The sequence below is a fragment of the Paraburkholderia sp. CNPSo 3274 genome, from assembly GCF_024206475.1.
GTDB lineage: Bacteria > Pseudomonadota > Gammaproteobacteria > Burkholderiales > Burkholderiaceae > Paraburkholderia.
This window is the reverse complement of the sequence record NZ_JAMBPR010000010.1, coordinates 56,461-114,131: the sequence shown is the minus strand read 5'-3', so window position 1 is coordinate 114,131 and position 57,671 is coordinate 56,461. Positions and strand designations below refer to the sequence as shown.

The 57,671-nt window shown below is 62.6% G+C and carries 48 protein-coding genes and 1 pseudogene (1 of these 49 running past the window's edge); 24 read left to right on the top strand and 25 right to left on the bottom strand.

Annotated elements, in window-relative coordinates; all coding sequences use genetic code 11:
* The 6 genes from M3I54_RS09175 to M3I54_RS09150 all read right to left on the bottom strand — a co-directional run.
* Window positions 1–536 carry the start of an FUSC family protein gene (locus M3I54_RS09175; protein ID WP_254334963.1) on the bottom strand. Its footprint begins 637 nt before the window's first position, so only the first 536 of its 1,173 coding nucleotides appear in the window; it begins with the start codon at window positions 534–536; its stop codon lies beyond the left edge, outside the window.
* Window positions 537–990: 454 nt separating this feature from the next.
* Window positions 991–2,166 carry a porin gene (locus M3I54_RS09170; protein ID WP_254334962.1) on the bottom strand — a complete coding sequence of 392 codons (1,176 nt, stop codon included), beginning with the start codon at window positions 2,164–2,166 and terminating at the stop codon, window positions 991–993.
* Window positions 2,167–2,447: 281 nt separating this feature from the next.
* Window positions 2,448–4,058 carry an APC family permease gene (locus M3I54_RS09165; protein WP_254334961.1) on the bottom strand — a complete coding sequence of 537 codons (1,611 nt, stop codon included), beginning with the start codon at window positions 4,056–4,058 and terminating at the stop codon, window positions 2,448–2,450.
* Between the two features lie 196 nt (window positions 4,059–4,254).
* Window positions 4,255–4,944 (bottom strand): substrate binding domain-containing protein, encoded by a 690-nt coding sequence (locus tag M3I54_RS09160; protein ID WP_254334959.1) that lies wholly within the window; start codon window positions 4,942–4,944, stop codon window positions 4,255–4,257.
* On the bottom strand, window positions 4,929–5,189 hold the full coding sequence (locus tag M3I54_RS09155; protein WP_254334952.1) for a hypothetical protein: 261 nt from the start codon (window positions 5,187–5,189) through the stop codon (window positions 4,929–4,931). The genes M3I54_RS09160 and M3I54_RS09155 overlap by 16 nt, the downstream gene beginning before the upstream one ends.
* Window positions 5,177–6,601: a PLP-dependent aminotransferase family protein gene (locus M3I54_RS09150; RefSeq protein ID WP_254334950.1), complete on the bottom strand. Its 1,425-nt coding sequence runs from the start codon at window positions 6,599–6,601 to the stop codon at window positions 5,177–5,179. The genes M3I54_RS09155 and M3I54_RS09150 overlap by 13 nt, the downstream gene beginning before the upstream one ends.
* A 196-nt stretch (window positions 6,602–6,797) precedes the next feature.
* Here M3I54_RS09150 and M3I54_RS09145 point away from each other — a divergent pair, with 196 nt between their 5' ends.
* The 6 genes from M3I54_RS09145 to moaD are packed head-to-tail and all read left to right on the top strand — an operon-like array spanning window position 6,798 to window position 13,623.
* Window positions 6,798–9,188 carry an FdhF/YdeP family oxidoreductase gene (locus tag M3I54_RS09145; protein WP_254334948.1) on the top strand — a complete coding sequence of 797 codons (2,391 nt, stop codon included), beginning with the start codon at window positions 6,798–6,800 and terminating at the stop codon, window positions 9,186–9,188.
* A gap of 5 nt (window positions 9,189–9,193) precedes the next feature.
* On the top strand, window positions 9,194–10,588 hold the full coding sequence (locus tag M3I54_RS09140; protein ID WP_254334946.1) for a cytochrome ubiquinol oxidase subunit I: 1,395 nt from the start codon (window positions 9,194–9,196) through the stop codon (window positions 10,586–10,588).
* Window positions 10,589–10,632: 44 nt separating this feature from the next.
* On the top strand, window positions 10,633–11,619 hold the full coding sequence (gene cydB, locus M3I54_RS09135) for a cytochrome d ubiquinol oxidase subunit II (protein ID WP_254334944.1): 987 nt from the start codon (window positions 10,633–10,635) through the stop codon (window positions 11,617–11,619).
* A gap of 27 nt (window positions 11,620–11,646) precedes the next feature.
* The gene (gene moaA / locus M3I54_RS09130) at window positions 11,647–12,747 is read left to right on the top strand and encodes a GTP 3',8-cyclase MoaA (RefSeq protein ID WP_254334942.1); all 1,101 of its coding nucleotides are present in this window, start codon (window positions 11,647–11,649) and stop codon (window positions 12,745–12,747) included.
* A gap of 42 nt (window positions 12,748–12,789) precedes the next feature.
* Window positions 12,790–13,329, top strand: coding sequence for a molybdenum cofactor biosynthesis protein MoaE (locus M3I54_RS09125; RefSeq protein ID WP_254334940.1), 540 nt, complete (start codon window positions 12,790–12,792; stop codon window positions 13,327–13,329).
* A gap of 36 nt (window positions 13,330–13,365) precedes the next feature.
* The gene (gene moaD / locus M3I54_RS09120; RefSeq protein ID WP_254334938.1) at window positions 13,366–13,623 is read left to right on the top strand and encodes a molybdopterin converting factor subunit 1; all 258 of its coding nucleotides are present in this window, start codon (window positions 13,366–13,368) and stop codon (window positions 13,621–13,623) included.
* Between the two features lie 13 nt (window positions 13,624–13,636).
* On the opposite strand, the gene M3I54_RS09115 is transcribed toward moaD, so the two are convergent.
* The 3 genes from M3I54_RS09115 to M3I54_RS09105 form a co-directional block, all read right to left on the bottom strand.
* Complete coding sequence (locus M3I54_RS09115) at window positions 13,637–14,383, bottom strand: molybdenum ABC transporter permease (protein WP_254334935.1); 747 nt, start codon at window positions 14,381–14,383, stop codon at window positions 13,637–13,639.
* A gap of 53 nt (window positions 14,384–14,436) precedes the next feature.
* Window positions 14,437–15,321, bottom strand: coding sequence for an extracellular solute-binding protein (locus M3I54_RS09110; RefSeq protein ID WP_302058899.1), 885 nt, complete (start codon window positions 15,319–15,321; stop codon window positions 14,437–14,439).
* Between the two features lie 235 nt (window positions 15,322–15,556).
* Window positions 15,557–16,780, bottom strand: a complete 1,224-nt coding sequence (locus M3I54_RS09105) for a D-alanyl-D-alanine carboxypeptidase family protein (protein WP_254334931.1) — start codon at window positions 16,778–16,780, stop codon at window positions 15,557–15,559.
* 35 nt (window positions 16,781–16,815) lie between these two features.
* Between M3I54_RS09105 and M3I54_RS44800 the strand changes: the two genes are divergently transcribed.
* Window positions 16,816–17,343: a class I SAM-dependent methyltransferase gene (locus tag M3I54_RS44800; RefSeq protein ID WP_309249592.1), complete on the top strand. Its 528-nt coding sequence runs from the start codon at window positions 16,816–16,818 to the stop codon at window positions 17,341–17,343.
* A 102-nt stretch (window positions 17,344–17,445) separates the two neighbouring features.
* Here the strand turns inward: M3I54_RS44800 and M3I54_RS09095 are convergent, their stop codons facing one another.
* On the bottom strand, window positions 17,446–18,180 hold the full coding sequence (locus M3I54_RS09095) for a YoaK family protein (RefSeq protein WP_254334920.1): 735 nt from the start codon (window positions 18,178–18,180) through the stop codon (window positions 17,446–17,448).
* Window positions 18,181–18,906: 726 nt separating this feature from the next.
* On the opposite strand from M3I54_RS09095, the gene M3I54_RS09090 reads away from it, so the two are divergent.
* From M3I54_RS09090 to M3I54_RS09070, 5 genes are all read left to right on the top strand, one after another.
* Window positions 18,907–19,911 (top strand): FUSC family protein, encoded by a 1,005-nt coding sequence (locus M3I54_RS09090; protein ID WP_254317403.1) that lies wholly within the window; start codon window positions 18,907–18,909, stop codon window positions 19,909–19,911.
* Between the two features lie 397 nt (window positions 19,912–20,308).
* A complete protein-coding gene (locus M3I54_RS09085) occupies window positions 20,309–21,544 on the top strand; it encodes an MFS transporter (RefSeq protein ID WP_254334918.1) in 1,236 nt (411 codons plus the stop codon).
* 40 nt (window positions 21,545–21,584) lie between these two features.
* Window positions 21,585–22,532 carry a LysR family transcriptional regulator gene (locus M3I54_RS09080; protein WP_254334916.1) on the top strand — a complete coding sequence of 316 codons (948 nt, stop codon included), beginning with the start codon at window positions 21,585–21,587 and terminating at the stop codon, window positions 22,530–22,532.
* A gap of 89 nt (window positions 22,533–22,621) precedes the next feature.
* Window positions 22,622–24,151: an amidase gene (locus M3I54_RS09075; protein WP_254334914.1), complete on the top strand. Its 1,530-nt coding sequence runs from the start codon at window positions 22,622–22,624 to the stop codon at window positions 24,149–24,151.
* Between the two features lie 39 nt (window positions 24,152–24,190).
* Window positions 24,191–25,831: a carboxylesterase/lipase family protein gene (locus M3I54_RS09070; RefSeq protein ID WP_254334912.1), complete on the top strand. Its 1,641-nt coding sequence runs from the start codon at window positions 24,191–24,193 to the stop codon at window positions 25,829–25,831.
* 133 nt (window positions 25,832–25,964) lie between these two features.
* Here the strand turns inward: M3I54_RS09070 and M3I54_RS09065 are convergent, their stop codons facing one another.
* From M3I54_RS09065 to M3I54_RS09050, 4 genes are all read right to left on the bottom strand, one after another.
* Window positions 25,965–26,222 carry a hypothetical protein gene (locus M3I54_RS09065; RefSeq protein ID WP_254334909.1) on the bottom strand — a complete coding sequence of 86 codons (258 nt, stop codon included), beginning with the start codon at window positions 26,220–26,222 and terminating at the stop codon, window positions 25,965–25,967.
* 78 nt (window positions 26,223–26,300) lie between these two features.
* Window positions 26,301–27,818, bottom strand: coding sequence for an efflux transporter outer membrane subunit (locus M3I54_RS09060; protein WP_254334907.1), 1,518 nt, complete (start codon window positions 27,816–27,818; stop codon window positions 26,301–26,303).
* A complete protein-coding gene (locus tag M3I54_RS09055) occupies window positions 27,815–29,095 on the bottom strand; it encodes an efflux RND transporter periplasmic adaptor subunit (RefSeq protein WP_254334905.1) in 1,281 nt (426 codons plus the stop codon). The genes M3I54_RS09060 and M3I54_RS09055 overlap by 4 nt, the downstream gene beginning before the upstream one ends.
* Window positions 29,092–32,250: an efflux RND transporter permease subunit gene (locus M3I54_RS09050; protein ID WP_254334903.1), complete on the bottom strand. Its 3,159-nt coding sequence runs from the start codon at window positions 32,248–32,250 to the stop codon at window positions 29,092–29,094. The genes M3I54_RS09055 and M3I54_RS09050 overlap by 4 nt, the downstream gene beginning before the upstream one ends.
* Before the next feature lie 506 nt (window positions 32,251–32,756).
* Here M3I54_RS09050 and M3I54_RS09045 point away from each other — a divergent pair.
* From M3I54_RS09045 to fumC, 5 genes are all read left to right on the top strand, one after another.
* Entirely contained in the window at window positions 32,757–34,409 is a 1,653-nt protein-coding gene (locus tag M3I54_RS09045) for an NAD-dependent malic enzyme (RefSeq protein WP_254334901.1), read from the top strand.
* 73 nt (window positions 34,410–34,482) lie between these two features.
* Entirely contained in the window at window positions 34,483–35,808 is a 1,326-nt protein-coding gene (locus M3I54_RS09040; protein ID WP_254334898.1) for an NAD(P)/FAD-dependent oxidoreductase, read from the top strand.
* Window positions 35,809–35,880: 72 nt separating this feature from the next.
* Window positions 35,881–36,825, top strand: coding sequence for an AEC family transporter (locus tag M3I54_RS09035; protein ID WP_254334896.1), 945 nt, complete (start codon window positions 35,881–35,883; stop codon window positions 36,823–36,825).
* A gap of 52 nt (window positions 36,826–36,877) precedes the next feature.
* Complete coding sequence (locus M3I54_RS09030) at window positions 36,878–37,015, top strand: hypothetical protein (protein WP_254334894.1); 138 nt, start codon at window positions 36,878–36,880, stop codon at window positions 37,013–37,015.
* 270 nt (window positions 37,016–37,285) lie between these two features.
* A complete protein-coding gene (fumC, locus tag M3I54_RS09025; RefSeq protein WP_254334892.1) occupies window positions 37,286–38,791 on the top strand; it encodes a class II fumarate hydratase in 1,506 nt (501 codons plus the stop codon).
* Between the two features lie 587 nt (window positions 38,792–39,378).
* Here the strand turns inward: fumC and M3I54_RS09020 are convergent.
* Window positions 39,379–39,693 (bottom strand): DUF4148 domain-containing protein, encoded by a 315-nt coding sequence (locus tag M3I54_RS09020; protein WP_254334890.1) that lies wholly within the window; start codon window positions 39,691–39,693, stop codon window positions 39,379–39,381.
* A gap of 542 nt (window positions 39,694–40,235) precedes the next feature.
* Here M3I54_RS09020 and M3I54_RS09015 point away from each other — a divergent pair.
* Window positions 40,236–40,988, top strand: a complete 753-nt coding sequence (locus M3I54_RS09015) for a response regulator (protein WP_254317416.1) — start codon at window positions 40,236–40,238, stop codon at window positions 40,986–40,988.
* A gap of 171 nt (window positions 40,989–41,159) precedes the next feature.
* On the top strand, window positions 41,160–43,655 hold the full coding sequence (locus M3I54_RS09010) for a PAS domain S-box protein (RefSeq protein ID WP_254334888.1): 2,496 nt from the start codon (window positions 41,160–41,162) through the stop codon (window positions 43,653–43,655).
* Window positions 43,656–43,673: 18 nt separating this feature from the next.
* Here M3I54_RS09010 and M3I54_RS09005 read toward each other — a convergent pair whose 3' ends face one another.
* Window positions 43,674–44,033: a response regulator gene (locus M3I54_RS09005; protein WP_254335038.1), complete on the bottom strand. Its 360-nt coding sequence runs from the start codon at window positions 44,031–44,033 to the stop codon at window positions 43,674–43,676.
* 389 nt (window positions 44,034–44,422) lie between these two features.
* On the opposite strand from M3I54_RS09005, the gene M3I54_RS09000 reads away from it, so the two are divergent.
* From M3I54_RS09000 to M3I54_RS08985, 4 genes are all read left to right on the top strand, one after another.
* Entirely contained in the window at window positions 44,423–44,752 is a 330-nt protein-coding gene (locus M3I54_RS09000; protein ID WP_254317418.1) for a DUF4148 domain-containing protein, read from the top strand.
* 273 nt (window positions 44,753–45,025) lie between these two features.
* On the top strand, window positions 45,026–45,433 hold the full coding sequence (locus M3I54_RS08995) for a CidA/LrgA family protein (protein ID WP_254334886.1): 408 nt from the start codon (window positions 45,026–45,028) through the stop codon (window positions 45,431–45,433).
* Complete coding sequence (locus M3I54_RS08990; protein ID WP_254334884.1) at window positions 45,433–46,149, top strand: LrgB family protein; 717 nt, start codon at window positions 45,433–45,435, stop codon at window positions 46,147–46,149. The genes M3I54_RS08995 and M3I54_RS08990 overlap by 1 nt, the downstream gene beginning before the upstream one ends.
* A 251-nt stretch (window positions 46,150–46,400) precedes the next feature.
* Window positions 46,401–48,059, top strand: coding sequence for a penicillin-binding protein 2 (locus M3I54_RS08985; RefSeq protein ID WP_254334883.1), 1,659 nt, complete (start codon window positions 46,401–46,403; stop codon window positions 48,057–48,059).
* Between the two features lie 21 nt (window positions 48,060–48,080).
* Here M3I54_RS08985 and thiM read toward each other — a convergent pair whose 3' ends face one another.
* From thiM to M3I54_RS08950, 7 genes and pseudogenes are all read right to left on the bottom strand, one after another.
* Window positions 48,081–48,866, bottom strand: a complete 786-nt coding sequence (gene thiM / locus M3I54_RS08980; protein ID WP_254335037.1) for a hydroxyethylthiazole kinase — start codon at window positions 48,864–48,866, stop codon at window positions 48,081–48,083.
* Window positions 48,867–48,891: 25 nt separating this feature from the next.
* Window positions 48,892–49,053, bottom strand: a pseudogene (locus tag M3I54_RS08975) (rubredoxin); the annotation flags it as partial.
* 129 nt (window positions 49,054–49,182) lie between these two features.
* Complete coding sequence (locus tag M3I54_RS08970) at window positions 49,183–50,112, bottom strand: NAD(P)-dependent oxidoreductase (protein ID WP_254334881.1); 930 nt, start codon at window positions 50,110–50,112, stop codon at window positions 49,183–49,185.
* A 221-nt stretch (window positions 50,113–50,333) separates the two neighbouring features.
* A complete protein-coding gene (locus M3I54_RS08965) occupies window positions 50,334–51,677 on the bottom strand; it encodes a chloride channel protein (protein WP_254334880.1) in 1,344 nt (447 codons plus the stop codon).
* Between the two features lie 122 nt (window positions 51,678–51,799).
* Entirely contained in the window at window positions 51,800–52,747 is a 948-nt protein-coding gene (locus tag M3I54_RS08960; RefSeq protein WP_254334879.1) for a cupin domain-containing protein, read from the bottom strand.
* A gap of 495 nt (window positions 52,748–53,242) precedes the next feature.
* The gene (locus M3I54_RS08955; protein ID WP_254334878.1) at window positions 53,243–54,169 is read right to left on the bottom strand and encodes a LysR family transcriptional regulator; all 927 of its coding nucleotides are present in this window, start codon (window positions 54,167–54,169) and stop codon (window positions 53,243–53,245) included.
* A 204-nt stretch (window positions 54,170–54,373) separates the two neighbouring features.
* Window positions 54,374–54,640, bottom strand: a complete 267-nt coding sequence (locus M3I54_RS08950; protein ID WP_254317428.1) for a LysR family transcriptional regulator — start codon at window positions 54,638–54,640, stop codon at window positions 54,374–54,376.
* Window positions 54,641–55,135: 495 nt separating this feature from the next.
* On the opposite strand from M3I54_RS08950, the gene M3I54_RS08945 reads away from it, so the two are divergent.
* Window positions 55,136–56,674 (top strand): methyl-accepting chemotaxis protein, encoded by a 1,539-nt coding sequence (locus M3I54_RS08945; RefSeq protein WP_254334877.1) that lies wholly within the window; start codon window positions 55,136–55,138, stop codon window positions 56,672–56,674.
* Between the two features lie 82 nt (window positions 56,675–56,756).
* Here M3I54_RS08945 and M3I54_RS08940 read toward each other — a convergent pair whose 3' ends face one another.
* Together M3I54_RS08940 and M3I54_RS08935 are read right to left on the bottom strand one after the other, a co-directional pair.
* Window positions 56,757–57,053 carry a hypothetical protein gene (locus M3I54_RS08940; RefSeq protein WP_254334873.1) on the bottom strand — a complete coding sequence of 99 codons (297 nt, stop codon included), beginning with the start codon at window positions 57,051–57,053 and terminating at the stop codon, window positions 56,757–56,759.
* A 210-nt stretch (window positions 57,054–57,263) separates the two neighbouring features.
* On the bottom strand, window positions 57,264–57,503 hold the full coding sequence (locus tag M3I54_RS08935) for a hypothetical protein (RefSeq protein ID WP_254334872.1): 240 nt from the start codon (window positions 57,501–57,503) through the stop codon (window positions 57,264–57,266).
* Between the last annotated feature and the right edge of the window lie 168 nt (window positions 57,504–57,671).

Here is a 57,671-nt window from a genome sequence, read left to right as displayed (position 1 = left end):
GGCGCACCGCCCCGCGCCACCGGAATGACGACGCGCCCGACGAACGCGACGATGAAAGGAGCCATCGCCATGGCAGTCAGCATTGTCATCAGCCGCGTGTGTGAAGGATGCAGATACAGGCCGAGGTAGAACGACACGAGCGTGAGCATCGCTGCGCCCACCGCGCGAGCGCCGAGCGATTGGCACAATATGCCCAGAAACACGACGAGCAGCGCCCCGGCGTCACGCAGCGCGGGCTGCGAGGCGAGCGCGGCGGCACCGGCAAACGAGGCGCAGGTGCACAAATAGAGAACAAGTATCGAGGTGAGCCAGCTCGACCAGCGCGCTTCGCGCAGAAATAAAGGCGCAATCATCGCGAACAACGCGCCAGGTACGGCAAGCGTCGGCCTTTCGTGATGCTGTAGCGCCCAGGACACGCCCAAGGCCGCCGTCAGCAGAGAAGCGAGCGTCGACCGTGCGGCCCCGCGCAGGCGGGCGAATTCGGGATCCTCGACAAGTGCGCGTTGGAACGCGCGTGAGCAAGCGGCGGCGATCATGGTCGACGATATCCGTGCGTGTCGGCTCCGGGCTTGTGGCCGTGGCCGATGTCCGGGCCTAACAGCCCGGCGTTGGTGTGGACACCTGATGCGCACGCCGCCCAGGATCTCCGGTCTGGCGCGCGCCCGGTGAGGCGTACTCCCGGGCACACCCAGTCTGCGTCGAGGTACGATGCAAGGCGGGCGTTCCGGGTTTTCCCGGATGATAGCCGATCAAAATTACGCCAATGTCGCGATCGACAAGATCGTGCACCAGTCGTCGCATCGACGCTCTACGCGCGAGGCGTTCGGACGAGCAAACGCGTCGCGGCCTCCCCTACTTTGGAGACAACGACAGCCAAGCGCTTTCGCAGCCGAGCCCCTGTTTGCACCAGGAGCCCGATAGACATGGGCCGACGCGATTGCGCCGGCCCGAGCCCTCAGACACGCAGCGCGTCAGAGGGCATAAGACGCGTTAGAACATCTTGCGCAGACCGATTGCAAGGCCCAGCTGGTTCGTGCGGCCAATATTGTTGGTCGCATTGTTGTTGGCGTCTACACCGCCCGGATAGTCGGCAGAGAAGGCACCCGTGCCGCGTGCCCAGTCGGCAATCCCGTAAACTTCCGTGTGCTTCGAGAACGAGTACTCGCCAAGCACGGTCGCCGACTGGTTGATGCCTCGCCCGAGGCTGCCATCGAGCAGAAGCGCGTTGCGCGTCTGACCGTAGTAGTACGCAAAGGTAAACAGCAGCGGGGCGGTAGCTTGCCAGTTCGCACCCACATAGTACGTATCGTCTATACGGTTACGGCTGAAGCCGTGCAGTGTCGGCGCGCCCGCTTGTTGCATGTTGTAGTCGGTCAAGCCAGTCTGATCCTGCCCGTGCAACCAGCCAGCCAGCAGGCGGATATCCTGGTTGAGCTGATACGCGCCGCTGACGTGATAGAACGTGGTCTTGCCGCCATTGATTGCGCTACCGATATTGTTGCCGACCGACGAGCCTGTCGCGGACGTCGGGACGGAAACCTGGTGGAAGCCAACGTTGAGTTGGGCGGGACCGTACGCGTAGGTCAATTCCACGGCGTAGGTCGCGCCGAGACCGACCGAACCCGCCTGGTTGCCGAAGCCGTACAGCGCGTCGATCGACAGATTATCGAAGGTGCCCTTGTACTTGACCGAGTTGTTGACGGTCAGGTAATTCCCGATGCCGTTGTACATCCAGCTGTTTTGCCAGTAGTCACCCACGGTCAGCGGATCGAAGACGTCACCCAACGTATCGTAGGCGGGCGCATATTGCCTGCCGAAGGTCAGCGCGCCCCACTTGTTGCTTGACAGCCCCACGTAGGCCTGCCGGCTGAACAGCGTGTTGTTCTCGTGGAGCTGTCCATTGAATGCTTCGAACCCGTTTTCAAGCCGGAAGACAGCGGAAAGGCCGTCCCCCAGGTCTTCGGAGCCCTTCAAACCCCAGCGGCTGTGGGTTTCCGGGCCGGAGGTCATCGAGACCTGATCCTTGCCGCCAACACCGGCATTCGTCTGATACCGAATGGCGTTGTCGACCAGCCCGTACAACGTAACCGAACTCTGTGCGAACGCCGATGTTGCTGCAACAGCGAACAGTGCACCCACAGAACTGGAAATTGCGACCTTCTTCATTTCTACCCCAAGCGTGATTAATTCTTTACCACTCGATCAATTCTGTTCGAGCCAACGCAATAAAACCGTTGGCGCGATACTAGGTCGCCGCAATTTTGACGCATAGCGTTCGAGAGGCATTGTTGTGTGTTTGCCAGGCGCGATGCATACGCGATACGGCATGCAAGTCCCTGATTGATAGAGCTGTTTTTTGATTGCTACATTCTGGGAAAAGCTCTTTTCCGAATTTGCGACCAGTCCCGGCGATCGGGGAGGCGCTTTCAAACGCCCCCTCGCCGCACTTAACCAGACACGCGATCCGCAACCTTTGCGCGCGCACCGAGGCTGCTTTCGTGTTCACGCTCGTCGAGGTACTCGGTACGGTAGCCTGCGCGTACGCCCCAGTAGTAAAAGACCAGCGAGCAAACGATCACAGCGAGCATGTCCCAACCGTAGGGCAGTATGCCGAGGCCGCCGAAATCCTTGCTGCCGATCTCGGACAGAATCGCCATGACCGGCAGGTAGGCTATGAGCCACCACGCCGCCTTGAGGTCGCGGCCCCAGCCGTTAAAGCCCGACTTGGCCTGAAAATAGAAGTACACGGGTAGCGCCACGATCATCAGGAGAATGATCTCCCCGGTCAGCGGCCACTTCGCCCAATAGAGAACGAGCGATGCGCAGACGAACGCGAACGGCGCGATCACGTTCATGAACGGCAAGCGCAACGGACGAGCGAGATCGTGGGCTGCACGCCGCAGCGCCATCAGGCTGATCGGTCCGGTCAGAAAGGAGACGACAGTCGCGACCGAAATCACCGCGGACAGCGTTCCCCAGCCGCGGAAGAAGAACAGGAAAATAAACGACACCAACAGGTTGAACCACATGGCCTGACGCGGCACGCCGTAGAACGGGTGCACATTGCCGAACATCTTCGGCATGGTGTTGTTGCGCTCCATTGCGTAAATCATGCGTGCCGTCGTCGCCATGTAGGTCGTGCCAGTACCGCTCGGGCTGACGAACGCATCGACGTACAGCAGGACTGCCAACCAGTTCAGGTTCAGCGCGATCGCCAGTTCCGCGAAGGGGGACGCGAAGTTGAAGTGACTCCAGCCCTTCGCGACGTCGGCGGGATTGACGGCACCGATATAAGCGACTTGCAGCAACACATAAATGACCAGCGCAAGCAGGATCGAGCCGACCACGGCGAAAGGCACGCTTTTGGCCGGATTGCGCGCCTCACCCGCCAGGTTGATCGGGCTCTGGAAACCGTTGAAGCTGAATACGATGCCGCTCGTCGCGACCGCCGTGAACACCGCCGGCCAGCCAAATGGCGCGAAGCTGCCGGCGGCGCCGAAATTCTGCTTGTGGAAGCCCGTCAGCATCAAGCCGAGGATCGTGGCGCCCGGCACGAGGAACTTGAAGACCGTGATCGCTGAATTGGCGCGCGCGAACACCTTCACACCCCAATAGTTCAGCATGAAGTAGATGACGACGAGCAACGCCGAGAGAAAGACACCGGTCGGTGTCAACGATCCATCGACCAATAACCGGTGCGCCCAGTCATAGGGCCACGTGCTCATGTACTGGATCGACGCTTCGGCCTCGACCGGAATTACGGACACCATCGCAATCCAGTTGGCCCACGCACTAACGAAACCGACGAGCGCGCCGTGCGAATAGCGTGCGTACCGCACCGTGCCGCCTGACTCGGGAAACATTGCGCCAAGCTCGGCGTACGTCAACGCGATGGCGAGAATCACGACCGCACCGATGATCCACGCACAAATGGCCGCTGGCCCCGCGATTTTGGCTGCCTTCCATGCACCGAACAGCCAGCCCGACCCGATGATCGAGCCCAAACCAGTGAACATCAGCGCAACTGGCCCGATGTTCCGTCGAATAGAACTTTTCACTTCTTTTCCCAAGTTTACAGATTCCCAACAGGAGAATCCAGATAAAAGCGGTGAGGCTAAGCAGCCAAAAAAACGGCAATAACCCCACGTTCCGAATAAGTTCCTTTCGGGTCAGGCTGTATATCAGGGGAAAAGAAGTCGGGTTATGTCGCAGTCAGGTCACCGGCAACCTGATGCGATGTGCGAATCCACGTGGTCAGGCAACCGCACGCAACGCAACGGTCTTGTCGGGCGTCCGATATTGGCTCACCGTGAAATCGAAGAAGCTGCGGACCTTTCTCGACAGGTTGGTGCGCCCCGAGTCGAGCATCGAAATCTCGCGCGGGCCCCCATTTACATCGAACTGCTCGAGCACGCGTACAAGCGTGCCGTGCGCGAGATCATTGGCGACGAGCGGAGCGGGCAGCAGTGCGATGCCAATGTGATTCAGCGCGGCCACGCGCACCATCGAGCTGCTCGACACGCTAACGCCTCGCCCAGTGCACACGCGATAGACGCCGTTCGCGTCGGAGAACTCCCACGTGCGCGACGAGCCGTCGGACACGGCGAGCAGGCTATGCCCGCCAAGCGCCGAGGGATCGCGCGGCGCATCGTGCCGCGCGAGATACGCCGGCGACGCGACGACCACATCCTCAATGTTCGTCAGGCGCCGGCTCACCAGTGTGGCGCTGGCAAACCGCCGGCCGTCGGAAAAGCAGACGTCATAGCCCCCTTCGACCATGTCGATGTGCGTGTCGAACGTCATGACGTCGAAGTCGATGCGTGGGTGCAACGTGCGATAGGCGGCGAGCGGCTCCCCGAGGCCCGACACGGCGAACGTCATTGGCGCCGCGATCCGCAGCGTGCCGCTCGGGTCGCGCGTGGCCTGCATCAGGTTCGATTCCATTCATCGAGCTTGTCGATGATCTCGCGGCAGCCCTCCAGATAGTCCTTGCCGATTTCCGTCAGCGACAGGCTGCGAGTGGGGCGGTTCAACAGCCGTATGTTCAGATGCGCTTCCAGCATCGTTGCGGTCTTGCGGGTGCTGCGATGCCAGGCGTCGCGGCATTGCAAGGAACGGGTTGCGCGGCCATCGCGCAATCCGTTTCCCTCTCGCTCTACGCTCGCCGCAACCGCCTTCAACGCGCACATGCCGTCGCCAGCTTGCCAACGGTTATGACCGCCTGCTCGATTTCGCTCGACCACGGACTGCTGTAGTTCAGGCGGATGAAATTCCGATAGCTGTCCGAAATTGAAAACATATAGCCGGGACCGATCGTGATACGTTTTTCCAGCGCAAGCTGATAGAGTCTCATCGAATCGACTTTGGCAGGCAGCTCGACCCACAGCACATAGCCGCCTGCCGGGCTCGAAATGCGCGTGCCGGCCGGAAAAAACCGCATAACCATCGCTCTCATCAGGTTGGCCTGCTGCGCATATTGCTTGCGCACGCGCCGCAAATGATGCTCATAGCCGTCACGCTCGAGAAACTCCGCGATCGCCAGTTGCGGAATCACCGGCGTCGCCAACGTGTTGAGGAACTTCAGCTTTTCTACCTGATCGCGGTAGCGGCCAGGCAGCGCCCAGCCGATGCGGTACGCCGATGTGAGGCTTTTCGAAAACGAAGCGCAGTGCAGCACCATGCCCTTTTTGTCGTACGATTTAAGCGTGCGCGGATGCGATTCGCCGTAATAGAGCTCGTTATAGACGCCGTTTTCGATAAGCGGCACATCCGCACCCGACAGCAATTCCACTAGCGCGCGCTTGCGCTCGTCGGGCATCTTGAAGCCGAGCGGATTCTGGAAATTCGGCATTGCCATGCAGGCCGCGATCGGTTGTTCCCGGATGATTGCCGCGAGTTCGTCGATGTCGATGCCGTACTCCGGGTTCGTCGCGACCTCGATCGCCTTCATGCCGGCTCGCTCGATGGCGTGCAGCATGGCATAGAACGTCGGCGATTCGACCGCAACGACATCGCCCGGCTTCGCGACGGCCTGCAGGCACAGATTGATCGCCTCCGTTGCACCCACGGTCACGATGATTTCGTGCGGATCGACCGCCATGCCGTTCTCGAGGTAGCGCCGGGCGATCTGCCGCAAGAGTTCCGGGCTGCCCGGCGGCAAAGCGTTCGTTACGCCCCATAGCGCCTTGTTGCGACCTACGGCTGCCGCATAGCGATTGAGCTTGTCAAAAGGAAAGAGCTCGGGATCGGGATAAGGCGAGCCGAGCGGAATGGCGTCGTCGATGGCGATCGAGCGCAGCGTCGAAAGCACGAGCCGGCTCACGTCGACGGACGCCGACACGGCAATGGGCCGTGTCGGGCGCAACTCATCGGCGTGGCGATCGCCCTCGGCCACGCGCAGGCTCACGAAGTAGCCCGACTGTGGGCGGCTCTCCAGCAAGCCCCGGCTTTCCAGCAGCACGTACGCGCGAATCACCGTCGTAATACTGATGCGATGCTGCTGACTCGCTTGCCGCACCGATGGCACACGATCCCCCGGCCGATATACACCCTTGCGTATCAGATTTTCGATGTCGTCGGCGAGTTGCTCATAAAGATTCACTTCTTTACTCCTCGATCCGCGCGCGTGTTTCACTTGAAATGTTCCGGCGCGCGCGCAACTGTACTCTAGCAAGCCGGTGGAATCTGTGCGCCTCGATGCGGTGCTTCTGCTCTTAAGCTTGGGCCATCCAATCGCAGTGCGCGGCATTGGCCAGAAAACGCTGGGCGGCCTGCGCGAAGTCTACGGAACGAAAGTCATGGACCAGACAAAGCCAAAGGGCAAAATCGAGGCGTATCACCACCCCGCCGCCGGGTGGGGTGCGTTGAAGTACGTTGCCGTCAATCTGATCAAGGAGCGCGTTGCGGGCGGCAACTACCGCACCCTGTTCAAGCAGAACCAACCGGACGGTTTCGACTGCCCTGGCTGTGCGTGGCCCGACCGCCAGCACGCTTCGACCTTCGAATTCTGCGAGAACGGCGTGAAGGCCGTAGCCGCCGAAGCCACGACCAAACGCGTCACGCCGTCGTTCTTCGAAGAGCACACGGTCGAATCGTTGATGAAGCAGACCGACTACGAGCTCGAGCAGCACGGCAGGCTGACCGACCCGATGGTGTACGACGCCGTCACGGACCGCTACCGGCCCATCGCCTGGAACGACGCCTTCGCACTCGTCGCGAAGCATTTGAACCAGCTCGACTCGCCCGACGAAGCGGCGTTCTACACTTCGGGTCGTGCGAGCAACGAAGCCGCGTTCCTCTATCAGTTATTCGTGCGCATGTATGGCACCAATAACTTTCCCGACTGCTCGAACATGTGCCACGAGGCGACGAGCCGCGGTCTCCCTGCAACGGTTGGCATTGGCAAGGGCACGGTCACGCTCGACGACTTCGAACTGGCCGACACCATCATCATCTTCGGGCAGAACCCCGCAACGAACCACCCGCGCATGCTCGGCGAACTGCGAGAAGCATCGCGCCGCGGCGCCACCATCGTGTCGGTCAATCCCCTGCGGGAGCGCGGCCTTGAGCGCTTCACGAGCCCCCAGCATCCAGTCGAAATGCTGACGTTCAGCAGCACGAAGATTGCCTCGATGTTCATCCAGCCGAAGCTCGGCGGCGACTTCGCCTTGATCAAGGGCGTCGCCAAGCATCTCATCGAACTCGACGACAAAGCGATCGAGAACAGCGTGCAACGGTTGCTCGACCTCGACTTCATCAACCAGCACACCCTCGGCTTCGACGCCTTCGCCGACGACCTGCGCAACGAAAGCTGGCCGCTGCTCGAAGCGGAGTCCGGCGTCGCGCGCGAAGATATTGAGGGCCTAACGCGCACCTATGCGAACGGCGAGCGGGTGATTGCCACCTGGGGCATGGGCATCACGCAGCACAAGCATTCGGTGCAGACCGTGCATATGCTCTCCAACCTCCTCATGATGCGCGGAAACATCGGCCGCGAGGGGGCCGGTCTGTGTCCCGTGCGCGGCCATTCGAATGTGCAGGGCAACCGTACCGTCGGTATCGAGGAGAAGCCTGCGCAGGCATTCATCGACCGGCTCGGCGAGGTCTTCGACTTCGAACCGCCGCGCGAGCATGGCCTCGATGTCGTCGAGACGGTCGAGCACATGCTGGAAGGCAAAGTGAAAGTGTTCATAGGTCTCGGCGGCAACTTCGCCATGGCGACGCCGGACACCGCGCGCACTTTCGACGCGCTGCGCTCGTGCAAGCTCACCGTGCACGTCACGACGAAGCTCAACCGCAGCCATCTTGTCCACGGCACGGACGCACTGATCCTTCCGACGCTGGGCCGCACTGAAATCGACGTGCAAAACGGTATCGCCCAGGGCGTCACCGTCGAGGACTCGATGAGCATGGTGCATATTTCGTACGGCATGAACAAGCCGGCTTCGCCGAATCTGATGTCGGAGACGGCCATCGTCGCGAACATCGCGCACGCGACGCTCGGCGACCGCAAGGTTGACTGGCTCGCCTATGCCGGCGACTACGCGAAGATTCGTGACGCCATCGAGCAGGTTATCGACGGGTTCCACCAGTACAACGAGCGCATCCAGAAACCAGGCGGCTTCCATCTGCGCGTCGCCTCGCGCGAGCGCGACTGGAAGACCGCGAGCGGCAAGGCGAACTTCATCGTACACGCCGTGCAGCAGGACACGCCGATCGCCCGCGCAAAAGGGCTGCACGGCGAACGCCTGATGACGCTCATGACGACGCGCTCGCATGACCAGTACAACACCACCATCTATGCGCTCGACGACCGCTATCGAGGCGTGTTCGGCCAGCGCCGCGTCGTCTTCATCAACCCGGCCGACATCGCCATGCTCGGCATGCGCAACGGCGACTGGGTCGACATGACCACGGTCTGGGACGACGGCATCGAACGCCGCGCGAATTGCTTCCGGCTCGTCGAGTACGACATCCCGCGCGGCTGCATCGGCGCCTACTACCCCGAGACGAACCCGCTCGTACCGCTCGCGAGCGTGGGCGACATCTGCAACACGCCGACCTCGAAGTCGATTCCGGTGTTGCTGCACCGTTCGGCCGAACCGCCGGTCCTGCCAGCTTTTGATTCCTCTTGCCGGGCAGTGCCGCTCCCATTCGGGCCGCACAGCGGCTCTCAACTTCCCAAGTGATGACCATGTCTGTCGAAGCCCTTGATCTGGCGCGCGGCCAGTTTGCGATGACCGCGATCTTCCACATACTCTGGCCGATTCTCACGATCAGCCTGTCCGCTTTTCTGCTCGTTGTCGAGATACTCTGGGTCAAGACCAGCGATGTCGTCTGGTACCGCCACGCGCGGTTCTGGAGCAAGCTTTTGTTGCTCAATTTCGCCGTCGGCGTCGTGAGCGGGATCCCCATGGAGTTCCAGTTCGGCACCAACTGGGGGCCGTTTTCGGAATACACCGGTCAGTTCTTCGGGAACATTCTCGGCTTTGAAGGCGCGATGGCCTTCATGCTCGAAGCCGGATTCGTCGGCATCATGATGCTGGGATGGGAGCGTGTTCCCAAGGGCGTTCACCTGTTCGCCACGGCGATGGTCGCACTCGGCTCTTCGCTGTCCGCGTTCTGGATCATGGTCGCGAACTCCTGGCTGCAAACGCCGAGCGGCGTCGCCGAAGTCAACGGCAAGCTTGTCGTTACCGACTACGTGAAAGCGATCTTCAGCCCGGACATGCCGTGGGGCACCTCGCACATGTGGTTTGCCGCGCTCGAAACCGGCCTTGTGGTGGTGGCGGGCATCTCGGCGTACTACCTGCTCAAGCGCCGCGATCCGGCCTTCTTCGTGCGCTCCTTCAAGCTCGCGCTGCTGCTTCTCGCGTTCGTGGCTCCCGTGCAGATCTGGCTGGGCGACTCCAGCGGCGTGGATGTCTTTGCCACGCAACCGGCCAAGGGTGCAGCGATCGAAGGCCACTGGGAAACCAACGCACCGGGCACCGGTGCGAGCTGGTCGCTCCTCGCGTGGCCCGACGCCGCCCAGCAACGCAACGACTGGTCGCTCGAAGTGCCAGGCCTGCTAAGCCTCCTCGGCACGCACAGCCTGCACGGCCAGATCAAGGGCCTGAGGGACATTCCCGTGGCCGAGCAGCCGCCGATGATTCCTCTGCTCTACTACGGGTTCCGGGTCATGGCCGGTGTGGGTTTCCTGTTCATGGTGCTCGCCTTCTGGACGCTTTACGCGCTGCGCAAGTCACGTGGCCGCCTTGAGGCGCTGCTGGCGCAACGCAAGCTGCTGCTCGCGTGGGTATTGGCGATCCCGCTGCCGTACATTGCGGTCGAGTGCGGCTGGATCGTGCGCGAAGTGGGCCGCCAGCCGTGGCTCGTCTATGGCCTGTTGCGCACGAGCCAGTCCGCCTCCGCGATTCCGGCCGGCGCCATCTCGGGCAGCATGATCATGTTCGCTGCTTTCTACGTCATCCTCATCACGTCGTTCTTCGTCTTCGCTCGCCGCTGGCTGCGCCGCGGCCCCGACCTCGGCCTGATGCCGCCGGCCGAGCCTGCCCGCCAGAGCGCCGCGCACGCCGTCGACTACTGAGCGACGACGCATCCGCCGTTTCGCATTCATCACAGGAAGTCATCATGCCTCCCTCAACAACTCAAGACCTGCTAAGCCATGCGTGGTTCGGGCTCATCGGCCTGATGCTCGTGCTCTACGTCGTCACGGACGGCTTCGACCTCGGCGTGGGCGTGCTCACCCTACTGCGCCGCCGCGAAAGCGACCGCGACCTGATGATCCAGTCCATTGGCCATGTGTGGGACGCCAACGAGACCTGGCTTGTCGCGCTCGGCGGCGCGCTCTTCGGGGCGTTCCCCGATGCCTACGCGATGATTCTTTCGGACCTCTACGTTCCGGTGATGCTGCTGATCGCGAGCTTCATCATGCGCGGCGCGGCGATCGAGTTTCGTCATGCCGCACACTCCAGCAAGACCGTGTGGGACCGCGTGTTCGGCATCGGCAGCCTGCTCGCGGCGATATCGCAAGGCATCGTGCTCGGCAAGATACTGACCGGCTTCGTGCCCGGCGCCACGAACCTCGGCTTCGTGGCCGTCACGGCGATCGGCGTCGTGTCCGGCTATTGCCTGCTCGGCGCGACCTGGCTCGTAAAGAAGACGACGGGTGCAATCGAAATGTCGGCGCGCCGCTATGCCGTTGTCTCTGTGTTCACGACCGTGGCGGCCGCGCTGGTGGTGTCGTTCGCTACGTTGAAGCTAAGCCCGGTGGGCGTGACGCGCTGGCAGGAAACCGGCGTATTCCACCTGCTGATCGCGCTGGGCGTGCTGGCCGCACTCGCGTTTCTCTACGTGCTCTACTCGATTCACATGCGCGGAGAGCATGGCCCATTCGTTGGCGCCACGATCCTGTTCGTGGTCTCTTTCGCGGGCCTCGCGATCAGCCTGTTCCCCTACATCGTGCCCGGTCAGCTCACCGTCGCCGCTGCGGCATCGGACAGCACGACGCTCACCTTCATGCTATGTGGGATTGGCATCGTGTTCCCGATCATGGTCGGCTATAACCTGTACCAATACCATCTGTTCCGCGGGAAGGTCGTGCCGGTCAAGCACTAGTCATCTGCCCGCTACTGTGAAGAGATCATGAACGCCATCGCCGAGCCACTCATCGCCGCCGGACCGTCGTCGGACGGACTGCCCCGCATCGCTGCGCCGGCCTTCGACAGGCTCGGACGTCCCCTGCGAGATCTGCGCCTGTCCGTCATCGATCAATGCAATTTCCGTTGCACCTACTGCATGCCTCGTCACGTGTTCGGCGCGGACTACCCCTTTCTGCGGGCATCAGAGCGCCTTTCCTTCGATCAAATGGTCAAGCTCGCACGGGCATTCGCGTCTCTTGGCGTCGAGAAAATCCGCATCACCGGCGGCGAACCGTTGCTGCGGCGCGGACTCGAAGCGCTCATCGAGCGCCTCGCGCGCCTCACGGCAGCGAGCGGCAAGCCCATGGACATCGCAATGACGACAAACGGCTCGCTGCTCGCCAGCAGGGCACGCGCTCTGCGCGATGCGGGCCTCGGCCGCGTCACGGTCAGCCTCGATGCTGTCGATCAAGGGGTATTCCGGCGCATGAGCGACGTCGATCTGCCCGTGACGCGCATCCTCGACGGCATAGAGCAGGCGCAAGCCGTGGGCCTCGCTCCAGTCAAGGTGAACGCGGTGATCCAGCGGGACGTCAATGACAGCCAGATCCTTCCGCTCGTGCGTCTGTTCAGGAACACGGGTGTCGCTGTACGCTTCATCGAGTACATGGACGTAGGCGGTGCGTTCGACTGGTCTAACGCGACAGTGCTCACGGCGCGGGAGATACAAGCCATCGTGGAGTCCGAATTTCCTCTCGTGCCGCTCCCGGCCGAACGGGAAGGGGCGACCGCCGTCAAGTATCGGCATGCGAGCGGCAGCGGCGAAGTCGGATTCATCTCGAGCATCTCGGCGCCTTTTTGCGGCGCGTGCTCCCGTGCGCGCGTATCCGCCGACGGTCAACTCTACACCTGCCTCTTCGCCACGCAGGGAACGGACCTCAATCCCTGGCTCGGCGACGCCGTGCCCGTCGAGCAGTTGGCCGAATCGATTCGTGCAAGCTGGAACGCCCGTGATGACCGGTACTCGGAGCTGCGCTGGATGCCGCGCAAACCAGCCACCGGCAAGGTGTGGCCGACAGTGCGCATGTCGCTCATAGGCGGCTGAACGTTGCCGCGCGCTTCACGACCCGCTACATGAGGAAGGATCATGACGCCTGTCAGACCCTCGCAGGGCGCCCTGCCCGACATCCCGTCTCACTCCGAGGACACGCAGCCCCGCATCGGCATAGTAGCCGGCTTCGAAGTACGTATCCAGCATCAGCCGATCGATATTCAGGCGGAGATTGCACCGATCATGCGCAACCCGAACGTGGGGGCCGTGGTCAATTTCGTCGGGGTCGTCCGCAATAGCGGTGATTCCGACGACGTCGTCGCGCTCGAACTCGAGCAGTATCCCGGCATGACCGAGCACTCGCTATGGGGCATAGTCGAAGAAGCCAATGCACGATGGAAGGTCGATGCCATCAAGGTCGTCCACCGGGTCGGCCGCGTCGCCCTCGGCAATGCCGTCGTATGCGTGGTTGTCGCCGCGCCGCATCGCGCTTGCGCATTCGGAGCGTGCGAGTTCGTGATGGATTTTCTGAAAACGCACGCACCGCTGTGGAAAAAAGAAGTCAGCCGTGACGGGACATGCGAATGGGTAGAAGCCAGAACACATGACGAACAAGCCATGCTGCGCTGGGGCTGAGGCTCCCGCGCCGCCGGCGACAACCGGAACCCAATCATGAGACTCACCATCAAGTATTTTGCGAGCATCCGGGAACAGCTCGGCATGCAGCAGGAAGTCGTCGATGTCGACGCGCCGCAGCTCACGATCGACGCCCTGCGGGCGCGGCTGGCCTCGCGCAACGCCCAGATGGCCGCAGCCTTACCCGAAGGCCGCCGGGTACGTACAGCCGTCAACCACGAAATGGTCGCCGGCTCATTTGTCGTGCGCGAGGACAGCGAGATCGCATTTTTTCCACCGGTGACCGGCGGGTAAAGCAGCGCTCGATTCACCGCTGCTGCGTCGTCCTCACGCGCTGAAGAACACACGTCACGACAAAGGGAAACGGCAGCATCAGCAACAGCAATATCCACGTGAGGACGTATACGGCCTGGATTCCACTATCTTGCAGGTCAACGAACAGCTTGACTGGGATACCCTGCGGAAAGTATGAGAAAACCGCAACGATTCCAAATTCGCCGACGATACGAACCCATGCCAACAACACAGCGGTCACGATGGCCCGCGAGGAAAGTGGCAACGTCACGCTGAAGAACGTCGTCAAAGGCGGTGCGCCCAGATCGTACGCCGCTTCTTCGAATTCGGGCGCCACATTGTCGAAAGCCGTCCGTGCCGAAGTCACGTACCAGGCAAGGCCGCCATAGACCTGTGCAAGCACAAATGAACTGGCATTATTGTTCAGTGAGACACCAATCTCTGCGAAAAGCCGTCCGAGCGGTCCATAGGGACCATATGCTGAGACGAGCAGGATGCCCATCGCGAGCGATGGGACGAGCATCGAGTAGAAAACCAGAATGTCGACGTATCGCGTGAGCCGCGATTGGCTGCGTGCCAGCCAGATCGACAGTGGCGTACCGACGATCACGATCATGATGATCGCCCAGACGCTCAACCGGAGCGACACGCCAACCGCCCGCCAGTCGCCGTAAGCCGCGTGAAGATCGCTGAACTGCGTCTCGCCGAAGAGGCAGACCAGCGGGAGAGCCAGCAGCGCCAATGCGGGCGTCAGGCTCAACCATCCCGCGCGAGCCATCTTCGATCGAACAGGTTTCATTCCGCGATTGGGCCTTACTTGTTCAGGGCGCTGCCCTTTGGTGCGTCGTACCCTTTCTGATTGAAGATTGCTTGCCCCGCAGGACTCAGCATGAAGTCGATGAATGCTCGCGCGAGTTGGGGATGCGGCGCGTTGTTGAGCACGGCAGCGTAAAAGACCAGCGGTTGCGGGGAGAGTATGCGCGGAGCACCGGCCGTGCCGGCGAGCTTGAACGAAACCGTGTCGTACCACCGGCGGGCGTCAGCCGGATTGCTGAGGTTGATCTCGTCCGGAAGTGCAATGTAGGGGAGCTTCGCGGAAATCACCGCGCTCCGATAGCCGGAAGAGGCATCGACTTGCCCCGCCTCCAGCCTCGAGAGCAACCCGCCTTCCGCAAAGACTTGCTGCGGATTCTCCGTGGCGCCTAGAATTCTCCGGGCAAGACCAGGCTGTCCGTAGTACCTTTCCGCCAGTTCCACAGTGAAGATGATGTTCTGCCCTTGGGGATCGAACTGCGGATCCGTTCGACCAAAACGCAAACCCGGTGCCTGGAGCACATCCCACCACGGCGAGCCATGCCCCGCCGTCGCCGCTTCCATCTGCTTCGCAAACGGGCTTTTCGGATTGAAAGCGATCACCATGCCCGTGCTCGCGACGGGAAGCGCGCGATCGACCAGGTTCGCTGCCTCGAGGATCTCGATCGGACCTGGCGTGATCGAGACAAACACGTCGGCAACCAGCTTTCTCGACGCCAGCAAGCGAGCCATACCGTAAGCGCCTTCACCTTGGCCCTCGTAATCGACGCCGTTCTTTTTTGCGAAGGCCGGCCCGAGCGCTTCGTCCATCACCACGCCCATCGAGCCGGCATATGCCACACGTATCGCGTCATGCGCGCGTGCTACCGGCGCGGCCGCCAACATGGCCACGCATATAAGGCCAGAAATGCGCCATTTCACTCTATTTCTCCCGATATCGGCGCAAGCAGTCCGGCACGTACGCACCCCGCCGTCGTTGTGCATCAAGAGCGATCGCGGAAGGCCGCAATTGCCGAGCTTTCCGTTCGCGCCTGAAAAGCCGTCTTCAACTCGAAAGATTGCATGCAGACCGCCTCCCAGATTCTGTCCATAATGGCACTTGCGCATCAGCCGTCACCGCTTACGTCTTCGAACCGACCCGAAGCAGCACCGAATCCCAAAGCCGGCTTGTGAGTCCCGCCTGCGGCACGGCTTCGAGCGCGACCAACGGCGCCTGCGCAAGCACCTTGCCATCGTCGAGAAGCGCGACGCTGCCGACACGCTGTCCAGCAGCGAGCGGCGCGATCAAGGGCGCGCTCAGGGTGACCCGCGAAACGATTTTTCCGCCCGTGCCCATCGGCACCGTTGCTGCAAGATCACCTGAAACACCAACCCTTACGGACAGGCTCGTCCCCTCGTAGACGCGCGCCGTTTGTACGGCCTGCCCCGGCTGCCATGGCCGTACCTGCGTGAACGCGTGATAGGCGAAGTCGAGCAGTTTCATGCTGTCACGCACGCGGTCAGCCCCGCTGGGGTCTCCCATCACGACGGTAATCACGCGCCTCGTCGCACCGGCGGCGCCGGGCTCGGTGCGGTTCGCGCTCGCAATGAGGCAATAGCCAGCGGCTTGCGTGTGCCCAGTTTTGAGGCCGTCCACCGTCGGATCGAGCCACAGCAGACGATTGCGGTTAGGCTGCCGGATGTTGTCATAGGTGAACGTCTTGACCGAGAAAATCGGGTAGTACTCCGGAAATTCTGAAATCAGACGCGCCGCCAGCCGCGCGAGATCGTCGGCTGTCGAATAGTGGTCCGGTTCCGGCATGCCGTTGACGTCCGCGTAATGCGTGTGGGCCATGCCGATCCATTGTGCCTCTGCGTTCATCATCTCGACGAACTGTGCCTGGCTGCCGCCGACCAGTTCGGCGAGCGCAATGGCTGCGTCGTTACCCGATTGGACGATTAACCCATAGAGGAGGTCCTGCACGGTAACGGGCTTGTTCGGCGAAATGAACATGCGCGACTGATCGGAGCCCACTGCGCGAACCGCATCGCTGGCGAGCACCGTCTGATTCAAGGCAATCTTCTTCGACTGCAGCGCCCGAAATGTCAGGTAGGCAGTCATGAGCTTCGTGAGCGACGCGGGCTCCATTCGCGCATCGGCATTGGCCGAGGCAAGCACCTGGCCATCGCTCTCGTCCATGATGACCCACGAGCGCGCGAGCACGTTCGGCGGGGCGACCTGCGCGAACGAAGTGACGCTTGTGAGCGAGAGAACGACTGCGGGCAACGCGCGGCGCAACACGCGTGTTTGCAACGATAACCCGGTGAGGCGCGACAGCCGCGCATGGAGTGGGGACGGACGCATGATTTCGAATCGTGAATAGCAGTTGAATTGACGGAGTGCGGTTGGATGCTGGGTACAACGCGGAATATCGAAGTGCTGCGAGTCACGATCGGAATTCGGCGAGCTCTCGCCCGTGTGTGACAGATAGCCACAGCGTCAACGTCACTATAGATAGGTTGACGTCCGGCCAGAACGGCGCCAACGAAAAATCAGCTTTGCGCAAGGGGGATAGCGTCACTGGCGACCCGCCCCTACGCTGTGAACAAATCGCATCCTGCCCGCCTGAATTACCCACCAACCGGCGAGGTTTCGACGAAAGCCAAAACAACGAGGACCTCCATGAACCTGGCGACGAAGACCTCGCCACTGCGCAGTTGAAGAAGAACGACCACATCCTCGCTCAAGGAAGACCAGACGCTGCTCGACATCGGCTGCGGCTGGGCGCGCTCGTGCTGCGCGCGGCGCAGAAGTTCGGCGCGCGCTGCGTGGGCGTGACGCTCTCGCAGAACCAGTTCGATCTCGCCACCGCACGCGTGAAGGTCGCAGGCCTCGAAGACCGCATCGAGATCCGCCTGCAGGACTAGGTCCAGGCGCCCCGGTACGGTCACGGCGCGCTGACTGCCACTACGGCTCGATTTTCAAAAAATACGCCATGATCGACGCCTTGCCTGCTGTCGCAAGTCCGACTATCGCACTCGCGTATATTGGAACAGGCAAGGCACGCCGTAACCGAGCAATACCAAAGCTGCGAGGATGACTATCCGCTCCCCGATATACGGATAGATGACCGCCGCTGTCAGGGCGCCCAGGCAAAAAGCCCCCACCGTAGCAACGCGAAGGAGCAAGTCCTGGAGTTCGCGGCCCGCTTCGCACAATCTTCCGCGCTTGCATAACTGTGCGATGATCACGCCCACCCCCACGCCGATATCAGTCGACGTACCGGACACGTGCGTAGTGCGCAACCGTGCATGCGAAACGCGGGCGGCCATCGCATTTTGCAGCCCCATCAGGAAGCTCAGGCCATAAACCATGATGTCGGCCCGATGCGTGCTCGCGAGGTGGTCCGCGCCATCGAGCGCCACGAGCAATAACGCCTCAGCCACCAGGATGGCTATGCATGCGCGGGCACGGCGATGCGATCCGACCAGTTCGAGCATCAGTGCGGCGAAGGTCGCGCCGGCAACGAACAGCAGCACGATCATCAGGTAGCGCACTCCGTGCCCAGCATCACCGCCGCCGAATTGGTCGGCCAGCGACGTGACGTTGCCGGTCATATTGGCCGAAAAGACACCGGCGATCATGAAGCCCATGACGTTGAGCGCACCGGCCACACCGGCAAGCGCGCTTGCGAGGCCCACCTCCACGAATAGCGCGTGGCGAGTATGAGCGTCATTCGGCGTCGCAGTGAAGGGATTGTTCATGAAACGGCTTGTAAGAGCTTCAGCCAGGAATGCTATCGGAGTTGTTGCACGCTCTAGCGCAGCGGGGGTTGTACCGTGGGAAATCCGCCCCCTACGCTCACCATGTTGCAGCCATGTCGATCGCCAATAGAATACCCGGCGCGGTAAAGGAGAATTGCGCTATTCGTATAACGCTGTTAATCGATCGACCTGCTTTTCACTCATTGCATGCCACACGCGCGGAAATTCAGCAACGGGAACGAGGGACCGTTTCAGTTGCAACTTATCCAGCCGGAAACTGAAACCCTCGAGTAACCGCCGGCTGTTGAAATGCACCCGACTGCAGTCGAGACACGGAGAATCCGCGCCATGCCCACGCGCGGCGTGCATGGGCTGTTTGATCGTCGTTGCGGGACCGCCTTCGAATGGTCGGCACGTCCAATGCCGCCATCCCTTTCAGCCTCACCGCGGTATATGTCGAAGCCACCGGCAGGCATTTCGATCGAGGGCGGCGAGATGCAGACAAGCTCACAATTTGGGAGCGTGGGCACATGAAACAGCGCAAAACGCAACTTCACGATTGCGTTTCCAGCGTAAACCTCGACCGTCGTTTCGGCGCCCGTCGCGCTACCCGCGTCACGTGCTGGCACGCGGCAGGGCACCGAATCCGTTTGCAAGGTACCGTTGCAGCGACCGTATCAACGGACGCCTGGCGGCACTCCCATCGCTACAGAAATTCGTCGGGAAATGCTGAGTCGCTTGATTAACTGGAATATGTTGTTGCGCGCAGCCGCGTTGCTCGTGCCGATCTTTATCGTCGAGTGGGTGACGGGTGACACCAAATGGTTGAGCGTACCGGTCGTCACTGTGTCTGCGTTTGTGGCGGTAGAGCGCGGACGTCTGGCGCCGCTTGGTGCCGTGCTCTACGCGCTCGCGATTGGCGTGGCCTTCGTCGCCGTGACTGCCTCTTATGGCACACCCGCCGCGTATATCGGCGTCTCTGTGCTGCTTGCGGCCGCATGTGCGAGCTTGCTCGCCGGTGGCAGCGAGATGCGCTGGACCGGCTTTTTTGCGTTTATTCCCGTCATGTACTTCGGCTGCGAAACGGCACGCGGGGCGCATGGCCATGCGTATCTGAACGCCGGCATAGAGGCCATGCCCTACGCGCTGGCCGCAACGCTGCCCGTCATTGTCGCCTCGATCGTCAGCTACGCCACGCAGGGTGAACCACGCTCCGAGCGCGGCTGGCTGGCGCTAAGGCTGATCAGCGAGCCGCCTTCACCGGGGCTGCGTGAGGCGATCGTTGCCGGGGTGCTCGCGGTGGGATTGGCATCGGCCCTGGCGGCATTGCATCCGATGCCCTATCAGGAGTGGTTCGTCTGGTCAGCCTTCAGCGTTGTGACAGGTGATTGGAAATCGGCACGCTTAAAGTGGCGTGACCGCCTGGCGGGCACCATTGTCGGTGTGCCGGCGGGCGTGCTGGTGGCGATGCTTTTGCCGCATAGCCACGCGCTCGCCAATGCGGTCGAGATCGCGATCGCGCTGGAGCTCGTTGCTTTCCACCGCTACGTGGTGGCGTTCGGTGTGCGGTGTGCGATGCATGGGGCCGCGATCGTCATTTCGGGCCACACCTGGCTCTGCGCGGACGCACGCCTCATCGATGTGGCGCTCGGCAGCACCATCGGAATTCTGTTCGTACTCGCCGCGCATGAGGGAGCGCGTTCCCTGCGGCGCAACAATATTGCGGTGTGACGGCACAATTCAGCCCCCTCGTTCATCACGGCCTTGTCTTGTGCTTCGTCGTGGTCGCGATCTGCGTCACCGCAAGATTCTTTGCGATTTTGGCAGTGCACGCGCCGCCCAAAGTCAGACCGAAATCGGGTACTCCCAAAGCCCCTCCTTCATGTACGTCCAGCCCGAGATGGTGCGCCTTCGTTGGATATTAGACAGCACGAATGCACGCGAGGACCATCTGTCGATCCCGCTTCTCCGATGAGCTTTCGCGAACGGAGGCATCTGAATATGTCACTTGTCGGCGTATTTGCGGCTACTTAGGATCAATCCGACTAGCCGCGGCGGGGAGGGCTCGGCGCGGCCGACGCGGGCCCGGTTCTTTCTCCGGCTTTTTCTCTATCGGCAGATGCTCACCATGATCGACCCCAATAAAAGCAGGCGCGCCAGCCTCGCGGTATTTGCGCTGCTCTATCTCGGCTACGGCATCTCTTACATCGACCGTTCGGCGATCGCGTTGTCGCTCGTCGCCATCGGCAACGAACTCCACCTCGGTGCGGCCGCGCTCGGCTTCGTCATGAGCACGTTCTACATCAGCTACGCCGCCATGCAGATTCCCGGCGGATGGATCGCCGACCGCTGGGGCAGCAAAAAGGTCATCGTCGTATCGGTCGCGTTCTGGTCGCTGTTCACGTTGATGACGGGTCTTGCGTGGTCACTCGCCTCGCTGATCGCGATCCGCTTCATATTCGGTCTCGGCGAAGGCGGTTTTCCCGGCGCAGCGGTCAAGGGCGTCACCGAATCGTGCGCGCGCGAGGATCGCCCGAAGATGTCCGCGCTCCTGATGTCGTCGAACTATGTCGGCAGCTTCATCGCGCCGCTCGCCATCGCGCCTCTCATCTTGTGTCTCGGCTGGCGTCATGCGTTTTTTGTCGCAGGCGGCGTCGGTCTCGTGTTTGCGCTCTTCTATCTGTTCGCGGTGAAGGACACACCTCAGAAGCGCGATTCGGCTGGCCGTTCCACAACCATCGACGGCGCGGCGACGCTCGCTCTCCTTAAAATGCCGCTCATGTGGAAGATTCTGCTCACATGGTTTGGCATGGGCATCGTCAACAAAGGACTCGATGCGTGGATGCCCGCGTATCTCCTGACCGAACGTCATCTCGATCTAAAAGCGGTCAGCATGCTCACGCCGCTGCCGTTCGTCGCTGCGAGCGTATCGACGGCTCTCGGCGGCTGGATTCTCACGCGCTGGTTCGACGGCCGGGAGAAGTGGCTGATGGCCGCGTGCTGCGCGCTTTCCGGCGTGTTCCTCTACGAGATGTACACGGCCCAAACGGTGACGGGCGTGATCGCATATCAATCGATCGTCTACTTCTTCAAGTCGTTCGTATTCGCCGGCGTGTTTGCGCTGCCGACCAAATTTCTGCCGCAAAGGCTCATTGGCACGGGCGCGGGCATGGTCAACTTCGGTGGACAGGTCGCGGGATTCGTCGCGCCGGCGGCCATCGGCCTGCTCGTCTCGTCGACAGGCAACTACAACGCCGTGTTCGGCTTCCTGATCGTGGCGACAGCGCTCGCGTCCATCACCAGTCTGTCGATCCGCCTGTCGCCCGAAGCCGAGGCAGACCTCGGCGCCGCCGAAGAGGCCTGATCGCTTCGCCAGGCATGCAGGCGCTATGATGGAGCATTCCGTGTCTTTCCATCCATCCCTCATGAGCGCCCGCATTCTTCAGGAAGCCGCCGTCCGCTATTTCCTCGAAGTGGTCAACACCGGTTCCATCGTTGATGCCGCCCGTCGGCTGAACGTCGTGCCGTCCGCCGTGAGCCGGCAGATCACGCGGCTAGAAGGCGAACTCGGCACGCCGCTTTTTATGCGGCAATCGCGTGGCATGGTGCCGAGCAAGGCGGGCGAAATACTCGCCACATACGCGCGCCGCTCGCAGCTCGACGCTGAACAGATTTCGCTGGAAATCGATGCGCTTCGCGGCGCAGCAGAACGCACGATCCGCATCGCCTGCACGGAAGGTTTCGCGGGCGCCTTCCTGCCGCGCGCGATGGCGGATTTCCGTCGCACTGTCGCGCCGGCATCTTTCGAAGTCGTCGTCGATACAGCCGCCGGCGTCACACAGCGCGTGCGCGAGGCGCAAGCCGATATCGGCCTCACGTTCAGCTTCGGACCTGAGAAGGACATTCACATCGCGTTTTCGGCGCCTTCGCCCGTATTCGCAATCGTCGCGTCATCTCATCCGCTCGCGCAGTGTTCGCAGGTGTCGTTTCGCGAATTGCTGGCGTACCCTCTCGCTTTGCCGGGCGTTCATTCGACCCTGCACAAGCTGATCGACATCTATTGCAGCCGCGAAGGCGTTGCGTGCAAGAGCGTGCTCAGCAGCGCGACGTTGGAAACGCTCATCGGCTTTACACTTGTAAGCGACGCCGTGACATTCAGCGGCGAGCTCTTCGTGCGCCCGCGTCTCGCGTCCGGAGAGCTTGTTGCATTGCCCGTTCTGGAACTCGCAACGAGCGAACGCGCCATCGAAATACAAACACTTGCGCGGCGCGCGTTGCCGCCGCTCCTGCAATCGTTCATCGAGCGTCTGAGCGATGAACTGTCGCGCCCCCCTCGCGTTGATCAAAAGTGAAATCACCTTTCGATAAACGTCGCTGGTAGCCGTTTTTCTTGTCGTCTACATTGAGCGCATTCTTGCACTACCGCTCAAAGGACTGCCCGATGGACGACCGTTTCGAACTCACCCGCCATAGTGCCGTCGCGCTCCGTGCGCTGTTGCAGGCACGCGAAATCTCCGCCGTCGAATTACTCGAGGCCTGCATCGCGCGAATCGATGCACTCAATCCGTTTGTCAACGCCATCACGGCGACCAGCTTTGAACGCGCGCGCATCGAAGCCCGCGCGGCCGACGCCGCGCTCGCACGCGACGGCGCCGTAGGTCCCCTGCACGGCTTGCCCATCGGCATCAAGGATCTCGAAGAGACCGAAGGCATTCTGACCACGTATGGCTCGCCGCTCTATCGCGCAAACGTGCCCGCGCACGACAACACGCTGGTGCGCCGCCTGCGCGCAGCGGGTGCGATCGTCGTCGGCAAGACCAACGTGCCGGAAATGGGCGCGGGTGCGAACAGCTTCAATCCCGTGTGGGGTGCGACGGGCAACCCGTTCGATCCGCGCCTGAATGCGGGCGGCTCGTCGGGTGGCTCGGCCGCCGCTCTCGCGCTCGATATGGTGCCGCTTGCCAGCGGTTCCGACACAGGCGGCTCGCTGCGCATTCCAGCGGCGAAGTGCGGCGTGGTCGGACTGCGCACCTCGCCGGGACTCGTGCCGAGCGATCGCAAGCCGCTCGGCTGGACGCCGATTGCCGTGGTTGGGCCGATGGGGCGCAACGTCGAAGACACATGGCTGCAACTCGCGGCGACGGTCGGCCAGTCGGGCAGCGACCCTCTCGGCTACTCCTTCGCCATGAATCCGACGATGGACGACCGTGCGCCCACGGACTTGTCGAAGCTACGCGTCGGTTACACAGAGGATTTCGGCGTCTGCGAAGTGGATGACGATATCCGCGCCGTATTCCGCCGCAAAATCGACTTTCTGCGCAACGAAGTGGCCGTTTGCGAGCCGATCGAAGTGGACTTCGGTGACGCACATCGCTGCTTCGACGTACTGCGCGCGGAAGCCTTTGTCGCGGGCCTGCAAAAGGCCTATGAGACCGATCCCGGCTCGCTCGGGCCAAATCCGCGCGCGAACTATGAGATGGGCATTGGCCTGGGTCTCGCGGATTGCGTGCGCGCGCATGGCGACCAGACGGGCTTGTTCCGACGCTTCCAGACGCTGTTCGACCGCTACGACGTGATTCTCTCTCCAACGACGCCTGTCTCGCCGTTTCCGTGGGCGCAGCCATATCTGAAGTCGGTGAACGGCGTCGCGCTGGAGAACTACTATCGCTGGCTGTCACTCACATATGTCGTGACGCTCGCGACCAATCCGGCGTTGTCGCTGCCGTGCGGCGTCGATCATCGCGGCATGCCGTTCGGACTTCAGATGATCGGCGCGTTCCGTGGTGATCTCGCACTGCTCGATGTGGCGCGCGCGTTCGAAACGCTCTTCGCGTCGTCCGACGAAACGCGCCGCCCCATTCCCGATGCCACGAAGCTGCTGGCAGCGAAGGTGGACCTGAAGTCCATCGTCACGCATCCGCCGGTGCTTGATGCCGTGTCGTCTTCCAACGCTTTGCATTCCGCCGTCTGACTTTCACCTTTTGCCATTGGTGAATGTCAACAGACTTAAATGATGGAGAAGAAAAAAATGATCGGACGAAGAGCCTTCTTGGCCGGCGCTTTCGGCGTGGCGGTAACGCAACCGATTGCGAGCGCTTTCGCCCAGATAAATGGAAAACTGCCCACGAACATCGTGTCAGTGGATGCCCCTGATGGGGCGGTGCGGGGCGTGGCCTATCCGAATTACAGCGTCTTCAAGGGGATTCCGTTCGCCCAGCCTCCGGTGGGTGCACTTCGGTTTCGCCAGGCGGTGCCTATGCCGCGAAGTTCAGGGGTTCGGTCAGCCTCCAGTTTTGGGCCCGCTCCTATGCAGGAGAGGCGATCGCTCCCCGGAACAAGCCTGCCCATGCTTGGCGATGCGAAATGCAGCGAAGACTGTCTTTATCTCAACGTATGGGCACCGCGAGAAGCTGGGCCGCACCCTGTTTTCGTTTGGATTTACGGGGGTGGGAACACCTTTGGCGCAACGAGCCAAGCCATCTACGACGGCAGTGCTTTCGCAAGAGATGGTGTTGTTTGCGTGACGATCGGGTATCGCATTGGCGCTTTTGGTTTTCTGGAGCTCGGCGAGATTCTTGGAAGTGAATACCAGGGCAGCGGAAACAACCCTCTTCACGACCAGATTCTTGGCTTGCAGTGGGTTCGGAACAATATCGCCGCCTTTGGTGGCGACCCTGACCGAGTGACCGTTGCGGGTGAATCGGCCGGAGCAAAAAATGTCTCTGCTCTTCTGAGCATTCCGGCGGCTCGCGGACTATTCCAATCGGCGATCGTGCAGAGCGGTGGCGGTCATACCGTCCACAATCTGGATGAGGCTCACGGTGTCGCGGATCTGTTCATGCGCGAGTTTGCGAAAGTGGGCTTCAGGCGTGAAGATCTGTTGCGCGTCGGGTCCGACGACTTGCTTAAAGTTCAAACCGCCACGGTGGCCGCCTATCCGCGCGCCTTTGCGTTCCGCTCTGTGGTCGACGGCAAGACTATGCTGCAAAGACCGATTGACTCCGTGGCGGCAGGTTTTGCGAAAGATGTCCGTTTGCTGATAGGCAGCAATCGCGACGAGAGCGTTCTGTTTTTCCCGCAGGACCTGGTAGAAAGTCATAACAGCGACCCCAAGGCAGATCGACCGATCAGTTCCAGGGAACTCGCCAATATCAGGCTGAATTCCCTGTCCCTAATTGCCGACAAATATGTTCATGCATTTCCGGCACTCTCTCCATTTGAACGTCGTGTCCGCATCGTTACAGCCGAAGAATACTGGATTCCGACAGTACGTCTTACCGAAGCGCATGCCGCTTCAGGAGGGGAGACCTATGCCTTCCGGTTCGAGAGGCCGATCGCCGAAGGCCGTTATGCGGGACTTGTTCCGCATACCAGTGAGTTGCCGCTGGTCTGGGACAACTTTCAGGATCCGGCTTTCCGAGATTTGTTTTACAGGGGAGCGTCGGCGCCTGAGGCCTTCGCCAAACAGGTTCATTCGGCGTGGGTTTCGTTCATAAAAGGTTCCTCTCCCGCGGCCGAGGGGCTGCCAACCTGGCAACGCTACGAAACGACGGGCTCAGAGTCGCGGAGTACGATGCTCCTGAAGGATCAGCCGGCGATGGTTTCCGATCCTTCGGCAAGTGAGCGGCAAATTTGGAACGGCGTCATGTGAGCCGGTGCGCTTTGAGTTCGAACGCGACCTGCACGCGGCTACGCTTGTATCAACCCGGAGAAGAAGCCATGTCAGCAGACAAGCCAGGGCCCGGGTCTCGCGGATTGCGTGCGCGTATGGCGAACAGGCGCGTTTATTTCGCCGCTTCCAGATCCCGATAGCGCTTGCTATCCGTTGCAGACCGTCGCGCTTCATTGGCGAGGTCCAGCAGCGTCGCACCGTAATCGAGGAAGGCCCAGCCAATGGCGTGCAAACGAAGCCGCGGCCTTTCTCGTATGAAGAGATCGATACCCAACTCGTCTTCAGGCTGTTTTATGCGGGCGGCCAGATTGAAGGCATCCTGTGCAATCGTTGCGCGGCTGCCTGGATGCTGCCATTCTGCACGGATCATTGTGTGATTTCCGGTACTGGGCCGCGCATCCCGGCCGCTTTCCGGCCGTTGCCGCTGTGTCGCGTCAAGCCTGAGCCACTACTGTCCGGGCATCGACGCGGGTGCGTGCGATGAGTGCAGCGCGAGCGGCGAAAACGGGACGGTCTCCTGCGGCGTCGGCAGCGCCGCCGCCGTCCAGCCGCCCCCCAACGCGCCGACCAGGTCGACAGCCGCCTGCAGCCGCCTTGCATGCACCTTCGCCGCCGACAACTCCGCGTTGAGCGCCGCGACCTGCGCCACGGTCACGTTCAGATAGTTGTCGAGGCCGCTCGTGTATAGCTCCATCGCGATCGTCTGGACCTTCACCGCCGCGGTGACCGCGTCGCGTTGTTGTCCGTACTCCGTCGCGAGCTTGTCGGTGAGTGCAAGCTCATCCTCGACCTGCCGGAATGCATCCAGCACGGTCGCACGATAGTTGTCGGCGGCCTGGTGCACGGTGGACCAGCTTTGCTGAAGCTCTGCCCGGCGCAGGCCGCCCTCGAACAGCGGCAACATCGCCGAAGCGCCTACCGACCACAGACTTTCCGGCAGCGCCGCGAGTGCAAGCCCGTTGTCCTCGAAGCCGAAGCTGGCGGCCAGATCGATATTGGGGTAGAACGCGGCACGCGCCACGCCCACCGCTGCATTGGCGGCAGCCATCCTGCGCTCCGCCGCCGCGATGTCCGGGCGCCGCTGCAGCAGTGCAGAGGGCACGCCAACCGGAACGACCGGCATGCTCAGATGCGCAAGCCCCCCGGGCGCCAAGGTGAACGTCGACGGATTGACGCCCGCCAGCACCGCGATCGCATGCTCGAGCACGGCGCGCTGCGCCTCGATCTCCGTATCGGCTGCCTGCGCGGCGGCCAGCTGGTTGCGCGCCCGCTCAACGTCGAGGCCCGGACTGATCTGCCGGTTGTAGCGCAGCGAAGTGAGCTTGAGGGCCTCGTTGTACGACCGGACTGTGTTCGTATAGATCACGTGCTGCTCGTCCAGACCTCGCAGCTTCACGTAGTCGTCCGCCAGTTCCATTTCGAGGCTAAGCCGCGCCGAGGCGACCATGGCCGCGGCAGCCTGGGCGTTGGCCTTCGCATAGTTCGTCCGGTTACGGATCTCGCCCCACAGGTCAGGCTCCCAGGTCGCGGCCGCGCCATATCCCAGTGAAGACTCTTCGAGCGGCGATCCGGAACTGGCACTGTGAAAGAGTGCGTGCTTCGACAAGCCGTTGTCCGTCGCGAACGCCTGCGCGCTCAACTGGGGGAACAGTTGCGAACGGGCCTCGGCCACGACGTCGCGCGCCTGCGTATACGTTTCCTGCTCGGCGCGCAGTGTCGGATTCGAAGCATCCAGCTCGCGTTCCAGGGTGTCGAGTTGCGGGTCCTTGAAAACTTCCCACCAGGGGCCGCGCGAGAGCTGATCGCCGGGCCGCGCGAGCACGAACGGTCCGGTCCCCTGGTAGCTGTCGGGCAGCACCGTTTTGGGCGGCTTGTAGGTCGGCGCGAGACTGCATGCGGCGAGGGGCGCGAGGAGCGCCAGAAGTACGCCAGCCCGGCGCAGTGCGATCTTGATTGGAGATTTCATTTTGGATTATTCCCCGCATTGTCGGCATGCGCTTGCACTGGCGCCTGCGGTTGCCCCTGGGGGGTTCCAGCCGCATTGCCCGGCCCGATGCCCGGCACGCCGCTCACGATGCGCACCTGCTGACCTTCGAGTATCCCGGCGGACGGACTGACGATCACGCGATCGTCGGGCTTGAGGCCCGACACGACCTGCACGTCCTGACCGAGGTTGAGTCCGAGCTTCACGTTCTGGAGATGGACCCTGTCGTGCGAATCGACGAGCGCGACCTGCATGCCCTGATCGCGGAACAGCAACGCCTGCTCAGGAATGACGAGGACGTTCTTGTCCGAGGGAACCTCGAAGTGCACCGTTGCATAGGTGCCGGGCCACAGCAGATGCTCGGGATTCTGTGCGACCAGTTCGGCCACCACGGTTCTCGTCTGTGGATCGAATGCGTTGGCTGTGGTCACGAGCTGTGCATCGAATACGCGCCCCGGATACTGCGGCACCGTAAACGTGGCGTGGAGCCCCGCGTTCAGCATCGCTGCATAATCCTGTGGTACCGAAACAAAGATGCGCATGGCGTGCACGTCGGCCACCGAATACAGTTCGGCCGCCGCGCCGTGCGAACTGACATCGCCCCCCGCGGGACTCACGTAGTTGCCGATGTCGGTATTGCGCGCGGTCACGACGCCGTCGAAGGGCGCTACGATGCGCTCGAACTTCGTCAGCGCGAGGTCGCGCTGTACCTCGTCCTGGGCAGCTTGTACCTGCGCCTTCTTCGCGGCGGCATCGGCCACCTTGATGTCGACATCCTCCTGCGACACGGCTTCGGTACCGGAAAGCGCCTTCCAGCGCGTGGCGGTGACGTCGGCGAGCACGCTGTTCGTCTTCGCGACCGCCAGCTTCGCGAGCGCGGCCTGGTATTGCGCATCGACGGTCGGCGCATCGATCGCGGCGAGCAACGTGCCGGCCTTCACGAACGCCCCGTAATCCACGTACCACTTATGCACATAGCCCGATACCTGCGCATAGATCGGCGCCGTGTACCACGCCTTGACGTTGCCCGGCAGCGTGACCAAACGCGTCGCCGGCCCCGCGGCTGGGGAGGTCACCTGAACGGGGGCAATGGCGTCCTGGTCAGCGACGTTCTGCAGATCTGCCACGTTGTCGTGGCGTTCGACAATCCCGTGGATCACCAGCCCTCCCAGTATCAAGGCGGCGACCGCCGCGATCAGCTTGGGTCGGGTACGGCTCGGAGCCTGGGCCTCCAGCTCTACCTCGCGATGTACGTTCATTGATGAGACTCCGTGGCTTTCTTGTCGTTGCGATGCATGATGGCAAAGACGCAGGGAACAAATAGCAAAGTGGCAAACGTGGCGACCAGCAAGCCGCCGATCACGGCCCTGCCGAGCGGGGCGTTCTGCGAATTGCTGAAGGACATAGGCAGCATGCCGATGATCATCGCGAGCGCCGTCATGATGACCGGACGGATCCGTGCGTAGCCCGCTTCGATCGCGGCCGCGACGGCGTTGCCGTGCGCAGCCAGACGCTCGCGGGCGAACGAGACGACGAGGATCGAGTTGGCGGTAGCGGTGCCCATGCACATAATGGCGCCGGTGAGCGCCGGAACCGAAAGGTGCGTGTGCGTGAGGAACAGACTCCATACGATGCCGGCGAGCGCGCCCGGGAGCGCCGTAATGATGATGAACGGGTCGAGCCACGACTGGAAATTAACGACAATCACCAGGTAGACCAGCAGCACCGATACCACAAGCCCGCCAATCAGCTCGATGTAGGCGCTCATCATGGTCGTTGCCTGTCCACGCACGTGGACGCTTGCGCCATGCGGCAGTTGAGGCGCCATCTCGTGAATGGCCTGCTGAACGTCGTCGTACACGGCGCCCAGATCGCGTCGCTGATTGCTGACGTAGATATCCACCACCGGGAGAATGTTGTAGTGCGACACCAGCAGCGGCGTGCCCGTCTGTGTGATGCGCCCAAGCGCGCCCAGCAGTTCCATGCGTTTGCCGCTCGGTGCGCCAGTCCCCTCGTCGATCGGAATCGTCTCGAGGTCGTTCATCGAGGTGAGCTGGTCCTGAGGCGTCTGCATGTTGACGAGGTGCGAAACGCCGCTCGTCGTGTCCAGCCAATAGGTCGGCGCGGTCTGGCCGCTGCCCGAGAGCGTCGCGAGCGCATTGTTCGCAACATCGGACTCCGAAAGGCTCATGCCCGAGGCAAAAGAGCGGTCAGCGGCGACGAGCAGAGTCGGTTCGTTGAATGCCTGCTGGATGCGCACGTCCGCGGTCCCCGGAACCTTCCTGAGGCGCGCCGCGAGTTGTTGTGCAAACGCCATATTGGCCGCTTGCCCCCGGCCCGAGATCTGCACGTCGATGGGCGCGGGCAGTCCAAAGTTGAGGATCTTCGCCGTGATGTCCCCGGGCAAGAACGAGAACTCGGTGCTCGGGAACAGCTTCGGCAGTTCGCGGCGCAGCTTGAAGCGGTAATCGTCGACGGGCGACGCATCGTTCTTCAGACCAATTTCAATGTCGCAGTCCTGCGGCCCGATGGTGCCGTCCGCGCTGTAGGCTTCGTTGATACCGCTCGCCGGCAGGCCGCAATTATCGACCAGGTTCGTCACCTGGCCCGGCAGGATCTGACGGATCGCCTGGTTCACGAGCACTGCGTTACGGCTTGCGTCTTCCAGACGCGTGCCGATCGGCGCGCGCATGTGCATCGCGATCTCGCCGGATTTGATGCCGGGAAAGAAGTCACGCCCGAGGAAGGCGATCAGGCTCATCGAGGCGACGGTACACGCGACGAATACCAGCACGAAACGGCGCCGATGGTGCACGGCGCTCGTGAGGACCACCCGGTACCGCTCGCGGAACCTCGTGAAACGACGCTCGAAGCCCCGCTGGAACCGCTTGAAGAACCCGGGATTGCCCTGGTCGCCGCCGTGACCGTGTACCTGGCCGCGAAGCAGCCACGCAGCCATGGTGGGCACGAGCGTACGCGAGAGGATGAACGAAGCGATCATTGCGTAGATGATGGCTTCCGCAAGCGGACGGAAGAGGTAGCCTGAGATGCCGCCGAGCTGGAACATCGGCAGCCAGACAATGCAGATGCAAAGTGTGGCCACCAGTGTGGGCACCACGATCTGGTTCGCCGCCGCGATGATGCCAGGTTCGAGTTCCGCACCGGACTCGAGGTGCGAGTCGATGTTCTCGATCATGACGGTGGCATCGTCGACGAGAATACCCACCGCGAGCGCCAGACCGCCTAGTGTCATCACGTTGATGGTCTGCCCGGTCAGGTGCAGCATGATCACGGAGCAGAGGATCGCCAGCGGAATGGAGGTCGCCACGATGATCGTGGAGCGCCAGCTGCCGAGAAATAGCAGCACCGTCATGCCCGTAAGGACGGCGGCCGTCAACATTTCCTGCACGACCTCACGAATCGAGTCGCTCACGAAGCCCGATGCGTCGTTCAGCGGCGTGATCTTCACGCCGGGCGGCAGCGTCCGCTCGATGGCGGGCAGCGCCTTCTTGACGCCGGCCACCACCGCTAGCGTCGAAGCATTGCCGCTCTTCAGGATTTCGATGAGCACCGACTGCTTGCCCTTGACGAGCACGGCGTTCATCTGCGGCGAGGGACCGCGGTGGACATAGGCGACATCATGCAGGTAGACCGTGGCGCCATTGACGGTCTTGATGGGCAGGTTGTTGAACGCCGATACCGCAACCGGCGTGGAGTTGGTCTCCACCATGAAATCGAGCGCGCCGATCTTCTGGTCACCCGCCGGCAGCACGACGTTCTCGTGGCTCAGCGCCGCGGCTACGTCCGCGGCGGAAAGGCCATGCGCGAGCAGCTCCGCCTGATTGAGATCGACCTCCACGTACAGCGGCGCACCGCCATACGGGCTCGGGATCGACGTGCCGGGCACCGACACCAGCGCGGGCCGGATCAGGTTCGATGCCATGTCGTAGACCTGGGCGGCAGTCATGTTCGACGCCGACACCTGCAGATCGAGCACCGGCACGGATGAGGCACTGTACGACAGGACCTGCGGCGGCGTAATGCCCGCGGGCATCTGCTTGAGCACGGTTTGTGAGATCGAGGCCACCTGCGCCTGCGCCGCGTCGATGTCGGTGCCGGGCTGGAAGAAGATCTTCACGACGGCGCGCCCATAGAGCGACTGGCTCTCAATGTGTTCGATATTGTCGACTGTGGCGGTCAGCGCGCGTTCGTAGTAGTACGCCACGCGCCCGGACATGTCTTGCGGCATCAGCCCGGTATAGGTCCACACGACCGCGACAACGGGAATGCGGATGGCAGGAAAGATATCTGTGGGTGTCTTGCTGATTGCCGATAGCCCCCCGAGGATGATGAGTATGCTCATCACCACGAAGGTCAATGGACGGCGCAGCGCAACGAGGACAATGGCGTTCATGAATGGGTGTCCGCAACGTCTGGTTCAGTCAGTTCGAATGTCGAGTGCGATACGGCGAGGCGTTGACCGGTGCCGCCGCTGTCAATCCCGCTGAGAAAATGCAATGAAATTTCACGAGCATTGGGCCTTCCTTGGCGATGGGTGAACGTGGAGTATTTTGTCCGACGGTTAGCAAACCATTTCAACGCGGCGCGTGAGCGGTTACAGTCGTAACGATCGCGAAGAGGTTTCCCCGTTTTTGTCACCGGATCAACCCGGGCACGAGTCTTCCAGCGTATTTCGCATTCCTTTGTAAATTAAAATTCATTTGCCAACCGGTGTTTCTTTATCTATGACTTCACGCAGATTTCATTTGTAAATCGGGAGATATGGACAACCTGCCTCAGGGGAACAAGAATGAGTCCCGAAAGCAGGCAACCACCAACCGGACATTGCCTGGGGCGTAACAACCGCGCGCTTACGGGCGGCTGCCGCCGATGTCATGTGAAAAAACTGTGGAGCATGTTATGAGCACGAGTAACACACGGACCGCACGTCAAATCCTTCGAGATCCCCGCAGCAACCGGGGCACGTCCTTTAGCGAAGAGGAGCGCCGCCGCTTTGGGCTCGAGGGGCTGCTGCCCCCCGCGGTGCTGCCGCTGGACCGGCAAGTCGCGCGAGTCAAGGCCGAAGTCGCAGCACTGGACAACGACCTTCAGAAGTACCTCTTGCTGTCCGATCTGCAGGCCCGCAACGAAACGTTGTTCTATGCGACGGTCATGTCCGATCCCGCCCAGTTCATGCCGATCGTCTACACCCCGACCGTGGGCGAGGCGTGTCAGAAGTTCGACCATATCTTCCGTGCGACGCGAGGCGTGTACCTCCCCATCACGGCACGCGGCCGTGTCGACGAACTGCTCGCCAACTGGCCGGTCGAAGACGTTCGCTTCATCGTAGTGACGGATGGCGAGCGCATTCTGGGACTGGGCGACCTGGGCGTCGGCGGCATGGGCATTCCGATCGGAAAGCTCGCGCTCTATACCGCCTGCGCGGGTGTCCCACCGGAAGTCTGCCTGCCGGTCATGATCGACGTCGGGACGAACAACCAGGCCCTGCTGGACGACCCGCTGTATCTCGGCCTGCGCCGTGAGCGCGTACGCGGCGAAGAATACGACACCTTCCTGGCGGAATTCGTCGAGGCGGTCCAGACCCGCTTTCCGAAGTGCTGCATTCAGTGGGAAGATTTTGCGAACTTCAACGCGGTCTCGCTGCTCGCACGTTACCGGGACCGCATCTGCACATACAACGACGACATTCAAGGCACAGCCGCGATCGCCCTCGCCGGCATCTATGGTGGCCTGCGCATCACCGGTCAGAAACTCTCGGAACAGCGCTTCCTCTTCCTCGGCGCAGGCGCCGCGGCAACCGGCATCGCGGGGCTGATCACGCAGGCCATGATGCAGGAGGGGCTGTCGCGCGAAGAAGCGCTGCAACGCACCGCGCTGTTCGATGCGAACGGCCTGCTGGTGAGTTCGCGCGACGATCTGGCCGACTTCCAGCGCCCCTTCGCGCTCGACCACTCACCGGTCGACCGCTTCGTCGACGCGATCCGGGCATTGCGCCCGACAGGCATCATCGGCGTGAGCACCGTGCCGCACCTGTTCGACAAGGACGTGATCGAAGCCATGAGCGCGCTCAACGAGCGGCCCATCATCTTCCCCTACTCGAACCCGACCTCGCGTTCCGAATGCACGGCCGAGGAGGCTTATCGCTGGTCCGATGGCCGTGCGATTTTCGCGAGCGGCAGTCCGTTCGCGCCCGTGACGTTCAACGGCCGCACCTTCGTCCCGGGGCAAGGCAACAATGTGTATATCTTCCCCGCACTGGGCATGGCGATCTACGCGACCGAGGCCACCCGCGTGACCGATGAAATGTTCATCGTTGCCGCGCAGGCAGTAGCGGAACAGGTATCCGCCTCCGACCTGGAGAAGGGATTGATCTATCCGCCGCAGCAATCGATTCTCGAAGCTTCGCTGCATGTCGCCACCCGCGTGGCGAACTTCATCCATGACCATGGCTTTGCCCGTGCGCCGCGCCCCGCCGACATGGCCGCTCACATTCGCGCATGCGCATATCGTGCGGATTATCGGAGCATCGCGGACTTCAGCGCCGCCGCATGACCGCGTCTCGAACTGCGCCGCCCGGCGCAGTTCGGCGCACCGAAATCGAACCCACGGAAAGGCAGGTGCCTGAATGCATCGAATCGTAATCGTAGGCGGCGGGGCCGGAGGCCTCGAGCTGGCGACCCGTCTGAGCAACCGCTTCGGCCTGCGCAAGCGTCAAGGCGAGCGCAATGTTTGCGTCACGCTGGTCGACCGCCACCCCGCCCATGTCTGGAAGCCCCTGCTGCACAAGGTGGCAGCGGGCAGCATGAGCCCGGCCTCCCACGAGCTTTCCTATGCCGCCCAGGCTCGCTGGCACGGATTCGATTTCCATCAGGGCGAACTGGTCGGGCTCTCGCGTTCGTCAAAGCAGGTGATGCTCGGCGCCGTGCATGACGATCAGGGTGTCGAGTTGTTGCCGCAGCGCGCACTCGACTACGACACGCTGGTCGTCGCGATCGGCAGCACGACTCAGTACTTCGGTGTGGAGGGCGCGGCCAGTCATGCGATCGCGCTCGACTCGGTCGCCCAGGCCGAGCGCTTTCGCAGGCGCTTCATCGAAGCGTGCAGGCGGGCCGGCGGGGCGCGCGGCAGTGAGAACGGCGCCCTCGCGCCGCGCATGCAGGTGGTCATCGTCGGGGCTGGGGCAACGGGTGTCGAACTGTCGGCGGAGCTGCGCGACGCCGCCTGCGAATTGTCGCAATATGGACTTCACGATCTCGACCCGACGCACGATGTTGGAATCGTCGTCATAGAGGCGGGGCCGCGCATCCTGCCAGCGCTTCCCGAGCGCGTGGCACGCGCAACGGTTGAACGTCTCGGCCAGCTGGGCGTGACGTTGATGGTGGGAGAGTCCGTCGCGCAGGTGCTCCCCGGCTGCGTGCTCACGCGCAGCGGCCAGCGGATACGCGCGGACTTGACGGTCTGGTCCGCCGGCGTGACGGCGCCGCCGGTGCTTTCCCTTCTCGACGGGTTGAACGTCAATCGGCGCGGCCAACTGGTCGTGCGCGACACGCTCCAGTCCGAAACCGACGACGACGTCTTTGCGCTCGGCGACTGCGCAGCCTGCGAATGGCCGGGAAAAAGCGGCGGCGTGCCGCCGCGCGCGCAGGCGGCGCATCAGCAGGCCGCTTTTATGGTCGAAGCGCTCACATGCCGGGTCGAGGGCAAGACGCTGCCACAGTTCAAGTATCGCGACTTTGGGTCTCTGGTTTCGCTTAGCCGGTTCGGCGCGGTCGGAAACCTCGTGGCGGGCAGCGGTGAGGGCATGTATGTCGCCGGCTGGGTTGCGCGCGGTTTGTACGCGTCGCTCGAGCGTATGCACGTCGCGGCGTTGTACGGCATCCGGCGCATGGCGATCGACACCTTGGCGAACCGGCTGCGCCGGTCGACGAGCCCTCGCATCAAGTTGCATTGAAGCGACGACGCGGCGCCCGGCACGCGGTGCGGCCCCAGTCTCAGCCGAAAGTGAACGTAAAGGTAACCTCAAGTGGCTTCTGCAGCGCATATCCTTTTGCCCATCTTCGCCCTGATCGCGGCGGGCTTCGTCGCCCGCCGGTTGGGTTGGTTCGGCCCGGCGGCGGCGTCGGAGCTCAACCGGTTCGTCGTTCATCTGGCGTTTCCCGCGTTGCTGTTCTCCGCCATGGCTCGCACGTCATGGCGCGATCTCGACCAGCCCGCACTGGCCACGACATTTGCCCTGTCATGCGCCGCGGTGTTTGCCGCCGTGCTCGTGTGGCGCTTGATCTCGGGCCGCCGCCTGGCCGATGCCAGCATCGACGCCATCGCTGCGTCCTATCCAAACGCAGGCTTTATAGGCTTCCCGCTGTGCCTGCTTGCGTTCGGGCCCGCGAGCCTCACCGCGGCCACCATCGTCAATATCCTGGTCGCCACGGTCCTCTTCGGCGTCACGTGCGTGCTGATGGAGTTCGGCCTGCAAGAGGAGGCAAGCCGCCTCAAGATGGTACTCAAGGTGTTCAAAGGGCTTGCGCGCAACCCGATGATCGTGGCGCCGCTTGCGGGAGCCATGGTTTCCGGACTGAAGCTGAAAGTCCCTGGCGCGGCCGGCTCGTTCCTGAGCCTGCTTGGCGGCGCCGCAACCCCGGCCGCGCTCGTGGGGCTCGGTATGTTCCTTGCCGAAAAGCGCAGTCCGGCGCGCGGCACGGCGCGCGATAGCGTGCTGCTGATGCTCGCGAAGCTGCTGATGCAGCCACTGGTCGCCTGGTGGTTCGCGTTTCGCGTTTTTGCGCTGCCTGCCTCGCTGGGCCAGATCGTCGTGATGCTGGCCGCACTGCCGACCGGCACCGGGCCTTACATGCTGGCCGAACACTACAAGCGCGATGCATCGCTGACCTCGCGCATCATTCTGCTCTCCACCGCGGTTTCCCTGGTCTCGCTTTCGGTTTTGATGACCTACCTTCATGCCGCACATTGACAGCGAGTTCGCACGCCGAAGGCAAAGCTCGATTCACTGGATTGCATTTGAAATGGGTGACGGACAGCGTTGGACTCCGCTCGCCAATTGCGCGAACCCGCGTTACATCAAGACCGAACGCGGCGCGGGCTACGTCTTTATTGCGCAGGTGGACAAGCTGGCCGCCCTGGTCGAGTGGGAAAAGCGCTGACCGGCAGCTTGCTCGCCGCATCGCCTGAGTTTCACATGCAATACCGGTTCGCAGGATGGGTTTCAGTCGCAATTGATTAGCCGAAAGCTGAAACCGTCGAATAATCGCCGGTTGTTGAAATATCCCCATCGGACGCGGTCCGACGCAACGAATCCGCCACAGGCGCGCAGGCTGCGTGCATGGGCCGAAGGATCGCCGTTGCGGCACTGCCTTCGAATTGTCGGCTTTCCCAGCCGGACATCCTTTCAACGACCAGGCCAAATTACGAACATGAACCGAAGAGAAATGATGCAGTCGACGCTGCTCGCCTCGCTCGCCCTGACGAGCGGTGCCGCACTTGCCCAGCGCTCCGGCGAAAGCGCCGCCGGGTCGGCCAACGCCTTCCGGCAGGAAACGGACAGCATGGGTGTCGTCAACGTTCCGGAGGACAAGCTTTGGGGCGCGCAGACGCAACGCTCCCTGGAGCACTTCAGCATCGGCGGGGATCTGATGCCGCGCGAAATGATCGCGACGTACGCACTCGTCAAGAAGGCGGCCGCCAACGTGAATTTCGCGCAAGGGCGCCTCGGCGCCGAGCAGCACGACCTGATTGTCAAGGTATGCGACGAGATCCTCGCCGGCCAGCACCAGGACATGTTTCCGCTGCACGTGTGGATGACCGGCAGCGGCACCCAGTTCAACATGAACGTCAACGAGGTGATCTCGAACCGCTGCTGCCAGATCGCGGGCACGCCGCTCGGCAGCAAGACGCCTGTGCATCCTAATGACCATGTGAACATGTCGCAGTCGTCCAACGACTCGTTCCCCACCGCCATGTACATGGCAGCCGCGATCAACGTCAAGCAGCGCCTGACGCCGGCCGTGGCTAACCTGCGCGATTCCATCGGCGCGAAGGCGAAGGACTGGATGGACATCGTCAAGATCGGCCGCACCCACATGCAGGACGCAACGCCCATCACGCTTGGTCAGGAGTGGTCCGGCTACGAGGGCATGCTGACCGACAACCTCGAACGGCTCGAGGATGCGCTCAAGGGCGTCTACCGCCTTGCCCTCGGAGGGACGGCGGTGGGCACCGGCCTGAACGCAACGCCGCAGTTCGCGGCCGCGGTTGCCGCGGAAATCGCGCGTCTCACGAACCTGCCGTTCGTGACCGCCCCCAACAAGTTCACCGTGCAGGGCGCCCACGATGCGCTCGTTCACCTCTCGGGTACGATGCGCACGCTGGCCGTGTCGCTCTACAAGATCGCCAACGACATCCGGCTGATGTCGTGCGGCCCCCGTGCCGGCTTCGCAGAACTGATCATTCCGGAAAACGAGCCGGGCTCATCGATCATGCCCGGCAAGGTCAATCCCACGCAGGCGGAAGCGCTCGCCATGGTGGCCGCGCATGTCATGGGCAGCGATGTTTCCGCAGGAATCGGCGGCGCAAGCGGCTACCTGGAAATGAACGTGTACAAGCCGCTCATCATTTTCGACATCACGCACTCGATCACGATCATGACGGACTCGTGCACGAACTTCCGCAAGTTCCTCGTGGAAGGCACAAAGCCGAACCTGAAGAAGATCAAGGAGTACGTGGACCGCTCCCTGATGCTCGTCACCGCCCTCTCGCCGGTCATTGGTTACGACAAGGCTTCGAAGATCGCGCATTACGCCTATGACAACGACCTCACGCTCAAGGAAGCGGCGCTCAGGCTCGGCTACGTCCAGGAAGCCGAGTTCGATCGGATCGTGGACCCGCGCAAGATGGTCCAACCATACGTTGCCCACAGCTAATCACCTGGACACACGCCCTTCCCTGCTCACGCGTTTCCGGCTCTCTCTCCGTTTGAACGTCATGTCCGTATTGTTTCAGCCGAAGAATACTGGATTCCGACAGTACGTCTTGCTGAGCCGCATGCCGATTGAGGAGGGGAGACCTATGCTTTCCGATTCGAGAGGCCGATCGCCGAAGTTCGTTATGCGGGACTCAACGAATCGCTACATGAGTCCCCGATCCGATCCTGAAGCAAACGCTCTCTATGGAACGGTGGGCTCACGTATGAGCGCAGCCTCGGGGCAGCGCTGGGGTTGCCGGGTAGTGACTCGGCACAGGCCCGCTTAACGGTCGCCGTACCGCGTGCGATAGCTGCCCGTACCCGTCCGGCGTCGGAAAAAGCGCCCGGACCGCGAAGGCCCGGGCGAAGCCATCGGAGGGGGCCAATGGCGGAGGTATTCGAATTGAAGCTGGCCCACTGCCGGACATTGCCGCGCTAGCGAGCCAGTTCTTTAAACAAGAACGCGCTGGGGTGGGTGCGCGCTCAGCCTGCCATGCTCAGGTCAGATACTTTTGACATCCTGCCCGTGCGTCCGGGATCAATGCATCAATGATGGCTGTACGTCGAGTTGAAGTCGGCCTTCGACACTGCGGGGCGTCCTGCGTCAGACGAACCACTCACAGCACCACCGTAACCGCCGTTTGCGGCGATTTGCTGCTCAGCAACCTTGGCTTCGGCTGCTTGAATTTGCACGGGATACGTCGTGTTGTCACCGTCGCCGACGTGATAGCCAGCCTTCTCGAGCTGGACCAGCTCCGCGCGTACCTGCGCCCGGGTGATGGGCTGGTTCGATTGAGCGAATACAGCGACCGGAGCAACGAGGGCAGCGGCAACGACAACAGCTTGAATAAGGGACTTCATGTTACTTACCTCCAGACTTTGTTCAGTTCTGCTACGAACAGCCCTGTTCGTAAATCAGTGACTACAGTCTAATTAAGTAGCTGCCTAAGATTAAGGCGCATCTCCGAAGGGGACCTTTCCGGAAGGAGAGGAAAGCCCTGGTACGGTTTTGGCTGATCCGAACGTTATTGGGCGATGAAGCTCTCAAGAGTTAGCGCCCCCACCAAACCCCGGGGCGGTTCACGGCCCCGATCGCCGGTCCCCCGAGGCCATCATCAAGTGCTGCTTAAGGTGCGTTGCAGCGTCGACTCAGAATGACATCCGTAATAGGTGACGGATGCATTTGGGCACCGCTCGCCGATTGCGCGATCCACGCAATGCCGATAACGTTGGCGGCGGTGTTGATGCTGATTCCACACAGCCGTTAAAATCCGCGTACGGTCAAATCAGCAGGCTGACCTTTTCCTTACGCAACGTTGTCTGAACGATCGGCAACGCGAACCGGCAACCGCCGATCGCATGGGCTAACCCGCCAGGCATTCACTGTCTCGAGCTTTTCAGTCATGGTCGACGTCACCTTGCCTCACATCCTCATCGTCGATGACGATCCCGCCATTCGCGACGTCACGACCGAATACCTCGGACAGAACGACTTCCGCGTCTCCGCCGCGGCGAACGGGACGGAAATGGCGGTCACCCTCAGGAACGGTGCTGTCGATCTGATCATTCTGGATTTGCGCATGCCGGGCGAAGACGGTATGAAAATCGCCAGCCGCATTCGTGAACAATCAACGCTCCCCATTTTGATTCTTTCGGGCCGAAAGGAAGAGGCAGACCGTGTGATGGCGCTGGAGCTGGGTGCGGACGACTACATGACCAAGCCGTTCAGTTGCCGCGAACTGTTGGCGCGTGTTCGCGCCCTTCTGCGCCGATCGAAGACCGCCCAGGTTGCCACCGGGCGGCAGGCCAATGCGCGAGGCTACCGTTTCGCCGGTTGGGAACTGAACATCAACACACGACGCCTGCTCTCCCCAGCCGGCGAACCGGTGGGCTTGACCAACGGCGAGTTTTCGCTGCTCGCCGCGTTTCTCGCTTCGCCCGGCATGGTCCTGACGCGAGATCAACTGCTCGAATCGAGCCGGCTTTACGACGAGGTCTACGACCGCGCAATCGATGTGCAAATTCTGCGGCTGCGCCGAAAAATCGAGGAAGACCCGTCGAACCCGCGTTACATCAAGACCGAACGCGGCGCGGGCTACGTCTTTACCGCGCAGGTGGACAAGCTGCCCGCTCAGGTCGAGTGGGAAAAACGCTGACCCGCAGCTTTTTCGCCGCATCGCCTGAGTTTCACATGCAATACCGGTTCGCAGGAATGTTTCCGCCGGAATACACTTCGGCGGACACTGCCCCCTCTATGTCGGATGATTCGCAGCAATATGAGGTGGCCGCGTTTGTCTGACCGTTTCTAACTGAACACCAAAGCCTCGATGAGCACCGAAAGAATCAGGCGCCGGTTTGCGTGGCCGCACCGGTACAGGCTATTGGCGGCGGGCGGATGCCTGATCGTGGTCCTTTTGTGGATCGGCGCCGTCACGGAAAGCCTTCGATCGCGCCAACTGGTGCTCCAGTCCAACGACAGGGAACTGTCCAGCCTCGCAAGCGCACTGGCGGAGCAAACCGCCCGCTCCTTGCAGGGCGTCGAATTCATTCTTCGGCGCACCTCCGGCTGGGCGCTCGACGCAAAGATCGCACAGGACTCCCAGGAGGCGGCGAACCGCTTTCTTCGCGAGGAAATGGCCGGCGTACCCCAAGTCAGGCAACTCGACATCGTCGATGCCACTGGCCGGCGGATAGCAACGACCCTCCCCGGCAGCCCCGCCGCCAACGTTTCACAGCGGGCTTACTTCAGGGCCGTGCAGCGCGCATCGGGCAACGCGCTGGTGGTGAGCGAGCCGCTCGTCAGCATGGTCGACGGTCGGCCCACGTTTGCGATGGCCAGCCGTCTGGAGGACGAACATGGCCGGTTCGCGGGCGCCGTGGTCGCGCTGATCGAAAACGGCTACTTTCGCGACTTTTACAGGCGGGTCGATTCGGACGAAGGCACCGGCATCACGCTACTGCGCGAGGACGGCGCACCGGTCGTGTCGTCCGAAAGCAGGAAGGAAGCAGGCGGGCCCGGGCGGCCAGTACTCTCCGCCCGCAAGCAGGTGCCCGGATTCCAGCTGACGATCGACGTCACCCGAGACGAGGCACTGGTGCTTCAGACATGGCGCGTATCCACGATCTACGATTTCATGGCCACCGGTGCGTTGTCGCTCCTCGTGGTGGCACTCGGCATCGCGCTCATGAGGCGGCTGCAGCAACTCGGACGCTTCACGCGCCGGCTCCAGTCGAGCCAGCAACGCTGGAGGGCCGTGTTCGACAACGCACCGGCGGGAATCATGCTGTTGCGGCGTCGCGGGCGATACCTCGCCACCAACCCCGCTTTTCAACGCATGGTCGGCTACTCTTCGGCGGAACTCAAGAACCTGTCGGCGACCGACATCACGCACCCCGAGGATGTCGAGCTTACCCGGCAACATTTCGAACGGCTGCTGCAAGGCGGCTTGCAGAGCGTTCGCTTCGAAAAGCGCTACCAGCACCGCGACGGATACACCGTCTGGGCCGACGTGCGCCTCGCGCTGGTGACTGTGTCGGAGGAGGCGTCAAGCAAGGATCCGGCACGCCAGGAAGATGTCATCGTGGCGACCGTGGAGGACGTCACCCAGCGCCGCGAAGACGAACAGGCGCGCCGTCTGCTCGAAAGCCAGCTGAGGCAGTCGCAGAAGCTGGAGGCGTTGGGCACGTTCGCCGGCGGCATTGCCCATGACTTCAACAACATCCTCGGCGCGATCGTCGGCTATGGCGAACTCGCGCTCCAGGCACTCGCGGACGAGACACCGCAGCAGCGCTATGTCGCGCAGGTTCTCAAATCGGCGGACCGCGCACGCTCGCTGGTCGAGCGCATTCTCACCTTCAGCCGCAGCGGACTGACGACCCGGCAGCCCGTACACGTTCAGCCCGTCGTCCATGACTCGATCGAAGCGATGAAGGTGCGCCTTCCTGCCGGCATCCGGCTGGAAGTCGAACTGAACGCACCAGAGGCCCGCATCGAAGGCGATCCGGCGCATATCGACCAGTTGGTGATGAACCTTTGCGCGAATGCAGTCCACGCGATGCCGGCCGGCGGAACGCTCAGGGTAGTCCTGGACACGCTGGATGTGGGCGCCGCGCGCTCGCTTTCGCACGTTGCCGTGGAAGCGGGGCATTTCGTGCGGCTTGCCGTATCCGATAGCGGCGTTGGCATGGCGCCCGATCTCCTCGAACGCATCTTCAACCCCTTCTTCACGACGCGCAAGGCAGGCGAGGGAACGGGGCTGGGACTCGCGCTCGTGGACGGAATCGTTCGCGAATACGGCGGAGGAATCGACGTAACGACGACGGTTGGCGCAGGAAGCCGATTCGAGCTTCTGCTACCGACAACCGATTCGCTCGCCAGTCAACCGCGTGAGGACGACAAGGGCTGCCCTTACGGTGAAGGGCAGGCAATCCTGCTCGTCGACGATGAGGAAGCGCTCGTGAGGATCGGCGAAGAGCGCCTCGCGGAACTGGGCTATGAACCGGCAGGCTTCGTCTCCAGCAACGCGGCGTGGCAGGCTTTCCGGGCCGACCCTCAACGCTTCGACGCGGTCGTTACGGACCAGACCATGCCCGGGACGACCGGCGTCGAACTCGCGCGGATGATACGCTCGCTTCGCGCAGACATACCCATCATCCTTGTCAGCGGATTCAGCAGCCCCGCGCTCGAAGCGCAGGCGCGCGAGGCAGGCGTCAACGTGCAATTGCGCAAGCCGTTGCCCAGGGCGGAGCTGGCGCGCACGCTGAAGCACCTGCTGCCCGACCTGCCGCCCCCCACCCCACCGGAGGTGTCCACGGCGCGCTGAACGCCGCGCGGCGGCCGCTCAGCGCGATTCGCGCGCCCCTGCGGTCAACGCCGCAGCGGCTTGCAGCAAGACTTCGCGCTTGAACGGCTTGGCCAGCGCCTGCTCCACGCCCAACCGGCGGGCAAGCATCGACGTGGCGTGAACCTGTGTCGGAAAATAGCCAGAGATCGCGATTACGGGCACCGAAGGAAAGCAACGCCGAACGCAAGCGATTCGCTTCGCATCCATCGCCTTTGGCTGATTGATATCGACCACCGCAAGATCGACCGGACCCGAACGAAAGTCGGGCAGGCCGGCGCTTGTCGCCTCCACGACGTCGTAGCCCGCGTCTCGCAACGTAAGCGAGAGCAGCGCCCGCATCGACACGTCGTCCTCCATCACCAGGACCCTCTTTCGATCTTCCACAATCGATCCCTTACTGTTGTCACACATTGGCAGTGCGGATTCCCATCACCCACATGTCATCTCAACAGATGCCTGTTTCGGGGATCTTTCGTCCGACTGCCCCCTGGTTTCAAATGCAACAGGCGTGAGATCCGCTACGACTCAGGATCGCTCGCGGCGCAGGGCGATATTCGAACGGTTTCCTTATTAACCGGAAGCCGGGCCCATGGAGCATCCGGGTCCATAGCGCGGATCCGCAATTCCATTCCTTGTCAAAAAGATTCCTTTGCGGCATGGGGGTTAAACATCCAGAGCGATCTCCCTACACTCGGGCTGTCGAATCTGGACATCAATCGCCAGCCACATTTACGGAGTCAATCGTTGTGAAATCGCTTACCCGCGCCATGGCGCTCGCCACGCTCATCTTCCCGATCGTTTCATTCGCGCAATCGAACGGCCCAATCACCCGCGCGCAAGTGCGCGCTGAACTCGTGCAACTCGAGAGCACCGGATGGCGCCCTGGCGCAGGCTCGGATCCGCACTACCCGGACGACATTCAGGCTGCCGAAGCAAAGGTCGCAAAAATGAACAGTGCGGCAAGCGGATACGGTGGAAGCGCCAGCGGGACGTCGAGCGCCGGGCAGGCGCAAACAGGGCAAATGCACGATGTCGAAGTGTCGTCGTACTCTCCCCCGATCTACCTACACCATTGAGCCCTGCGTGGCAGGCCCCGGTAGCGCGGAGAAGGTCCCGCCAGGCGCTATTAAATGGCGGGACGAGCAAGCCCGGCGGCAGGGTCGCGCTTCAGCGGCGGCGGCGCTATGGCCGGTTTCGGCAACGCTTCCGGATCCGTCAAGCCCCTTTGCGCAAAGGTCAATTCGACGGTCCGGCTTTCGGATGACTTCGTCGCGCCATACGCTGGAGCTTGCGATCCGGAAATCCACGAGCAATGCGATTTCCGCTACCTTGAACGGAAGAGCCCAATCATGCCATTCGCACTGGCCATCCTGGTCGGAACGCAACTCGTAGCCGAAGTGCTGCGACGTGTTCTGCATTTGCCCTTGCCGGGCCCGGTAATCGGCATGTTTCTGCTCGCACTCGCGCTCATCGGCCCGGCGCGCCGCTGGCTGGCCCCCACCGCGGACAAGCCATCCGCCCTCGAGCAAACGGCGACGACATTGATTTCGAATATGGGGCTGCTGTTCGTGCCGGCGGGCGTTGGCATCGTCGCGGAGCTGGGCGTGCTGCAACGCGAATGGTTTCCGATCGTGGCGGGACTCATTGTCTCGACGGTGCTTGGGCTCATCGTGACGGGAGTCGTCATGCACCGGATCATGCGCCGCTCGGAAATGCGCGAGCTGAGCGCCGCCGGCCGTCATGAGGAGGCCAACTGATGTTCCGCAACCTATGGACCCCGCTCGCCCTGACGCCGCTGCTGTGGCTGACGCTGACGCTGGCCGCCTACGCGATCGGCCTCTTCGTCCAGCGCGTATGCCGGAAATCGCCGCTCGCCAATCCAGTCCTGATTGCAATCGTCATTATTGTCGCGATACTCGAATCGACGAACACTAACTACGAGGCGTACTTTGCCGGCGCCCAGTTCATCAACTTCCTCCTCGGCCCGGCAACGGTGGCGCTCGCGATCCCCCTTGCACTCAATCTGGCTCATATCCGCCGCAGCCTCCATGGCCTCGGCCTCGCCTTGCTCGCCGGATCGCTCACGTCGACGGTGAGCGGCGTCGCCATCGTATGGTTCCTCGGCGGCGGCCGGGAGGTGGCGCTATCGATGGCGCCCAAGTCCGTCACGACGCCCATCGCGATGGCCCTCGCCCAGGAAGTGGGCGGCGTGCCCGCGCTCACGGCTGCCCTCGCTATCGCAGGCGGCATCGTTGCCGCCGTGATCGGCGGCACGGTGCTGCGCTGGTTCCGCGTTGACGACTGGCGTTCGCACGGCCTCGCCGCCGGCGTCGCGGGCAGCGGCGTCGCCGCTGCTCAGGTTGCGCCGCTGAGCGGGCTCGCCGCCGCCTTTGCGGCCATCGGCATCGGCCTCAATGGTCTCGTCACCGCACTCGTCGTGCCGCTCCTCGTCATGCTTTGGCCGATGAAGTGACATTCATTTCGTTATCCATATCAGTAAGACGGGCTGGCCACATTTCGCAAAGCTGATTTCCCGCATCGGCCATTGCGCCCCATGCGTTGCGCCAGTAATTTTGCATCCACGCCCGGGCGCTTCGCACCGGGCGGGCGTATTGCCCAATGCACGCCCAACTGGCCTACCGATCACGCATGCCCCGCCACCTACCCTTTGATCAAAGCCCGGTGCTCAATCGCACCACCCACCGCGGACGCTCTACGATTGTGATGGCGCTCATCACTGTGGCGTTTGCCGCCTGCATCGTGCGCGCGTTCTGGATTCAGGTCGCCGCCAATGGCTTTTATCGCCGGCAGGGAGACTCGCGCGTCGATCACGTGATCGACGTGCCCGCGCAGCGCGGGCGCATCCTGGACCGTAACGGCGCCGTTCTGGCGGCGAGCGTACCCGTCAAGGCGATCTGGATCGACGCAACGGCAGTGCCCGACGATCTGCCGCCCGGCAAGCTTGCAACGCTTGCCCGCCTGCTCGACCTCGCGCCGCAGCGGATCAACGCAGCCATCGACCACGACCGTTCATTCGTGTACCTGAAGCACGACGTTCCGTTGAGCGTCGCCGATCAGGTCGAGTCGCTGCGCATTCCTGGCATCCATGCGAGCCCCGAATACCAACGCGTTTATCCGGAAGGCGAGGTCACGGCGCAGGACGTGGGTTTCACAGGACTCTCCGGCAACGGAGAAGACGGCATCGAACTCGCGGCCGATGCCACGCTGCGCGCCGAGGATGGGCAAAAGCTGGTCGTGCGCGACCGCGTGGGTCACGTCGTGATGGATCTCGGCGATATCACGCCGGTGCGTCCGGGAACGGATATCCGCCTCGCACTCAATAGCCACATCCAGAGCGCCACGTGGTTGGCCTTGCGCGATGCGGTCACGCAAAGCGGTGCCGAAAACGCTTCGGCCGTGGTGGTGGACGGCAAGACCGGCGAGATCCTCGCGCTCGCAAATTACCCGAGCTACGACCCCAACGACCGGACCGCGCTGCGCGGCGCGGCGCTGCGCAATCGCGCCGTGACCGACGTTTTCGAACCGGGGTCCATCATGAAGCCGTTCACGGTATCGCTCGCGCTCGATTTGCAGCGCGTGAGCCCGGATTCGCTCGTACAGACGAATCGCAGCTTACTGCTCGACGGCGCAACGATCACCGATGATGCGAACTTCGGCACGCTCACGGTTGCCGGCGTGATCCAGAAGTCGAGCAATATCGGCGCCACGAAGATCTCGCTGACGATGAAGCCTGAGGAAATCTGGGGCATGTACGACTCGCTGGGCCTCGGTCATCGTCCGGCGCTGGGATTCCCCGGTGCCGCCCCCGGAATCGTGAGGCCATGGCGGCACTGGCGGCGCATCGAGCAGGCGACCATGTCGTACGGCTACGGGCTTTCCGTCTCGCTGGTCCAGCTGGCCCAAGCCTATACGGTCTTCGTCGATGACGGCACCATGATGCCGCTCTCGATCTACAAGCGTTCGGGCCTGTTTCCCGCCGGCACGCGTGTTTTCACGCAGCGCACGGCCGACGAGATGCGCGCCATGCTGGAGAGCGTCGTCGCGAAGGGGGGCACCGCCCCGCAGGCACAGGTGCCGGGCTACAGTGTCGGCGGCAAGACGGGCACGGCGTACACCGCCACGGCCCATGGCTACGACCACAGCGCCTACCGCGCGTCGTTCGTCGGGATTCTTCCCATTCGAGAGCCCCGGCTCATCATCGCCGTGTCGGTCAACAAGCCGAAGGGCGCGCGGCACTTTGGCGGCGACGTATCGGGCCCGGTGTTCGCCCGCATCGCGCAGATAGCGGTCCAGGTGCTCGGTCTCGCGCCCGATAAGCCAGTGAGCCAGGTCATGAATGACGGGAAACGTCAGGACACGTAGCCGCAAGCGCGCGCCGCACACTCAGGCTACGTGAGGGTCGAGTTCGGAGAGCGCGTCGAGAAAGGCCACGCCAAAGCTGCCGTTGCCGCGCACCCCAGCCGCACGCTCTGCCGCAACGGCATAGATCGCGTGAGCCGCGCTCGCGGCCTGGATGGCGGCGGGCGACACGGGAAGCAGCGCGGCGATCAGCGCACCGAGGCTACAACCCGCGCCGGTGACACGGGCAAGTCGAGCGTCGCCACCACCGATCGCAAACACTTCGCTGCCATCCGTCACGTAGTCGGTTTCGCCGCTGACCGCGACGACCGCGCAGGTCTGCTGCGCGAGCCGCTGGATGTAAGGCAGCGCGTCGATGGAGCGGGCTTGCGTCTCCACGCCTTTGCCCGGCGCCGCGCCGCCCGCGAGCGAAATGAGCTCGCTCGCGTTGCCCCGAATAACCGCTGGCTTGTACGTCAACAGCGAGCGTATCGTCTCGTCGTACGCGGCGCTGCCCGCGCCAACGGCAACAGGATCGAGCACCCAGGGTGTGCCTGCTTCATGGGCCGAGCATGCCGCGGCGCGCAGTGCATGCGCCCCGTCGCTCACGAGCGCGGCACCGTTTATCCATAGCGCGTCGGCACCGGCCGCAAAGCATGTGGGCCAGTCGAGCGCTGCGCCGATGGCCGGCGCCGCGCCGACCGCGAGCAGGACGTTGGCACTCAGACTGGCCGCTATGTAGTTGGTGAGGCCATAGACAAATGGCTGCTTACGCTTCAGTGCCGCCAGAGCGTCTCGCACCGGCGCATCGTTCCAGGCAATGGTCTTCACGATATTCAAGTTCTTTTTTCAGGACCTACAGGCGCACCATTTCGAAATCGCGCTTGCCGACGCGGCACAACGGACAGACCCAGTCTTCCGGCACGTCTTCCCACGCCGTTCCCGGTGCAATGCCGTCTTCGGGCACACCCTCGGCTTCACTGTAGATCCAGCCGCAGATGATGCAGACCCAATGCCGCGTTTCAGGCGGGCACACCGGATTTCTCGTATTCATGATTCTGGAAATTCGTTGGAAACATGGGTGCGCCACGGGCGGCCGCCGTAGGCGCGACGCCTGTCGAGCCGACGCATCACCGGCCGGCAGGCATCAAAGGCCGGCGCTGAACGCAGCCAGCTTGCCGAGCGCCGACCAGTCGAGCTCGTCCCAGCCGCGCGCCGACACTGCGACGAGGCGATCGCGCACGACGCTCGCCACGGGCATCGGTGCCCCCACCTTTTCGGCATGGCTCAGCGCGAGGCGCAAATCCTTGACTGCGAGGGGCACGGTCATGCCCGGTGGGGAATACCGCTCATCGACGATCTTTCCGCCATAAGCCTTGTGCACCTTGCCGTCGAACAGCGACTCGGTCAGCACCTCAAAGGCCGCTTTTTGATCGATGCCCGCTTTGCGAAGAAACGCGAGCACTTCGCCCATGCTCTGCATCGTGGCTGCGGTCAGTACATTGCCTGCGAGCTTGAACGCGTTCGCAAGCCCCGGTTGCTCGCCCAGCGGAAAGACGCGCTGGCCGAGCCGTTCGAGCACCGGCATGCAACGCGCGAGCGTTGCGCCTTCACCAGCGGCGAGCACATAGAGCCTGCGCGCCCTGGCGAGATCCGGGTTGCCCAGAACGGGGGCCGACACGTATCCCTGACCGTGCTCGCGATGCAGGTCGAAAAGCGCGCCCGCCGCGTCGGGGCTGATCGTGCTCATCGAAATGTGCACGGCTCCCTTGGCGAGCACCGTCGAGAGATGCGCCGCCACTTCCTTCGCCGCATCGTCGTCGGGCACCATGCTGATGACCACGTCGCATGCAGCGAGCGCTGCCCAGTCGTCAGTCGCCACAGCATTGCCGCGCACCGCCGCCTCGGCGCATGCCCGGTTGCGGTCGAACACCACCACGGACAAGCCGTCCTCGATCAGATTGCCGGCGAACGCCGTGCCCATCCTCCCCGCGCCCACCACGCCCACCGTGGCCGGTACGCTCGCTGCGGACTCGACGTTTCCGTTCTGGGAATCCTGCTTTGAAACCATAATCATTTCATACTCCAAATCAAATTGAGGGCAGCTCGTCCCGCCGGATTCGCCTTGAGTTCCACCGTCCGCTCGCGCGAATGTAAGCCGCATTGTGCCGCTACGGATTACATGTTGTCGAAGGCAGGCCGCGTCCGAAAGCCCGGCCCGACAAGACTGTTTTGCAGGCATGGGAGGACCGGCGCCCCCCCCCACCCCGAGCGGATGCGCAATATGCGCCGCGCTGCTCATTCGTTGTGAAGCGCAGGCACCTTTTCGAGCGCGGGCTTCGCGCTCGCACGCTGGCTCTTCGACGTCGGACTCGCGCTCCCGGCCAGCGCCTTCGACATCAGTCTGAATGTCGATACCGAACCCGCGATGCACAGGAGCATCGGAACCAGCGCATCTTGATTCACGCGAGTGAACTCGAGCATGAGCACGATTGCCGTAAGCGGCATTTGCATGGAGGCGGCGAGAAAGGCGCTCGCTCCGACCATGGCGAAACTGCCCGCGGAGGTTCCCGGCCAGAGCATGTTCCACAGGCCGCCAAGCACAATGGCAAGCAACGCGCCATTCGCGAGCCCCGGCGTCAGCAGGCCGCCCTCGGCGCCCGCGCGCAGACTCGACGCTTCGATTGCCACTTTCAGCACGAGCAGCGTGGCTGCCAGTCCGATGGTGAGATGGCTGTCGAACGCGAGGCCTGCCGGGCCCTTGCCATTGCCCGCCAACTGCGGGTAGTAGATGACGAGAACACCGACCACCGCGAAATTGAGCACCGAAAGAGCAGGCAAACGCCAGTCCTTCGGCGCGTGGGCACGCGCAGCGCTCGTGAGCCGGACAAAGCCCCACGCCGCCGCCCCGAACACCGGCCCTGCCATCGCGGACCATACGACGAGCGGCGCTCCCAGCGTCAGTTGCGCAACGCTGTACTGCTGTTCATTGCCGAGCCCGACCCACGCCGTGACCGCGGCCAGCGAAGAAGTCACGAGGGCCGGCACCGCGAGCCGCCATTCGAAACTACCCAGCAGTACTTCGAGCACAAAGAGCGCTCCGCCCAATGGCACGTTGTAGACCGCTGCGAGCCCGGCGCCCGCTCCGCATGCCACCAGAACGCGCTGATCCGCGAGCGACAGCCCCGCTCGCCGCGCGAGCCAGCCTCCCCACAGCGCGCCGATCTCTCGCGGTGCGACTTCCCGCCCGAGAGGCGAGCCCAATGCGACCGTCACGATCTGCAGCAAGGCATGCACGATGGTGCTCAGAACCGGCATGCGAGGAGCGCCGGCAGTCAGCGCCTGCTTGATGCTGACCAGTGGGCGTCCCCAGCGGTAGAGCGCCCACCAGCCGAAACCGGCCACGAGGCCGCAGAGCACGAGCGCCTCGAAGCGTCGCGCAGGCGACGCGTCAGCGACACCGCTTAGAAAGGATTCCTCACTTACTATTCGACAGAGGCTATAGCCATATGCCAGATGCTGGATTTCATGAAGCAACAGCGCCAGCATCATGCCACCGAGCCCGGCGCCCACGCCGGTGAGCGCGCTAGCCACGACAAGCCTCGCATAGCCGCGCAGCGCGTTACTGGAACCTGAAGTCATCACTGCAATGCGTCGGAACGAAGGAATGGCACGAGCCACGCAAGGCGGGCGCGCCGCGCAACCGCTGCTCGCGCGGCTGCTTTCAACGGCGCGCCGAACATCTCGTCCGCTTGCGTCACGCCTTAGCGCGCAAAGCGAATGTCGAGCGAGCGCAGGTAGGTCTGCAGACCGGCATCCTGAAGCGGAATGACGTAGGCGACTTCGTCCGACTCGTTGAAGTGCGCATGCCAGTACCCCGGAGGCGTGACGAATGCCATCCCCGGCTTCCAGTCAACGCGTACCGGATCGATGATGTTGCCTTCCTCGTCGACTTCCGTGCCAACCAGCGTGTAGACACCCGGCTTGCAATCCGGAATGAAGTCGAGTGCGATCGACTGATGGCGGTGCGGCTTTTGCATGGATTGCGGCGCAACCACGCCGAACATGGCCCACATCGAGTGCGTAACCGTGCGCGTCTGCGGGAAATTGGCGTTCCCGAGCAGCACGCTGATGCGGTTGCGCTGGCTTGCGCCGGGGGCTGCCGCGACCTTGTCGAGTTCAGCCTTTGCGCGCGCAGCCGGATAGAGCGTGGGCGTGAAGCGTTGGCGCGACACGCGGGTTCCCAGGTAGCTGAGCAGCGGGCCATCGTTGACGTAGTAGATGCGCGCCGTGGCATCCGCGGCCAGCACAGCCTCGTCACCGCCGGGCACCGCGAAGAAGTCGCCGGTGCCAAAGCTGAACGCCGAGTCGCCCTGCGAGAACGTGCCACTGCCTTCCAGCACATAAAAGACCTGCGACGTGGCGTTCGGATTGACCGAAAGCTTCTCGCCCGCTTCGATACGCAGGAAATTCGCCAGCAGGCCGGGGCCCGTTGCCGGGTAATCGACGCCCAGTGCCTTCGAGAGATCGAGCGGCACGATACGCGTCGAGCCGCTGTCGTAGAGCTCCGAGAGGAACGAATGATATGGCACGCGCGAGATCAGCTTCGCGCCGATCGGGTTGGCCGAGCTGGTGTATTCGAAGTATTCGGCGTCACGCGTTGCGGCCTCGTCATCGAGACGAACGGTAGAAACTGCGGTTTTGTCGAGCATGGTAGGCACCCTAAGTAACGTTGAACTACGGTTCGGGACACAGCGCGCCGCGTCCGGTGTGCGACAGAAGAACGCAGCGTCAACGTCACTATAGGAAGGTTGACGGCCGGCCAGAACCGCGGCGAAGAAAAATCAGCTTTGCGCAAAGGGGATAAGGCCACGGGCGAGCCGGCGTTACGCTTTGTCAGGATCGCGTTCTGCCAAGGCCAGTTCGAGCGCATCACTTGGTTGCACGCTGCGCAGCACCAGGCACGCGTACCGCAGCCTGTCCGCGCGCGGCGCGGCCGTCGTGTTGAGCGCCAACCGAACATCAGAATCGATGATCGGCGGCGGCTATCAGGCTCAGCAGATCGGGGGGGACTGCAGGTCTTCGCCCAGGAATGACGTCGCGCGAGCAAGTCGCGAAGACGCATGTGACGAGGCCCATTCAACGCTGCCGGGTCCTTCGGTGCACCGCCGATGCAATGAACCACCGCCCGAGCGTGGCGGCGGGGCTCAATGCTCCCAGTAGCTTTCCTTGCTGAATAACTCCGCATAGAAGTCGATGAAGGCGCGAACCTTCGTCGACACTGTCTTCTTGGGCGGATAGACCGCCCAGATAGCGGGCACTGCGGGCGTGGGTTGGACCTCCCATTCCGGCAGCAATCTCACCAGCTGCCCGGCTTGCACCGCCTCGCCGATTGCCCAGGTTGGCAGCAGGGCGACGCCGCAACCGGCGACGGCGAGGTCGAGCAGCGAGTCCGTGTCGTCTGCGCGGATTCGGCCATCGATGCGAACTGCGATTTGACTGGCGTCGGGTCCGGCGGACCGGTCGACGAAGATCCAGCGGTCGTCCGCGGCTAGCGGAAAGCGCAACGTCACGTGCGTCGACAGCTCCTCGGGAGAAGCCGGCGCGCCATACCGCGCCACGTACTGCGGACTCGCGCAGACGATGCGGCGGTGCTGCGCCAGCCGGCGCGCCATGAGCTGCGAGTCGGGCAATGCGCCGATCCGGATCGCCAGATCGATGCCTGAGTCAATGATCTTGACGACGTCGTCGGTCATCACGGCGTCGACGTCGATCTTGGGGAAACGCTCCATGAACTCGGGCAGATGACGAATGACATGGCGCCTGCCGAACGCAGTAGGCATGGTCACACGCAAGAGGCCGCGCGGCGAGCTGTTCAAGGCCGCCGTGACCGCCCGTGCCTCATCGAGGCTATTCAACACCTGCAGCGCCTGCTCGTAGAACACACGGCCGCCCTCGGTCAGGACCAGGCCGCGTGTGGACCGGTTGAAGAGCGCGACCGCCAGATCCTGTTCGAGGTCGGTGATGCAACGGGAAACGGTGGAGGTTTTGACACCGAGCTTCGCGGCAGCCTGACTCAGGCTGCCCAGTTCGGCTGCGTAGCGAAACGCCCGCATCGCGGAAAAATAGTCCATCAGATCGGCGTCCAGAAAACAGAGCGCACCGGGGCAGGCGTAACGCAGCTACCGTCTTAAACGAGCGATAGCGGCCTACCGGCGGTGCCTTGCGAGCCGAGTGTACGACGCCGCGCACGCCGAAGCTATCCCTTTTTTGCAAAGCTGATTTTCTCCGAAGGCAGATCTGACCGGTCAGCTACGCAGGCTCGACTTCCATCCCTATCACCGCGCACGATCTGAAACAGCGCGACGCGCCTCGCCGACGGCCCGAAAGGCAACATTCACTCGTTCTCTGAACATGGCGCCACTGTCGGTCAGTTCGACGCCCCGCGCGGAACGATAGAAGAGGACGATACCCAGATCACTCTCGAGGTTAGCGATGTAGCGTGAGACCGTGGAAGCCTCGATGGACAGCCGCTGTGCAGCGAGATTGAAGCTGCCCAGCTCGGAAACCAGCAGAAAGGCTCGAACCGCTGCATAGTAGTTCATCTCATGCGTCCTCCAAGCTCGCATTGCTTCCCCTACGGCGACAACTATCCGCCTTATCGGCGCAAACCAGGCGGCGCAAAGGCGGCGGCGAACACCTGGCGCCAAAGCTATGCTGTCACCCGTGGGCCGGACGCGCATACACCTCCTGCCGCAAAACTCCTTTTTTGTTGCGGGCGTTCCGCGGCCGGCCAACGCTGGAAGCGCGAGTACACATCGGCGAATGAAGCAAATAGCACAAAGTCACGCGAGCAAGAAGCCCATTTCGTCGAAAACTCCCTTGCAATTAGCGCCATTAACGCCGACCGACCTGAGCCGAAATCCGAAATACGTCACGCAGATGCGAATCATTTTCGCGGCAAGCGTCATCGCACCACGCGTCGTGCGTGAACGCACCATCAACGTGTGCGCTCCTTTCGTGGTGCACGCCGACGTAAGGCCGGGGACCGCGCCATAAGCCCCGCCAATTCACTCGCGAACTCAAACAGGTGATGAAGCATGAAGCTCAAGATTGGTGCACGACTAATGGCCACATTCGGTGTGGTTCTGGCTTTTCTGTTTGCGATCTGCGTGACAGCCACCGCGCAGATGGCGCGCATGAGCGCAACGACGCAAACCATCGTCAACATTCGCGCCCAAGAGCTGAAACTGGTGAACTCGATTCGAGAAGCGACGCTCAAACGGACGGTCTTGCTTTACACAGCGCTCGACGAACCCACACCTGAAGCTCAACAAGCGGCGCTCGAACAGGCGCAGGAAATTGGCGATCAGCTCACCCCGATCTATCAAGCCATCCCTAGTCTGCTCACGACGGCCTCCGGCCACGCTAGCTTTGACCGCCTTATGCAGGCGCGTGAGCTGTATCGGGAAGCAACGAAGCCCGTGTTTGCCCAATTGGCGGCGCACGATCTTGTGGCGGCGCGCGCGGCGCTCACGAAGGCAAGGTCGCCGCGAGTCGCCTTTTTGCAGCAGCAAGATGAGTTTCTGAATTTGGCCCAGGGCTTGATGGACAGCGCCGCGAAAAGCACCAGCGACGCGTATGACATGGCGCGCGCCATCCTGTGGGGCGCGGCCGCACTCGCGTTCGTCGTGGCATTGGTACTGTGCACGGCGGTGACGCGTTCTATCGTTCGCCCCTTGCAGCGGGTGGTCGACGGTGCGCATGCCTTGGCGCTGGGTGACCTGCGTATCCAGATAGACGTGAAAAGCAACGACGAACTCGGCGACCTGGGCCAGTCGGTGAACAGTGCAGTCAGCAAGCTGGCGACGCTCGTCGGCGGAGTCAAGCAAGCAGGCTTGTCCATCGCGGCCGCCACCGGGCAGGTAGCGGCAGGAAACACCGACTTGTCGCAGCGTACGGAAGAGCAAGCCGCCTCGCTCGAGGAAACGGCATCGAGTATGGAAGAGCTGACCGCGACGGTCCGGCAGAACGAGGACAATGCTCACCAGGCCAGCGCGCTGGCAAGCAGCGCATCGGCGGTCGCAGAGCGCGGCGGAGAAGAGGTTGGCCGCGTGGTCGAGACCATGCGCGAGATCTCCGACAGTTCCGCCAAGGTCGCCCATATCGTCAGCGTGATCGAGGGCATCGCGTTTCAGACCAACATCCTCGCGCTCAATGCAGCAGTCGAGGCGGCCAGGGCGGGCGAGCAGGGTCGCGGCTTTGCCGTGGTGGCCGGCGAGGTCCGCACGCTCGCGCAACGCAGCGCGACGGCCGCTCGCGAGGTCAGGCAACTCATCGGCGCATCGGTGGAGCGCGTGGGTGTCGGTTCGCAACTGGTTGACAAAGCCGGCAACACAATCCAGGAAGTCGTTCAGTCCGTCAAACGGGTGACGGCCATCATGAGCGAAATCTCGGCGGCGTCGCACGAGCAAAGCACGGGCATTGAACAGGTCAACCAGGCTGTCAGCCAGATGGATCAGGTGACGCAACAGAACGCAGCGCTCGTTGAAGAGGCCGCTGCGGCCGCGCAATCGATGGCTGAACAGGCCCAGGCACTGCGCGACTCCGTGGAGGTGTTCAAGCTCGACGGTCGCTAGTGCGCGAGGCCGTCATGGGTTGCGATAGCGTGATATCGGCGCGTTCGCAACTTGGGGCAGGCGTGCGCCTGCCCTATTCCCTTCAGTGAATGGCCATCTGCACGACCTTCACGATGACAAGCCCAAACGCGACGATGAGGTAGGTGCGCAGCACGCCCGTCCATACGCGCGTCGACAACGTCATGTGCTGCTGCGGCGGCAGCTCGTCGAGCGGCGCCATACGCCACGTGTCGCGCAACGCCTTGTTGGCCGGCTTGTTCAGCGGCAACGCATCATCGGTGACAGCCTTACCGCGCGACTTGCGCGAGATTTCCACCGCGGCATACACGGCCACGGCAAGACCGCATCCGCCCACGAGAGGCGCGAAATAAAACGGCACTTTCACCTCGTCGACGAAGATTTCACAGGAGGGCGCCGGGTTTTTCTCGACAACGCTGGTGGCGGGATTCCTGATCCGAACAACAATGGCGCCCGCCTTGGCAATGAGGCCGTGGCGGGACTGCGCACGGTCATTACTTTCTGATGATGTTGACGCCCTGGGGCCGGACCTGGCACCGATACGGGGCTGGAGACGCGGACTGACAACGATTCAGTCGCCATCGAGCAATTGGAGTAGCGCCCTGCCCGAGTCGCTCAGCGCAAAGCGCGTATCCACGATATCCACCAGCCCGGCGTTCTGCAGCGCGAAATAATCGGGCGTGCCTGCCGTTGCCTCGACAGGTGCAGACGCAAGCAGCAGCAGGACGGCGATTTCATGCAGACTCAGCGCCCGCCGCAGACGCGGCGCGGCGTGGGAGCGCGGCTTTGGGGTTTTCCCTTCACTTTTCATAGACATTCAGCGTGTACGGCCGACGGTTTGCAGTGGCTTCGTCGGTCAATGCCCGTGAATAATAGGTCTGCGTTGTTTCGCATGCGTTGCAAGGGTCGGGTTCTCCGTTACGCCTGTAACCTGCGTCTGCCCTTGCGCCGCCTGACAACTGGCCCACACACTGCAAAG

Coding starts and splice junctions, on each gene's coding strand:
- M3I54_RS09170 (WP_254334962.1), bottom strand. CDS start 2,166: ATGAAGAAGGTCGCAATTTCCAGTTCTGTGGGTGCACTGTTCGCTGTT.
- M3I54_RS09160 (WP_254334959.1), bottom strand. CDS start 4,944: ATGGAATCGAACCTGATGCAGGCCACGCGCGACCCGAGCGGCACGCTG.
- M3I54_RS09155 (WP_254334952.1), bottom strand. CDS start 5,189: ATGTGCGCGTTGAAGGCGGTTGCGGCGAGCGTAGAGCGAGAGGGAAAC.
- M3I54_RS09145 (WP_254334948.1), top strand. CDS start 6,798: ATGGACCAGACAAAGCCAAAGGGCAAAATCGAGGCGTATCACCACCCC.
- M3I54_RS09140 (WP_254334946.1), top strand. CDS start 9,194: ATGTCTGTCGAAGCCCTTGATCTGGCGCGCGGCCAGTTTGCGATGACC.
- cydB (WP_254334944.1), top strand. CDS start 10,633: ATGCCTCCCTCAACAACTCAAGACCTGCTAAGCCATGCGTGGTTCGGG.
- moaA (WP_254334942.1), top strand. CDS start 11,647: ATGAACGCCATCGCCGAGCCACTCATCGCCGCCGGACCGTCGTCGGAC.
- M3I54_RS09125 (WP_254334940.1), top strand. CDS start 12,790: ATGACGCCTGTCAGACCCTCGCAGGGCGCCCTGCCCGACATCCCGTCT.
- moaD (WP_254334938.1), top strand. CDS start 13,366: ATGAGACTCACCATCAAGTATTTTGCGAGCATCCGGGAACAGCTCGGC.
- M3I54_RS09110 (WP_302058899.1), bottom strand. CDS start 15,321: ATGTTGGCGGCCGCGCCGGTAGCACGCGCGCATGACGCGATACGTGTG.
- M3I54_RS09105 (WP_254334931.1), bottom strand. CDS start 16,780: ATGCGTCCGTCCCCACTCCATGCGCGGCTGTCGCGCCTCACCGGGTTA.
- M3I54_RS09095 (WP_254334920.1), bottom strand. CDS start 18,180: ATGAACAATCCCTTCACTGCGACGCCGAATGACGCTCATACTCGCCAC.
- M3I54_RS09090 (WP_254317403.1), top strand. CDS start 18,907: ATGCTGAGTCGCTTGATTAACTGGAATATGTTGTTGCGCGCAGCCGCG.
- M3I54_RS09085 (WP_254334918.1), top strand. CDS start 20,309: ATGATCGACCCCAATAAAAGCAGGCGCGCCAGCCTCGCGGTATTTGCG.
- M3I54_RS09075 (WP_254334914.1), top strand. CDS start 22,622: ATGGACGACCGTTTCGAACTCACCCGCCATAGTGCCGTCGCGCTCCGT.
- M3I54_RS09070 (WP_254334912.1), top strand. CDS start 24,191: ATGATGGAGAAGAAAAAAATGATCGGACGAAGAGCCTTCTTGGCCGGC.
- M3I54_RS09065 (WP_254334909.1), bottom strand. CDS start 26,222: ATGATCCGTGCAGAATGGCAGCATCCAGGCAGCCGCGCAACGATTGCA.
- M3I54_RS09060 (WP_254334907.1), bottom strand. CDS start 27,818: ATGAAATCTCCAATCAAGATCGCACTGCGCCGGGCTGGCGTACTTCTG.
- M3I54_RS09055 (WP_254334905.1), bottom strand. CDS start 29,095: ATGAACGTACATCGCGAGGTAGAGCTGGAGGCCCAGGCTCCGAGCCGT.
- M3I54_RS09050 (WP_254334903.1), bottom strand. CDS start 32,250: ATGAACGCCATTGTCCTCGTTGCGCTGCGCCGTCCATTGACCTTCGTG.
- M3I54_RS09045 (WP_254334901.1), top strand. CDS start 32,757: ATGAGCACGAGTAACACACGGACCGCACGTCAAATCCTTCGAGATCCC.
- M3I54_RS09040 (WP_254334898.1), top strand. CDS start 34,483: ATGCATCGAATCGTAATCGTAGGCGGCGGGGCCGGAGGCCTCGAGCTG.
- M3I54_RS09030 (WP_254334894.1), top strand. CDS start 36,878: ATGGGTGACGGACAGCGTTGGACTCCGCTCGCCAATTGCGCGAACCCG.
- fumC (WP_254334892.1), top strand. CDS start 37,286: ATGAACCGAAGAGAAATGATGCAGTCGACGCTGCTCGCCTCGCTCGCC.
- M3I54_RS09020 (WP_254334890.1), bottom strand. CDS start 39,693: ATGAAGTCCCTTATTCAAGCTGTTGTCGTTGCCGCTGCCCTCGTTGCT.
- M3I54_RS09015 (WP_254317416.1), top strand. CDS start 40,236: ATGGTCGACGTCACCTTGCCTCACATCCTCATCGTCGATGACGATCCC.
- M3I54_RS09010 (WP_254334888.1), top strand. CDS start 41,160: ATGAGCACCGAAAGAATCAGGCGCCGGTTTGCGTGGCCGCACCGGTAC.
- M3I54_RS09005 (WP_254335038.1), bottom strand. CDS start 44,033: ATGGAGGACGACGTGTCGATGCGGGCGCTGCTCTCGCTTACGTTGCGA.
- M3I54_RS08995 (WP_254334886.1), top strand. CDS start 45,026: ATGCCATTCGCACTGGCCATCCTGGTCGGAACGCAACTCGTAGCCGAA.
- M3I54_RS08990 (WP_254334884.1), top strand. CDS start 45,433: ATGTTCCGCAACCTATGGACCCCGCTCGCCCTGACGCCGCTGCTGTGG.
- M3I54_RS08985 (WP_254334883.1), top strand. CDS start 46,401: ATGGCGCTCATCACTGTGGCGTTTGCCGCCTGCATCGTGCGCGCGTTC.
- M3I54_RS08970 (WP_254334881.1), bottom strand. CDS start 50,112: ATGATTATGGTTTCAAAGCAGGATTCCCAGAACGGAAACGTCGAGTCC.
- M3I54_RS08965 (WP_254334880.1), bottom strand. CDS start 51,677: ATGACTTCAGGTTCCAGTAACGCGCTGCGCGGCTATGCGAGGCTTGTC.
- M3I54_RS08960 (WP_254334879.1), bottom strand. CDS start 52,747: ATGCTCGACAAAACCGCAGTTTCTACCGTTCGTCTCGATGACGAGGCC.
- M3I54_RS08955 (WP_254334878.1), bottom strand. CDS start 54,169: ATGGACTATTTTTCCGCGATGCGGGCGTTTCGCTACGCAGCCGAACTG.
- M3I54_RS08950 (WP_254317428.1), bottom strand. CDS start 54,640: ATGAACTACTATGCAGCGGTTCGAGCCTTTCTGCTGGTTTCCGAGCTG.
- M3I54_RS08945 (WP_254334877.1), top strand. CDS start 55,136: ATGAAGCTCAAGATTGGTGCACGACTAATGGCCACATTCGGTGTGGTT.
- M3I54_RS08935 (WP_254334872.1), bottom strand. CDS start 57,503: ATGAAAAGTGAAGGGAAAACCCCAAAGCCGCGCTCCCACGCCGCGCCG.